Below are 54,601 nucleotides of genomic sequence, written 5' to 3'. Positions count from 1 at the left end.
TCGCGGCGAGCACCGCGCGGGCGTGCCCCCTCCCCCGGGCCTCCGGGACCACGAACATCCGCTTGATCTCGGCGTCGCCGTCCCGGACCTCGGGATCGCCCGCCTCGGCGTCGCGCACCCGCCAGCCGCCCGACGCGACCGGCACGCCCTCGGCGTAGCCCACGAGGAAGAGCCCGTGCGGGGCGGCGAACTCCGCGGGGTCGGTGCGCGTCCCGTCCTGGCCGCCGTAGCGCTCGACGTAGACCTGCTGGACCGCGGCGATCAGCCGCTGCGCGTCGGGATGGTCGAAGGCGGTGGCGCGGAGGTCGAGCGTCATGCCGCGACCGTGGCCCGCGTGCGGCGGCCGGCCGCGACCAGCATCGCGAGACACACGGCGGCGACCGCGGCCACCACCACGAGCAGCACCGCGTACGGCACGTGGACGGCGAGCGGCGCCAGGACCACCGGCAACAGGAACCCGCCGTAGGTCAGCGTGTAGAAGACGGCGGTCAGCCCGGCCAGGTGCGCCGGCTCGGCGATCCGCTGCACCTCCAGCAGCCCGGAGACCAGCGAGATGCCGTAGGCCCCGCCGAGGACCGCCGACGCGACGAACGCCACGACCAGCGAACCGGTCAGCGCCGTGCCCGCGGAGACCAGGGTCCCGACGACGATCAGCGCGAGGCCGAGCCGGGCGCCGGCGAGCGGGGCGCGGGCGTCGAGCCGGCGGGCGGCGGACTGGATGGCGATGCCCGCCGACAGCGTCACGGCCGTGAGCCCGGTGGCGAAGATCAGCCCGAAGCCGGCCGTGCGCTCCGCCCCGAGGGCGGCCGGCTGCACCGCGAAGGACAGCGCGGGACCGGCGAAGACCCACGGCGCCAGCGGCAGCACCAGGCCGCGGAAGCGCGGGTGCGCCACCGCCGGCACCTTCAGGTCCGCGAGGAGCGACCGCCGGGGCGCCGTCTCCGGCAGCCGCGTCTCGGGTGCGCGGACGACCAGCGCGATCACCGGGAGGGTGAGCACGATGTGCACCAGGTAGGGCAGCTCCATCGGCAGCGGCGCCCACTGGGCCAGGACGCCGCCGACCACCGGACCGACGCCGAACCCCGCGGAGAGCGCGAGCGCGGCGCGGCGGGCGCCGGAGCCCGGGTCCGCCTCGGGGTCGAACGGGGCCTGCGAGAGCTCCTTGACCCACGTCGTCCCGACGGCCATGGCCACGCCGGTGACCACGCCGAACAGGAACCGCCCCGTGAACAGCAGCGCCTCGGAGAAGGCCCCGGCGGCGAGGACCGCGCTCGCCGGCACCGACGCGACCAGCGCCGGCAGCAGGACCCGCCGTCGGCCGAGCCGGTCCGACAGCGGGCCCCCGAGGAGCAGGCCCGGGGCGAGCCCGGCCACGTAGACGCCGAAGAACGCCGCGACCACCGTGGCCGAGTAGTGCCCCTGCTCGCGGTACACGACCATGAGCGGGCTGAACTGGTTCGCGCCGTAGCCGATGGCGAACAGCACCGCCGCGACGCGCGCCCAGGACCTCGTCCGTCCTCCCACGTCGGGGACCAACCCGTCGCCGCCGGGCCGCGTTCCCTGGGGAGACGCAGACCTCATCCGCGCTGCTTGGCCTTCTGCCGCCAGGTGGTGAGCACGCGCTCGGTGTAGCCGTTGGGCTCGGTGCGGCCGGTGAAGACGAGCTCCAGGGCGGCCTGGAAGCTCTCGCTGCCCTCGAGGTCCTTGGCCATCGGCGGGTAGCCGGGCTCGTTGGCGTTCTGCTCGTCGACCAGGGCGGCCATGCGGGCGAAGGTGTCCCGGACGGTCTTCTCCTCGACCACGCCGTGGTGCAGCCAGTTCGCGATGAGCTGGCTGGAGATCCGCAGCGTCGCCCGGTCCTCCATCAGCCCGACGCCCTCGAGGTCCGGCACCGTGGAGCAGCCGATGCCCAGGCCCACCCAGCGGACGACGTAGCCGAGGATCGACTGCGCGTTCGTCTCCAGCTCGTGGGTCTTCTGCTCGTCGGTGAGCTCCCCGGTGAGGATCGGCAGCACGAGCAGCTTCTCGCGGTCGGTCACGGCCCGCTTCGCGATGTCCTCCTGGACGGCGTGCACGTCCGTGCGCAGGTAGTGCAGCGCGTGCAGGGTGGCGGCGGTCGGCGAGGGCACCCACGCGCAGTTGGCGCCCTGCTGCGGCTGGGCGCCCTTCTGCTCCAGCATGTCGGCCATCGCAGCGGGCTTGGCCCACATGCCCTTGCCGATCTGGGCCGTGTGCGCGAACCCGGAGGCGAGCGCGACGTCGACGTTGCGGTCCTCGTAGGCGTTGAGCCAGGTCGACGACTTCATGTCGCCCTTGGGGATCACCGGGCCGGCCGCGAAGCAGGTGTGGATCTCGTCGCCGGTGCGGTCGAGGAAGCCGGTGTTGACGAAGATGACCCGGTCGGCGGCGGCCGCGATCGCGCTCGCGAGGTTCACGCTGGTGCGCTTCTCCTCGTCCATGATGCCGATCTTGAGCGTGCGCGCGGGCAGGCCGAGGGCCTCCTCCACGGCGGCGAACAGCTCGACGGTCAGCGCCACCTCGTCCGGCCCGTGCTGCTTGGGCTTGACGATGTACATCGACCCGCTGCGGGAGTTGGAGAACCGTCCCTTGCCCTGCAGGTCGTACTGCGCCGCGGTGGCCGTGACCAGCGCGTCGAGCACGCCCTCGGCGATCTCCTCGCCCTCGGCGGTGCGCACGGCGTCGGTGGTCATGTGGTGGCCGACGTTGCGGACCAGCAGCAGCGAGCGGCCCGGCAGCGTGAGCGGCGATCCGTCGGGGCCGGTGTACTCGCGGTCGCCGTGCACCCGCCGGGTGACGGTCTCGCCGCCCTTCTGGAACTCCGCCACCAGCTCGCCGGTCATCAGGCCGAGCCAGGTGCGGTAGGCCAGGGCCTTGTCCTCGCCGTCGACCGTGGCGACCGAGTCCTCGAGGTCGACGATGGTGGTGACCGCGGACTCCAGCACGACGTCGGCCACGTCCGCGTGGTGCTGCCGGCCGACGCGGTGCGTCGGGTCGATCGTCAGCTCGACGTGCAGGCCGTTGCGCTGCAGCAGGATCGCGGCGCGGCCCTCGCCGTCGGGCGCGCGGAAGCCGGCGAACTGCCCGGCGTCGGCCAGCCCGCTCTCGCCGCCCCCGGTGAACGCGACGAGACCCTGCTCGGACCCCGAGTAGGCGGTGACGTCCGCGTGCGAGCCCTGGGCCAGCGGGAACAGCTCGTCGAGCAGCTCGTCCGCGGCGGCGATGACCTGGGCGCCGCGCTTCTCGTCGTAACCCTTGGCGAGCTCGTGGTCCAGCGGCAGCGCGTCGGTGCCGTAGAAGGCGTCGTAGAGCGAGCCCCAGCGGGCGTTGGCCGCGTTCAGCGCGTACCGGGGCACGGTGGCCGGGACGACCAGCTGCGGGCCGGGGACCTCGGCGATCTCGGCGTCGACGTCGCCGACCGAGATCGAGGCCGGCTCGTCGGCGGGCAGGAGGTAGCCCAGCTCGGTGAGCAGCTTCTCGTAGGCCTCGGCCTCGCCCGGGCCGTGGGCCTCGTGCCAGGCGTCGATCCGCGCCTGGATCTCGTCCCGGCGGGCGAGCAGCTCGGCGATCCGCGGGGCGAAGCGCCCCTGCAGGTCGGCGAGCGCGCCCCAGAAGGCCTCGGGAGTCAGGTCCAGGCCCGCCAGCAGCTCGCCCTCCACGAACCGCCGGAGCTCGGGATCGACCTGAAGTCCTGCGGTGCCGGCCATCGCGGCGTCCTCTCTCCTCGACTCTGCTGCGGCGTCTTTTCTACCAGACGGACTGGAGTTTCCGCATCATGGAATGTAGGGTCGGCACTTGTGACCGACGGCACCACGTCCCGGCCCGATGTACCCCGTGCGGGCGGCGTCCAGTCGCTGGCCCGGGCGTTCGGGCTGCTCGAGACGCTGACGGAGGCGGGCGGCGAGGCCGGGCTGTCCGAGCTCGCCGACCGCACCGGGCTCGCCCCGGCGACGATCCACCGGCTGGTGCGCACCCTCGTCGACCTGGGCTACCTGCGGCAGCTGCCCTCGCGGCGCTACACGCTCGGCCCGAAGCTCGTCGGACTGGGCGAGACGGCCGCGCGCCAGTTCGGCCGGTGGGCCACCCCCGTGCTCGCGGACCTCGTCGCCGAGATCGGCGAGACGGCGAACCTCGCGGTGCTCGACGGCGACCGGGCGGTCTACGTCGCCCAGGTCCCCTCGCCGCACCAGATGCGGATGTTCACCGAGATCGGGCGACGGGTGCCGGTGCACTGCACGGGCGTCGGCAAGGCGCTGCTGTCCGCGCTGCCGCCCGCCGACGCCGCCGCGGTCGTCGCGCGCACCGGCCTCCCCGCCGTCACGCCGACCACGATCACCGACGCGGACGTGCTCGCCCGCGAGCTGGCCGTCGCCCGCGAGCGCGGCTACGTGCTCGACGAGGGCGAACAGGAGACCGGCGTGCGGTGCGTGGCCGCGCCCGTGACCGGACCGCACGGATCGGCCGCCGTCTCGGTGTCCGGTCCCCTCTCCCGCATGGACGACACCGCCGTCGCCCGGATCGCGCCGCTCGTCGTCGCGGCCGGCCGACGGCTCGGCACCCTGCTCGCGACCGCCTGACCCTGACCGCGGCCGATTCGAGACGGCCGCGGCGCCCGTGCCGCCCTACGCTTTCCCCGTTCCCACCACGAGCCGTGACAAGGAGGTCAGATGGCCCTCGATCCCGTGGCCCGCGCCGCGATCGTCGCGGCCCTGGGCCCCGACGACGTCGTCGACGACCCCGTGCAGACCCGCGCCTACGAGTGCGACGGACTGACCGGGTACCGGGTCCGTCCCGAGATCGTGCTCATCCCCCGCGACGCGGAGGCGGTCGCCCGGGCGGTGAAGGCCTGTCACCGCAACGGGGTCCCGTTCGTCGCCCGCGGCGCCGGCACCGGGCTCTCCGGTGGCGCGCTCCCGGTGGCCGACGGCGTGGTGATCTCCCTGGCCCGCCTGAAGCGCGTGCTGGAGGTCGACCCGGAGAACCGGCGCGCCGTCGTCGAGCCCGGGGTCACCAACCTGGAGATCACCGCGGCCGTCGCGGCGCACGGGCTCTACTACGCGCCCGATCCCTCCTCGCAGCAGGTGTGCACGATCGGCGGCAACGTCGCGGAGAACTCCGGCGGCGCGCACTGCCTCAAGTACGGGTTCACCACGAACCACGTGCTGTCGATGGAGGTCGTGCTGCCCGACGGCGAGCTGGTCACCCTCGGCGGCGACTCCCCCGAGCAGCAGGGCCCGGACCTGCGCGGGGTGTTCCTCGGCTCCGAGGGCACGCTGGGGATCACCACGAAGATCACCGTGCGGCTGCTGCGCACCCCGGAGACGGTGCGGACGCTGCTGGCGGACTTCCCGTCGGTCGCCGAGGCGGGCGAGGTGGTCTCGGACATCGTCGCGGCCGGGATCGTGCCCGCGGCCGTCGAGATGATGGACACGCTCGCGATCGAGGCGGCGGAGGAGGCGGTGCACGCCGGCTACACGGTGGGCGTCCCGGCCGCGCTCGTCGTGGAGCTCGACGGCCCGATCGAGCAGTGCGACGCAGAATTCACGCAGGTCAAGGAGATCTGCGACGCCCACGGCTGCACCCGGCTGCACATCGCGGGCTCGCCGGAGGAGCGGGCGGCGATCTGGCGCGGGCGCAAGGCGGCCTTCGCCGCGGTCGGCCGGATCTCGCCGGACTACTTCGTGCAGGACGGCGTGGTCCCCCGGACCCGGCTCGCCGAGGTGCTCGGCCGCATCGCCGACATGGGCGACGAGGCCGGCCTGCGGGTGGCCAACGTCTTCCACGCCGGCGACGGCAACCTCCACCCGCTGGTCCTCTACAGCGCCGCCGCGGGCGAGACCGAGCGGGCCGAGGAGCTGTCCGGGGCGATCGCGGAGCTCTGCGTGGAGCTGGGCGGGTCGCTGTCCGGCGAGCACGGCATCGGCACGGACAAGGCGTGCTCGATGCCGAAGATGTACGGCGAGGAGGACCTCGCGGTGATGCAGCGGGTGCGCGACGCGTTCGATCCCGAGGGCATCTGCAACCCGGGCAAGGTCCTGCCCACGCCGCGGCTGTGCGGCGAACGGCCCGGGAAGTACCGGCCGCACCCGCTGGAGGAGTCGGGAGTGATCGAGCGGCTATGAGTGATCGGGAGGGGACCCTGACGGCCTTGAAGCCGGCGTCGTTGAAGGAGGCCCGCGAGGCCGTCCTCGACACCGCCGGCCGGATCTCCGTCGCCGGGGCCGGGACGGCCGCGGACTGGGCGGGCCGGCTGGGGCCCGTCGACGCCGTGTTCGACACCACCGGGCTGAGCGGCGTCATCACCCACAACCCGGGCGACATGACGGTCTCGGTGCACGCCGGGACGCCGCTGCGGGCGCTGCAGGAGGAGCTGGCGAAGCACGGCCAGCACCTGTCGTTCGACGCCGCGCGGGTGGCCGACGGGGCGACGGTCGGCGGGCTGGTGGCCACGGCCGACGCCGGGCCGTCCGCGCTGGTCCACGGCACGCTGCGCGACCTCGTCATCGGGGCCACCACGCTGCTCGCCGACGGCGCGGTGGTCCGCTCGGGCGGGCACGTCATCAAGAACGTGGCCGGGTTCGACCTGGCCAAGCTGCTGCACGGCTCCTACGGCACCCTCGGGGCGCTGGTCGAGGTCGTGCTGCGGCTGCACCCGGTGCCGAAGGCCGTCGGCACCGTGGTGGTGGAGTGCGACCTCGCCGAGGCGGCCCGGCTCGGGCGCGAGGTGCTGGCCTCGCAGCTGGAGCCGACGGCCGTCGAGTGGCTGAGCTCGGGCCGGCTGCTGGTCCGCATCGACTCCACCGACGAGGCCCTGCCGGCCCGGCTGGAGCGGCTCACCCGGCTGCTCGGCGACGGGGCGGCCGTGGCCGAGGCGGACGTGTGGGGCGAGCACGCGGCCCTCACCCGCGGAACGGAGGGGGCCGCCGTGCTGCGGATCGGGGTGAAGCCCTCGGTCCTGCCGGGTGTGCTGGAGGGGCTGCCGGCCGCGGCCGCCACCGCGGGCCTCGGGACCGGGGTGGCCACCGTCTCCGTACCCGGGACGGCGGTCGCCGAGGCGCACGCCGCCGTCCACGCGGCCGGCGGGACGAGCGTCCTGCGGTCGCGCCCCGCCGACCTCGACGCCCCGGCGTGGGGGCCGCCGCCCTCCGCCCTCGCCGTGCTCAAGGCCGTCAAGCAGCGGTTCGACCCGGACGGCCGGTTCGGCCCGGGCCGCTACGACCCGTGGGAGATCTCGTGACCACACCCGCCGGCTCCGCCGACACCAACCTGCCGCAGACCGGCCCGAGCGCCTTCGACGAGCACCACCCGCCCTCGCGGGAGCTGCTCGACGACTGCGTGCACTGCGGTTTCTGCCTGCCGACCTGCCCCACCTACCAGCTGTGGGGCGAGGAGATGGACTCGCCGCGCGGGCGCATCTACCTCATGGACCTCGCCGAGAAGGGCGAGATCGGCCTGGAGGGGCCGCTGCGCCAGCACATCGACGCCTGCCTGGGCTGCATGGCGTGCGTGACGGCGTGCCCGTCGGGCGTGCAGTACGACAAGCTGCTCGAGTCGGTGCGCCCGCAGCTCGAGCGCAACGTGCCGCGGACCCCCTCCGACCGGCTGTTCCGCGAGGCGATCTTCGCGCTGTTCCCGTACAAGCGGCGGCTGCGCGCGGCCGCCCTGCCGGGGGCGCTGTACCAGAAGCTCGCCGCCGTGCCGGCCGTCCGGAAGCTCGCCGCGAAGCTCCCCGGCCGGCTGGCCGCGCTGGAGTCGCTGCTCCCGCCCGTCACGGTGCGGGAGGCCTTCGCGACCCTGCCGGTGCACACCTCCGCCGTCGGGGACCGGCGCGGCCGGGTCGCGCTGCTGTCCGGCTGCGTCCAGGACGTGTTCTTCCACCGGGTCAACGAGGCCACCGTGCGGGTGCTCTCGGCCGAGGGGCTCGACGTGCTCGTCCCCCGCGACCAGCAGTGCTGCGGGGCGCTCGAGCTGCACGCCGGCCGTGAGGACCCGGCGCTGGCCCGGGCCAAGCGGACGATCGAGCGGTTCGAGCGGCTCGACGTCGACCACGTGGTGACCAACGTGGCCGGCTGCGGGTCCTCGATGAAGGACTACGCCCACCTGCTCGCCGACGACCCGGAGTGGGCGGTGCGGGCGAAGGAGTTCAGCGCGCGGGTCCGCGACGTGCACGAGGTGCTCGCCGAGCTGGGCCCGCGCGCGCCGCGCTCGCCCGTCGCGGCGCGGGTCGCCTACCACGACGCCTGCCACCTCGGGCACGCCCAGGGCGTGCGCACGCAGCCGCGGGAGGTGCTGCGCAGCATCCCCGAGCTGGAGCTGCTCGACATCCCGGAGGCGGCGCTGTGCTGCGGCTCCGCGGGCATCTACAACATGATCATGCCCGATGCGGCCGACGAGCTGGGCAAGCGGAAGGCCGACAACGTCCGGTCGGTCGAGCCCGCGGTCGTCGTCACCGCCAACCCGGGCTGCCTGCTGCAGATCGGCAAGCACCTCAAGGACGGCACCGACGGGGCCCTGCCGCTGCTGCACCCGGTCCAGCTGCTCGACGCGAGCATCCGCAACGTCCCGGTCCCCCGCAGCTGAGCCACCCGTGCGCGGTGGGTGGTGCTCCGGCACCACTCACCGTGCCGGGAACTGTCGGGGGCCGGGGCTAGCGTGCGCGAGCATGACGGACACCACGACGCGCACCGCCACCACGCAGCTGGCCGAGCAGCTCTCCTGGCACTGGCAGGCGCTGCTGCGGCCGAAGCTCGAGGGGCTGACGGACGAGGAGTACCTCTGGGAGCCCGCGCCGGGGTGGAGCGTCCGCCCCGCCGGGCGGCCCGCACCGGGTGCGGTCCAGGCGGGCACCGGCGACTTCCGGGTCGACTTCGCCTTTCCCGAACCCGATCCCCCGCCACTGACCACGATCGCGTGGCGGATGGCGCACCTGATCGTCGGGGTGTTCGGCGTGCGGGCGGCGGCGCACTTCGGCGGGCCGCCGACCTCCTACGAGGAGCACGCCTACGCCGGCACCGCCGCCGAGGCCCTGCGCCAGCTCGACCGGGCCTACGCGGCCTGGACGGGCGGCGTCGAGGCGCTCGACGACGCGGGCCTGGCCCGGCCGTGCGGGCCGGCGGAGGGCCCGTTCGCCGAGTTCCCGATGGCGGACCTGGTGCTCCACATCCAGCGCGAGGCCATCCACCACGGCGCCGAGATCCTGCTGCTGCGGGACCTGTACCGGAACCTGCACGGATGAGCGTCGGCGCCCGGGATGTCCGACTCGCTCAGCACCCTCTCAGCGCAGTGCGTGCCCGGCCGCGGACGCGGTGTGAGAGTGGCCGGAGGGGCGAGCCGATGGGGGAGGCCGGATGACGGAGACCGCACGGACCACCACGCAGAGCACCGCGCAGAGCACCGGGCGGACCGCCAGGGGGCCGGGTGCACGAGGGGTCGAGGAGCTGCCGCTGCACATGCAGCGGGTGGGCTTCGACCCGGCGCCCGAGCTGGGGGCGATCCGCGACGGGGCCGGGGTGCGGAAGGTCCGCACGCCCTTCGGGCTGGAGGCGTGGCTGGTCACGCGCTGGTCGGACGTCCGGGAGGTGCTCGGCGACGCGGGGCGGTTCAGCAACGAGTGGCAGGGCGCGTTCCGCCCGCCGGGCATGCCGGAGCGGAGCCCGGAGGAGATCGCGCGGCTGCGGGCCGGGAACCTGCTGGCGTTCGACCCGCCCGCGCACACCCGGCTGCGGCGGATGCTCACCCCGGAGTTCACCGGGCGGCGGATGGCCCGGCTGGAGCCCCGGGTGCGCGAGATCGTCGACCAGCACCTGGACGCCATGGAGCAGGCCGGGCCGCCCGCGGACCTGGTCGCCGACTTCGCGCTGCCGGTCCCGTCGCTGGTGATCTGCGAGCTGCTCGGCGTGCCGTACGGGGACCGGGCGGAGTTCCAGCGGCGCAGCGCGCGGCTGCTCGACCTGTCGTCGCCGATGGACGAGCGGATGCGGGCCCAGGAGGAGCAGCGCGACTACATGGCCGGTCTCGTCGCGCGCGAGCGGGCGGAGCCGGGCGAGGAGCTGCTCGGCATGCTGGTGCGCGAGCACGGCGAGGAGCTCAGCACGGACGAGCTGATCGGCATCGCGAACCTCCTGCTGATCGCCGGGCACGAGACCACGTCGAACATGCTCGGGCTGGGCACGCTGGCGCTGATGGACCACCCCGACCAGCTCGCCCTGGTACGGGACGACCCGGACGCGATCGGGCCCGCCGTCGAGGAGCTGCTGCGCTGGTTGTCGATCGTGCACTCCGGCACGATCAAGTCCGCGACCGGACCGGCCGAGATCGCCGGGCAGCCGATCGCGGAGGGCGAGCTGGTGATGCTCTCGATCCCGGCCGCGAACCGCGACACCGCCCTGCTCGAGGATCCCGAGCGGCTCGACGTCCGGCGCGGCGCGCTCGGGCACGTCGCCTTCGGGCACGGGGTGCACCACTGCCTCGGCGCACCGCTGGCCCGCATGGAGATGCGGATCGCCTTCCCCGCGGTGCTGCAGCGGTTCCCGGACCTGCGGCCGGCCGGCGAAGATCGTAGGTTCCGGTCGTTCAACGTCGTCTACGGGATGGAGAGCCTGCCCGTGACGTGGGGAGGAGCGTGATGGGCGCGCTCAGGGCGGACCGCGGTGTGTGCATCGGCGCGGGCATGTGCGTGATGACCGACTCCGCGGTGTTCGACCAGGACGACGACGGCATCGTGGTCCTCCTGGAGGAGGACCCGGACACGGACGGGAAGGTGCGCGCGGCGGTCGACGCCTGCCCGTCCGGCGCATTGTCGATCACCGAGGACTGAGACCCGGCCACCCCGCCACCCGTTCGGCCCAGTCCACCCTGCCGAGTGGGGTGACGCGGCGCACACTTCGCGACCATGACGTCTGCGACGGTGTTGTCCGGACAGTTGGCGGGGCCGGTCCTGGCGGTCTACCAGCAGGACCCGAAGGCCGTGGGCGGATCGCTCGGGTGGTCCGCCCTGGTCTCCGTGATCCCGCTCGCGGTGGTGCTCCTCTCGTTGGGGGTGCTGCGCGTGCGGGCCCAGTGGGCGGCGCTGGCCGGTCTGGTCGCGGCGCTCGCCGTCGCGATCGTGGGCTTCGCGATGCCGTTCGGCATGTCGTTGCTGGCCGCCGCGCACGGTGCGTTCTTCGGACTGTTCCCGATCATGTGGATCGTCGTGAACGCCCTCTGGGTGTTCAACATGACCGTCGCGACCGGGCACTTCGACGTGCTGCGCCGCAGCTTCGGCGCGCTGTCCTCGGACCGGCGCACCCAGGCGATCCTCGTCGCGTTCTGCTTCGGCGCCCTGCTGGAGGCCCTGGCCGGCTTCGGCGCGCCGGTGGCGATCTCGTCGGTGATGCTGATGGCGCTCGGCTTCCGGCCGCTGCGCGCGGCCGTGCTGGCGCTCGTCGCGAACACCGCGCCGGTGGCGTTCGGCGCGATGGGTGTCCCGGTGATCACGCTCGCGCAGGTGACCGGACTGCCGCTCCACGACGTCGCCTCGATGGTCGGGCGGCAGACCCCGTTCCTGGCCCTGTTCGTCCCGCTGGTGCTGGTGTTCCTGGTCGACGGGCGCCGGGGTGTGCGGGAGGCGTGGGTGCCCGCGGTCGTGTCCGGCGTCGTCTTCGCGATCGTCCAGTTCGTCACGTCGAACTACATCTCCGTGCCCCTGACGGACATCCTGGCCGCGCTGCTCTCCGCGATCGCCGTCGTGGTGGTCGCCCGGGCGATGCCGCACGCGGCGTGGGCCGCGCGCCGGACGGGCGCGGAGGCCGAGCCCGACGTCGAGCCCGGGGCCGGCGGCGGGAGCCTCGTCGGGGCGGGCGGTCCCGACTCCTCCGGTGAGGGCACCGGCGGGTCCGGCCGCGGTGGGCCCCGGCCGACCGGTGGGCCCGTCCCCGCCGAGAGCTCGCCCGAGGGCGGCGAGGCGGTCGCGACCGTGCGGTCGGGCGCCAGGGTCGACGATCCCCGTGAGATCCGTCGCGCCTACGCCCCCTACGTGATCATCGTGCTGGTCTTCGCGCTCGTACAGCTGCCGGGGATCAAGCCGGCCGTCGACAAGCTGAAGCTGGCGTTCCACTGGCCGGGCCTCGACGTCGTGGCCGCCAACGGCAAGCCCAGCAGCACCACGCAGTACTCGCTGACCTGGCTGTCGACCGCCGGGACCCTGATGCTCATCGCCGGGGTGATCGTCGCGGCGGTGCTCGGCATCGGTGCCGCCGAGGCCGTCCGGATCTGGGGGCGCACGGTCGCGGACCTGAAGTGGGCGATCCTCACGGTCGCCGCGGTCCTGGCCCTGGCCTACGTCATGAACGCCTCGGCCCAGACCACCGCCATCGGCCTGCTGATCGCCGGCGCGGGCGGCGCCCTCGCCTTCCTGTCCCCGATCCTCGGCTGGTTCGGCGTCGCCGTGACGGGCTCGGACACGTCGGCCAACGCGTTGTTCGGTTCCCTGCAGGTGACCGCGGCCAACTCGGCCGGGCTGCCGCCGGAGCTGCTGGCCGGCGCGAACTCGTCGGGCGGCGTGCTCGGGAAGATGCTGTCGCCGCAGAACCTGACGATCGCCGTCGCCGCGGTGAAGCTCGACGGGCAGGAGGGCGTGCTGCTGCGGAAGGTCGTCGGGTGGAGCCTCGGCATGCTGCTGTTGCTCGCGATCCTGATCTACCTGCAGTCCACGCCGGTGCTGGGCTGGATGCTGCCGTAAGGAGGCCGCGCGCCGAATCCGGCTGCCCCGCCGTGCAGCGCCTGCGAGGGTGGCCGGGGTGAAGCGCGCGCGCTTCGGGTTCGCGCCGCCGGACGAGGCGCTGCTGGAGCGGCCGGCGGACCCCGAGGTGATCCTCCGCGGGGAACTCGGGGCCGGCGGCGATGAGTTCCCGGCGGAAGTGCGGTCTCCCCTCTGACAGCGCGGCAGATGCCGCACCGACCGAGAGGACCGAGACCATGATCGCCGCCGGTACCGCCGCCCCCGCCCGCAGCAAGGGCCGGATCGCCCTGTACGTCCTGCAGGTCGTGCTGGGCCTGTTCATGGCCGTCGCCTCCGGCGCGCCGAAGCTGTTCGGCGAGGCCACGGCCGTGCAGACCTTCGACGCCATCGGCGCGGGCGACTGGTTCCGCTACGTCATCGGGGCGCTGGAGGTCGCGGGCGGCATCGGCCTGATGATCCCGGTGCTCGCGGGCCTCGCCGCCGCCTGCCTCGTGGCGCTCATGATCGGCGCGGCGCTCTTCCAGGTCTTCGTGATCGGCATGGCCGAGTACGTCTACACGCCGATCATCCTGGGCGTGCTGTTCGCCCTGATCGCGTGGGTGCGCCGGCACGAGATCGCGGCGCTGTTCCGCCGCTGAGCGGAACCGCGGGTTCGCGGGCGCGCCGGGGTCGAGGGGTCCCCGGCGCGCCCGTCTTCCTGCGTGCTCCGCGGACCCGGTCCGGCACGCGGCGGTCGGTCCCGTACGGCCCTGACCATGATCACTGGCCGTGGAACGAGACCCGCGCTCAGCGCGGCTTCCGCTCCGATAGCGACGATCATGAAGGGCTCGGTGGCCCACGCAGCAGGCCCGCCACACACCCGGCTGGTTCGCAGCTCCGCACGTGTCCATGGAGCGCACCAGCGTCGACGGCGGCGTCCGGACCCTGCTCAGGCGGTCTCCATCCGGCGGTCGGGGGTGTCGGTGGAGCGGATGCGCCCGACCACCGAGACCGAGACCGCTCCGACGGCCGCGACGACCGCGAAGGCGTAGAAGCCCCAGGGGTAGGCGAGGCCCGCCGAGAGCAGGGTGCCGCCGACCACCGGGCCGCAGATCGCACCGAGCCGACCGACGCCGGAGGCGCTGCCGATGGCCGTGGCGCGCGCCTCGGCCGGGTAGTACTGGCTGACGTAGGCGTACACGAGCACCTGCGAGCTGAACACGAACACGCCCGCGAGCAGCACGCTCACGTACACGCCGACGCCGGGCAGCTTGATCGACAGCAGCGCGAGGAACAGCGCGGCGGCGGTGAACCAGGCGATCGTCGAGGTGCGCACGCCGATCTTGTCCGCGACGCGGCCGGCGAGGAGCAGCCCGAGGATCGCGCCGACGTTGAGCACCAGCAGCAGGGCCAGCGCCGCGCCGAGCGCGTAGCCGGCGGAGCGCATGATCTCCGGCAGCCAGGTGTTCAGGCCGTAGACCAGCAGCAGGCCCATGAACGAGGTGATCCAGAAGGCGAGCGTCGCGCGCAGGTAGCCGCCCCGGAACAGGGTCGCGATCGGGTTGCGCCGCGCGGCAGGCCCGCGCTCGACCGGGATCGACTCGGGCAGCCGGAGCCAGACCAGCGGCACCAGCACCAGCGCGGGCAGCGCGCCGAGCACGAACATCGCCCGCCAGCCCAGCCCGGGGATGACCAGGATGCCGAGCAGCGAGGTGAGCACGGCGCCGACGTGGTAGCCGGTCATGAGGACGGTCGTCGCGCTGCCGCCCCGGCCGGAGCGGGCGAACTCGTTGACCATCGCGATCGCCACCGGGAGCACGCCGCCGAGGCCGAGCCCGGCGAGGAACCGCAGCACGCCGAACAGCACCGGCCCGGGCGCGAAGGCGCACAGCAGCGTGAGCACCGAGAACGACGTCACGGTGACCAGCAGCATCGAGCGGCGGCCGAAGCGGTCCGTGAGCGGGCCGGCGGCGAGCGCGCCCACCATGACGCCGACCAGGCCCACCACCGAGATCAGCGAGGCCGACGCAGGGTTCAGCCCCCAGGACGGGTCACGCAGCAGCGACGGGAGGACCACCCCCAGCACCACCAGGTCGAACCCCTCGAGCGCCACGGCGGACCAGCACAGCGGCGCGACCCAGCCCGCCCGCGCCCCCGCCCCGCCCGACGTCCCTGCTGACTCCGTTGTCATGGAACCCTCCCTCGGTGTCCGGATCGCCGGAGTATGAGCGGGGTACGCGACGCTTGTCAGGGCAAGCTTCCGTTGAACGGAAGCGGCGCGACGGGCGGTGGCCCGCGCCGGCGTCCTCACCCGACGGGCGGGCCGTCGCCGATTGAGACACCGCCCGCGGCGCGGGGGTGAGAGGCTGCCCCCACCGTCCCGGGTGGGGTGCCCGGGGCCGACCCCATCGACCCTGGAGGTGGCCGTGATCCTGATCGTGCTCAAGGTGAAGATCAAGCCCGCGAAGCGCGAGGACTGGCTGGCCGGCATCAAGGAGTACACCGACAACGTGCGGGCGGAGCCGGGCAACGTCTCGTTCGACTTCTACGAGAGCGGCACCACGCCGAACGAGTTCGCGATCGTCGAGACCTTCCGCGACGGCGACGCCGGCTCCGCGCACGTCCAGACCGAGCACGCCCAGAACTTCTTCCCGTGGATGGGCACGGTCGTCGCCGAGCGCCCGAAGATCAACTACCAGGACCTCGACGGCGAGGCCTGGAACGACATGGCCGAGGTCACCCCCGAGTAGGCCCGGGCTGCTCCGCGGGGCGCCCCGGCGTCCCGCGGAGCAGCAGCGCCACCACCCGGGGCACCGCCCGCACCGCCACGACCATCCCGACGACCTCGACGAGCGTCTGCGCCACCACCGTCGCCGCGACGACGGGCCCGGCGGGCAGCGCGAGGGCCAGCGGCAGCACGACGAGCGAGTTGCGCGTCGCGCCCGTGAACGCCACGGCCCGGGCGTCGGCGGTCCCGAGCCGGAACAGCCGGGCGATCAGCGCCCCCAGCGGCACCATGACCAGCAGGAACGCCACGTAGAAGGGCACGGCGCCGAGGACCGCCCCGGCGCCGCCCAGCGCCGGGACCTGCGAGGCGACCACGAGCAGGAGCGTCGCCACCATCAACGGCACCATCGCCGCCCCGGCCGCGCCCGCGACCACCTCCCCGCTGCGGTGCCGCGCCGCCCACCACTGCGTGAGCCACGCCAGCGCGAGCGGCAGCAGGATGAACCCGAGGAACGCCTCGACGAACGGCCCGGGCTCGATCGCCCCGGCGGCCGCCGGCCCGAGCAGCAGCCCCAGCAGCACCGGCAGCAGCGCCATCTGGGCCAGGAGCAGCAACGGCGTGGCGGCCAGCAGCCGGCCCGCACTCCCGCCGGCCAGCCCGGTGAACACCACGACGTAGTCGACGCACGGGGCGAGCAGGACCAGCAGCACGCCGGTGCGGACCGCGACGTCCGCGGGCAGGAACGGCGTCATCGCCGCGACCACGAGCGGCGCCACCACGAAGTCGACGACCAGCACCGCCGCCAGGAACCGGCCGGCCCGCAGCGACCGGGCGAGCTCCCGGGCCGGGACCTGCAGGAACGTCACGTACAGGAGCGCGCCGAGCACCGGCCCGACGGCCACGGCGAGACCCGGGCCCGCGGCCGGCGCGAGCAACCCGAGCGCCACCCCCGCCACGACCGCGGCGACGTAGAGCGGAACCTGGTGCCGTTCCAGCCGACCGACCACCCGATCCCCTCCTCAGGTGCGAGCCTAGAAGCGCGCCGGAAGTCGACCTAGGGTCGGGGTGACGCGAGGAGGCGATCGATGAGCGACGCGACCGGCACCGCACCCGTCGACGAGGAGGCCCGGGCCCGGAACCTGGTCGAGGCGGAGCGCAAGGCCCTGCACCTGTTCGAGGAGGCCGGGCGGCGGGGGCTGATCGCGCCGGGCGAGTCCGAGCGGACCGTGAGCGACCGGGTGCGCGACCTCGGCGCGGAGCTCTTCGGCACCGACCGGCACTGGCACAAGCGGGTGGTGCGCTCGGGCCCGAACACGCTGCTGCCCTACAAGGAGAACCCGCCGGACCGGCTGATCGAGGCGGACGACATCGTCTTCCTCGACCTCGGGCCGATCTTCGCCGAGTGGGAGGCGGACTTCGGGCGCACCTTCGTGCTGGGCGACGACCCGGTCAAGCACCGGCTGCGCGACGACCTGCCGCGCATCTTCGACGCCGGCCGCGCCCACTTCGAGGCGCACCCGGAGATCAGCGGCACGGAGCTGTACGCGCACGTCGTGGGGCTGGCCGAGGAGGCGGGCTGGGAGTTCGGCGGCGCGCACAGCGGCCACCTGGTGGGCGAGTTCCCGCACGAGTGGATCGACGGCGAGCGGATCGAGAGCTACATCGCGCCGGGCAGCGACCACGCCATGCGCCGCACGGACCCGTCGGGCCGGCAGTGCCACTGGATCCTCGAGGTGCACCTCGTCGACCGCGAGGGCTGCTTCGGCGGGTTCTTCGAGCAGCTCCTCACGCTGCACCGCTGACGCGTCCCGAACCGATCCGACCGGTGGGCGCGAACGTCGGGCGTGAACCACAGGGAGGCCGCCGCGCGCACCGGCCGGACGTCCGGGCCGGACGACTCCGTCGATCTCCTCGCCGGTGTCGCGGAGGGCCGCCGCGACGCGCTGGCCCGGCTCTACGACCGGTACGGCCGCCAGGCCTGGTCGCTCGCCCGCCGGATCTGCGGCGACGACGCGCTGGCCGAGGACGCCGTGCAGGAGGCCTTCACCGCCGTCTGGCGCGAGGCGGGCCGCTTCGACCCGCGCCGCGGCCGGGCCTCGACCTGGCTGATGACGCTGGTCCACCACAAGGCGGTGGACCTGGTGCGGCGCGAGGACACCGCGCGCCGGCGCACGGTGCCGATGGACGACGACACCGACCTCGCCCTCCCCCGGCTGCCCGGCGCCGACGTCGACGCGCTCGGCGCGGTCGCCGCCGGGACGGTGCGTTCCGCGCTCGACGCGCTGCCCGCCGACCAGCGGCACGCCCTCGCCCTCGCCTACTTCGGCGGCTACACCCAGCGCGAGGTCGCCACCCTCACCGGCGTGCCGCTCGGCACGGTGAAGTCCCGGATGTTCGCCGGCCTCGGCCGGCTGCGCACCGCCCTCGGGCCGGTCCTCGGCGAGGACGACGTCCGGTGAGCACGGCCGCCCCGCCCTGCCCGATGAGCCGCCAGGTCGCCGGCTTCGCCCTGCACGCCCTGGAACCCGACGAGGAGCTCGCGGTCCGCGCGCACCTCGGGCGCTGCCCCGAGTGCACCGTCGCCCTGCGCCGGCACGACGCCGTCCTGGCCGGCGTGGCGCGGACGGTGCCGCCGGTGCCGCCGCCCGCCGGGCTGCGCGACCGGATCCTGCACGCCGCGCGCAGGGACTTCCCGCCCGGCCTCCCGGCAGGCGTCGACCCACCGTCCGAGGAGCCCCGGCCCCGGTGGTCGCGCCGTCGATGGTGGGGTGTCGCGGCCGCCGCCGCGTGCGTGATCGCCGTGGGCGGGCTGGCCGGGCAGACCGCCGACCTGCACGAGCAGCGCGACGCCGAGGTGGCCCAGGCCCGCGACCTGGGGCGGCTCGTGACCGGGCTGGACGCGCCCGGCAGCACCCACGCCACCCTGGCCGACGGGCACGGGCGGCCGGTGGCCGCCGTGGTGACCGGCGCCGGCATCCGGCGCGTGGTGGTCGCGGACCTCCCGACCAACGACCGCGCGGGCTCGGTCTACGTCCTGTGGGGTGTCGGAGCCCCCACCGGCGCGGCCCCCGTGCCGCTCGGCACGTTCGACGCCACCTCCGGGCACACGGACGTCACCACCCTGCCGGCGGGCGGCACCTTCACCGCCTACGCCGTGTCGCTCGAACCGGGCCGGGTCGCCCCCGCGACCCCGAGCCGGGTCGTGGCGAGCGGCCAGGTCGTGTGAGCCGGGCGCAACGGCTCCGATGACCGCCGTCGACGGCAGTGGGCCCGGGGCGGGGCGTCCCCCGACCCGGGCCCGTGCGCACTGCCGCGCCCCGTCGGATCAGGTCGGTGCGGCCTCCGGCCGCGCCGCCGGCAGGTTGACCGACCGGGCCGGGTCCGCGACGAAGCAGTCGTTCACGACCGCGTCGCCGAACGCCCCGTCCAGCAGCTGCTGCAGCCCGTCGAGACTCGGTGCCTCCCAGATGCACATCGCCCGCGCGGCGTCGTCCTGCGTGACGCTCGCGAGGAGCACGAAGCCTTCCGGAAGGGTGGGATTACTGCTCATCACGCGGTCCCATCCCGCGGGGTCGCGGATGTCGTGTACCACTCCGTAATGCATGACGACCTCCTCCAGGTGTCGAGAGCGGCGCGAGTATGCGCCTCGGCCGTCATGGTCGTAAGGACCTCCCGCATGGTCATTCGACAGAGTCGCCGATAGCTGCACAGGACACCTAGACCCGGAGGTCGGTGCCCTGCTCCCGGCGGCGACGGGGACCAACCAGCCTTCCGGGGACGAACCGGATCCGCGGCGAGAACGAAGCACGGAAAGCACGAACCGCATTCCCGGGACCCGTCGAAGAAATCGACGACGGGCCCGGAGGAACCGGGCCGGGAACCACGGGAGAACACGATGAAGAAGCCTTTCCGGCTCGCCGCCGCCGGTGCGGTCGCCGCCCTGGGCCTCGGTCTCGCCGCGTGCGGCGGGTCCGGCTCCTCGACCGCCGCCGCGCCGGCGTCGCCGATGGCCTCGGCCCCGATGTCGGCGGCTCCGATGTCGGCCGCCCCGCTGTCGGCCGCCGCGGGCGACGGCGTGACCACCAACGCGGACGTCTTCGGGCCGGCCTGCAACCAGCTGCCGCAGGGGGACGCCCCCGGCTCGCTGAACAACATGGGCCCGCAGCCGGTGGCCAGCGCGGCGAGCACGAACCCGCTGCTCACCACGCTCGTGACCGCGGTCGGGAAAGTCCCGGGCCTCGCCGACACGCTGAACTCGCAGCAGGGCATCACCGTGTTCGCGCCGTACAACGGCGCGTTCGACCAGGTGAAGACGCAGCTGGGCGACCAGGCGTTCAACGGCCTGCTGGCGAACCAGCAGCAGCTGGGCGGGCTGCTGTCGTACCACGTGGTGCCGCAGCGCTACGACGCCGAGGGCCTCGTCGCCGCCGGCACCACCACCGAGCTCGCCGGGGGCACCGTGACGATCGGCGGGACCCCCGAGGCGCCGACCGTGACCGACGGGCGGGGGAACACCGCGAAGGTCCTCTGCGGCAACATCCCGACCGCCAACGCCACCGTCTTCGTCATCGACAAGGTCCTGATGCCGGCGGGCTGACCCGCGCACGCACGAGGGGCGGGGACCGGCCGGTCCCCGCCCCTCGGCGTCTCGGTGCATCACGGGGATCGGGAGTCCAGGTCGATCAAGGCCGGAACAGGGCGAGGCCGGGGCCGCCACCCCGATCACGGCGACCCCGGCCCGAAGGACTGCCCGATCCGCTCCCCAACGACGGACAGTCGCGGTCTCTGTGCCCCTGTGCGTGGCCTCCGAGTGCCTCGGTCCCCGGGATCCCCGCCCCGCGCGCCGTCTACACCTGTCCCGGGGAATCCGTCCGATCCGTGTCGCCCGAGCGTGTCGTGGGCGTCCCGTCCCCGTCCACCCGGAGCCGCCGGGTGCGCACGGTGAGGCCGCCGCGGGGGCGCCCGCCGGCCAGGCGTGCCGCGCGCAGGCACGCGTGCGTCCACATCACGAGCTGCACCTCCTTGGCGATCAGCACCTGGTCGTACAGCAGGTGCGAGAGCCGGTCGCCCGGGCGGGCCCAGGACTCGACGACGAAGCGGACGTCCTCCCCCGCCTCCTCGGTGCGGAACTCGATCTGCCCGGCCTCCAGGTGCCCGTCCAGTGTCGCGAGGCGGAAGTGCCGCGGCCCGGACCCGACGACGCGGACCGGCCCGTCCCACGGCCCGGGCAGCCGGATGAGGAACTCGTCGCCCACCGTCATGGCGCCGTCCGTGCCCCGCGTCCGCCGGAACACCGCCATCCCCGACGGCGACCAGGCGTTGGGATCCGCCGCGAGCAGCATGAGCAGCTGCTCCGGGGTGCGCTCGCCGCCGCCGATGCGCACCGAGTAGGTGCGGTGCAGCAGGTCCCCGTGGCCGTCCTCGACGTGCTGGACGCGGTCGTCGCACACCTCCGCCGGCAGCGGCTTCGGCAGGTCGGAGTCGTCCCCCGGCTCCTCGATGCGGTGGGTGACCGTCGTCCGCCAGAGGTAGCGCCACGCGACGATGCCGACGCCGACGGGCCAGCGGACGACCGCGCCGACCCGGCGGGACCGTCGCGAGCCCGTCGCCGGCCGGTGGGCATGGGAACGGAGCATCGAGTGTGAGTACCCGACGAGCGGGAACCCATGCCGCGTGACCATCGGGACGATCCTCCGGCGCGTGGGCGTACGCGCGATCCACCTGCAGAGCGTGTCGCTGGGCTGCATCGCGCTCTGCATCGGGCTGTGGATGCGGGCGAAGACGGTCGACCAGGAGGAACGGGGCAACGCCGAGCGACGCGCCCTGTTCGTCGGGCTCTGGCCGCCGACCTTCTGGTTGATCAGCGAGTCGGTGCGGCGCGAGGAGTCCCGCTGAACCGCGCGGCGCTGGAGGCGGAGGTCGTCCACCTCGCCGGCCTCGACGTGAACTACGCCGAGGACGAAGCGCCCACCACGACGGACGACCCGCACTGGCACGTCGACTCCGGCTACGCCGAGCTCGGCACCGAGGCCCCGGGTCCGCCCGAGCGCGACGGGCCCTTCGAACGCGCCTGCCGGATCGTGCGCAACTACGAGTTCACCGACGACCGCATCCTCCGGGGCATCTACCGGCGCGACGACCCGCTGCTCGGCCGGGACATGGTGCTGGAGGGCCGGTTCCTGTTCCTGCGCTTCCTCATGCCGGTCCGGGTCACGGACGCCTACGACACGGTCCGCGACGGCAAGCGCGTGTGGGGCTGGACCTACCAGACGCTGTGCGGGCACCTCGAGCAGGGCCGGCTGAGCTACGAGGTGGCCAAGGACCCGGAGACGGGGCGCGTCACCTTCTGGATCCACGCCTACTCCCGCCGCGGTCCCGTGCCCAACCCGATCCTCCGGCTCGGCTGGAGACTGTTCGGGCGCACCCTCCAGCTGGAGTTCTACCGGCGGGTGGGACAGCGTGTGCGGGAGCTGATCGACGCGAACCCGCCGGGGGACGACGAGCCGAAGGTCGGCCTGGTGATCGTGCCCCGTGAGCGGCCGGAGCGGTGGCGGGACCGGTTCGCCGTCGACCTCGTCCGGCCCGGGATGTGTCCCTGAGCCCGGTCCGGGTCACCGACCGGGAGTCGCCCGTCACCCCCACACCCGCCGCGCGCGCCCGCGGATCATGATGGACGCATGCCCGCGCCGTCGGAACCGCTGGAGAAGCTGGGATTCCTCACGATCGGCTCGTTCGACGGCGCCGATCCGGGTGCCGGCCACGAGACGACCCTGCGCATGATCGAGCTGGGCGAGGAGCTCGGGTTCGACAGCGCCTGGGTTCGCCACCGCCACCTGCAGTACGGCATCTCCTCGCCCGTCGCGGTGCTCGCCGCCGCCTCGCAGCGCACCCGCCGCATCGAGCTGGGCACGGCGGTGATCCCGCTCGGCTGGGAGAACCCGCTGCGGCTGGCCGAGGACCTGGCGACGGTCGACGTCCTGTCCGGCGGCCGGCTCAACCCGGGTGTGAGCGTCGGGCCGCCGATGCACTTCGACGACGTCAAGGGCTCGCTGTACCCGGACACCGCGGACCGGGAGGACTTCAGCCCCGAGCGGGTGTCCCGGCTGCTGCGGCTGATCGCGGGCGAGACCGCGAGCTCGTTCTCCGGCACGCAGGGCATCGAGGTCTTCTCCGACCGGGTGGAACCGCACTCCCCCGGGCTGCGCGGCCGTGTGTGGTACGGCGCGGCCGGCCTCGGCTCGGCGCGGCGGGCCGGCGAGCAGGGGATGAACTTCCTGACCAGCAGCGTGGTCCGGGCCGGGGACGGCGGCGGCACCGACTTCTCCGAGATCCAGCGCGGCCACATCGACGCGTTCCGGGCGGCGCACCCCGCCGGCGCGGCCGCCCGCGTGTCGCAGGGGCTCGTGGTCGTGCCCACCGACTCGGCCACGCCGGAGCAGCGCGCGAAGTACGAGGCCTACGCCGAGGCCCGGCTGCCGCGCACGGTCGCCCCGCAGGGCCCGGCCGGGATGCTGTTCGCCCGCGACCTCGTCGGCCCGTCCGAGGAGATCGCCGCGCAGCTGTACGCGCACGCCGGGTTCCGGGCGGTGCGCGAGGTGGTGTTCGCGCTGCCGTTCAGCTTCGCGCAGCAGGACTACGTCCAGATCCTCGGCGACATCGCGACCCGGCTGGCGCCGGCGATCGGCTGGCGGCCCGCGGCGGCCGCCTGATCCCCGGCCACCCGATCCCGGTCACGTCCCGAAGCGGACGGCCGGGCGCGGGGCGGGACGATCCCGGCGGCGGGTTCATCGAAACTGCCGATTCCCGTGCGGGGCGGCCCGGTGCACCCCGGCGCGGCCCGTATCCTCGCGGAGGTGCTGATCCCCCTCGCGATCCTGCTCGCGGTCGCCTCGGCGGTGTTCTACGCGATCTCCGCGGTGCTGCAGGAGCGCGAGGCGTCCCGGGAGTCCGCGGCGGGGCTCGGCCTGATGGCCCGGCTGCTGCGCCGCCGGCTGTGGTGGGCGGCCGTGGGTGCCACGCTGACCGGGGCGGCACTCCACGTCGCCGCCCTGGCCGCGGGACCGCTCGTCGTCGTGCAACCGATCGGGGTCTCCTGCCTGGCGATCGCCCTCGTGCTCGGAGCGCGGGTGAACCGCACGGCGATCACCCCGCGTTCGTGGGCCGGGGTGCTGTGCGTGGCGCTGGGCCTGCCCGCGGTGCTCGCCGCCGTGCCGCACCACGGCCCGCACGGCGCACCGCCCCCGCCGGGCGCCGGCCTGGGCTTCTGGACGGTCGTCGGCGTGCTGGCGGCGCTGGTCGCGGCCGCGGCGGCCGGCGGGCTGCTGTGCGGTCGCCGGCTGCCCCGCGGCGCCGCGGTCTGCTACGCCGTGGGCGCCGCGCTGTGCTTCGGCGTCGCGTCCGCGACCACCAAGACCCTGCTGGTCGGCCACCTCGGCTTCGGGCGGATCGCCGTGACCGCCGCGGCCGCGCTGATCGGCACCGCGCTCGCGCAGCACGCCTACCGCGGCGGCGGGCTGGGCGCCCCGCTCGCCGTCCTCACCCTCCTCGACCCGCTGACGGCCGGTGCGATGGGCGTGCTGGTGCTCGGCGAGCCCTTCGGCACCACCCCGCTGACCCTCGCCCTCGGCCTCGCCGGACTGGTCGTGACGGCCGTCGGCGTCGGCCTGCTCTCCGCCCGCCGGCCGGCGGTGGCCGTGCCGCCGCCCCTCGACCCGCTGCCGGTGCCCGCAGGCTCGCGCGGCTGAGGCGCGGCCGGGTCCGGGGACCGGTGTGCCCGCCGTGGGGAGGTCGTATGGTGCGCCCCATGGCACCGGCGCCGATCGCGTCCCGCACGCCGGGGCGGGCGCGATGACCCGTCCCGCCCCGGCCCGCACGCTGCCGCGGGTGCCCGCCCGCGCCCTGGCCGGGGCGACCGCGGTCGGGCTGGTCGTGTGGTCCTCGCGCGTCGTCGGGATCCTCGCCCTCGCGGGCGGGCTGCTCGCCGGACCGCGCCGGATGCTCGGCGAGCCGTTCCGGGCCTCGGTGGGCCTGCCGGAGATCGTCGGGGTCGGGCAGGTCGTCGTCACGGTGGTGGCGGGCGTCGGGATGCTGCTTCTGGCCGCCGGGCTGCGCCGCCGCAAGCGGCGGGCCTGGGCGCTCGCCGTGGTGATCACCGCGGCGCTCACCGCCGTCAACCTCGCGCGGGTGATCGGCCCGGCGCACGGGCACGCCGCGGTGGCCGCCGCCGTCACGGCGCTGCTGCTGGGCCTGCTCGTCGTCACGCGGCGGTCGTTCCCGGCCCGCTCCGATCCCGGCGGGGTCACCCGCGCGGCGCGGGTGCTGGTGCAGTTCGCCGTGGCGGGCGTGGGCGTGGTGTGGCTGTTCCTCGCGCTGAACCCGCACCGGCTGGCCCCCGGCACCTCGGCCTCGGCGCAGCTCGACCAGGCGCTGCTCGCGCTGGTCGGGGTGTCCGGCCCGGTCGCCTTCACCGCCCACGGGATGTGGCTCGACGACCTCACCGCCACCGTCGGGCTGACCTTCGGTGTGCTCGCGGTGCTGGGCGCCGGGTACTTCCTGCTCCGCTCCCCCGAGCCCGAGTCCCGCCTCGAGCCTGCCGACGAGGCGCGGCTGCGGGCCATGCTCGCCCGCCGCCCCGACCCGGACTCGCTCGACTACTTCGCGCTGCGCCGCGACCGCACCGTCGTCTACGCGCCGAGCGGCGGGGCCGCGGTGTCCTACCGGGTGCTGGCCGGGGTCGCGCTGGCCTCCGGGGACCCGCTCGGCGAGCAGGGCGAGTGGAACGCGGCGATCGCCGCGTTCCTCGACCGGGCGGTCGCCCACGCCTGGGTGCCGGCCGTGCTGGCGTGCTCCGAGGACGGGGCGACGGCGTGGGCCCGGGCCGGGTTCTCCGTGCTGGAGTTCGGCGACGAGGCGGTGCTGGACACGGCGGGGTTCACGCTCGAGGGCCGCACCATGCGCGGCGTGCGGCAGACCGTCGCGCGCGCCGAGCGGGCGGGCTTCACGGTCCGCGTCCGGCGGCTCCGGGAGATCGACCCGGAGGAGCGGGCCGAGCTCGCCCGGCTGGCTCGCAGCTGGCGCGGCGACGCCGAGGAGCGCGGCTTCTCCATGGCCCTCTCCCGCACCGCCGACGGCACGGACGGCGAGGCGGTCCTGGCCGTCGCGCACCGCGACGGCGTCCCGGCCGCCCTGCTGCAGTTCGTGCCGTGGGGCCGCGACGGGCTCTCCCTCGACCTCATGCGCCGCGACCCGGCGGCGGACGGCGGGCTCACCGAGCAGCTCGTCGTCGAGGTCGTGCGGTGGGCGGGCGGAAACGGGATCGCCCGGGTCTCGCTCAACTTCGCGGTGTTCCGCGGCGCCCTCGAGCGCGGGCAGCGGCTGGGCGCCGGGCCGGTCGCGCGGCTGTGGGCGCGCATCCTGCACGTCGCGTCGCGGTGGTGGCAGATCGAGAGCCTCTACCGGTTCAACGCCAAGTTCCGGCCCTGCTGGGTGCCCCGCTTCCTGCTCTTCCCGGCCGTCCGGGACCTGCCCAGGGTGCTGCTCGCCATGCTCGAGGCGGAGGGGTTCGGCGGCCGCCCGCCCGCGCTGCTGCGGATGCTGCGCCGCTGACGGAGGACGTGCGCCGATCGCCGGGAGGCGGTAGGCATCGGCCATGGCCACCACCGATCCGCTCGACCTGCTCGACCCGGACGAGCGGGCCGGGCTGCGGCCCGCCGAGGCCCGGTTCGTCGGCCCCATGCTCGCGACGCTGACCGCCGACCACTTCTCCGACCCGGAGTGGATCTACGAGCGGAAGCTCGACGGCGTGCGGGCGGTGGTCGTCCGGGACGGCGACGGCACCACGATCTGGTCCCGCTCCGAGAAGTCGATGACCGACACCTACCCGGAGATCGCGGAGGCGCTGGGCCGCGGGCCGGCGCTCGTCGCCGACGGCGAGATCGTGGCCTTCGACGGCCCGCAGACCAGCTTCTCGAAGCTCCAGGCGCGGCTCGGGCTGCACGACCCCGACCGGGCCCGGGCCACCGGCGTGGCGGTGTTCGTCTACCTGTTCGACGTCATGGTCGTCTCGGGCTGCGACGTCACCGCCCTGCCCCTGCGCACCCGCAAGCGGCTGCTGCGCGCGGCGGTCGACTTCGCCGACCCGGTCCGCTTCTCCACCCACCGCAACACCGACGGCGAGGCGTACCTCGCCGAGACCTGCGCCCGCGGGTGGGAGGGGCTGATCGCCAAGCGCGCGGACTCCGCGTACCGGCCCGGGAAGCGGTCCGACGACTGGCTGAAGTTCAAGTGCGTCCGCGAGCAGGAGTTCGTCGTCGGCGGGTGGACCGACCCGACGGGCTCGCGGCAGGGCTTCGGCGCGCTGCTCGTCGGCGTGTACGACGGCGACGGGCTGCACTACGCGGGCAAGGTCGGCACCGGCTTCGACGGGCGCGTTCTGCACCGGCTCCGGGAGCGCTTCGACGGGCTCGCGGCCGACCGCTCGCCCTTCGCCGGCACCGTCCGGGAGAAGGGCACGCACTGGCTGCGGCCCGAGCTCGTCGCGCAGATCGGGTTCACCGAGTGGACCCGCGACGGCCGGTTGCGGCATCCCCGCTACCTCGGCCTGCGCGACGACAAGGAACCCCGCGAGGTCGTGCGCGAGGAACCCCCGGCGTGAGCGCGAGTCACGGGGCGCCGCGCGGGTACCCGGCCCCCATGGCTCCCGAGACCACCGTGGACACCGCCGTGGACACCGCCGTGCTCGACGTCGACGGCACCCTCGTCGACACGAACTACCACCACGCCCTGGCCTGGTTCCGCGCGTTCCGGCGGTTCGACGTCACGCTGCCGGTCTGGCGGCTGCACCGGGCGATCGGGATGGGCGGCGACCAGCTGGTCCCCGCCGTCGCCGGGGAGGAGTTCGAGTCCGAGCACGGCGACGCCGCCCGCAAGGCGTGGGCGGAGGAGTTCCAGCCCCTGCTCGAGGAGATCCGGCCCTTCGAGGGGGTGCGCGAGCTGCTCACCGCGCTGCGCGACGCCGGGCTGAAGGTCGTGCTGGCCAGCTCGGGCAAACCCGAGCACGTCGACGCCTACCTCGACCTCTTCGGCGGCCGCGAGCTCGCCCACGCCTGGACCAGCAGCGAGGACGTCGAGCAGACCAAGCCCCAGCCCGACCTGATCGGAGTGGCGGTGGAGAAGGTCGAGGGCCGCGACGCCCTCGTCGTCGGCGACTCGGTGTGGGACTTCGAGGCTGCCCACCGGGCCGGGTACGCGGGCTACGCGATCCGGACCGGCGGCTTCTCCGTCGACGAGCTGCGGGAGGCGGGCGCCCGGGAGGTGTTCGAGTCCGTCCCGGAGCTCCGCGAGCACCTGGTCAGCGCGCTCGCACGCCGATAGCGGGGTCCTTCGCCTCGCCGTACTCCTCACGCAGCGCCGGCAGCAGCTCGGTGCGCGCGAACTCGAGGAAGTCCGGCTGCATCTCACCGCCGACCTCGACCAGCGCGACGTGCGTGAACCCGGCCTCCACGAACGGGCGGACCGCCTCGACGTGCGCCGCGACGTCCGGCCCGCAGGCGATCGCCGAGGCCACGTCCTCCTTGCGCACGAACTGGGTGGCCGCGGCGAACCCGGCGGTCCCGGGCAGCTCGGCGTTGACCTTCCACCCGCCGGCGAACCAGCGGAACAGGGAGTGCGCCCGCTCGACGGCGGCGTCCGGGTCCGGGCCCCAGCTGATCGGCTGCTGGCCGATCTTCGGCAGGTCGGCACCGGAGGCCCGGTCCCACCCCTGCACCAGGTCCGGCTCGGGCTCGACGGCCACCATCGCGTCGGACACGGGCGCGTACCGGTTCACCGACTGGGCGCCGGACACCGCGAGCGCGAGCGGGACGCCGTCCTCCGGGAGGTCCCACAGCTTCGCCGAGTCGACGCGGAAGTGCTTCCCCTCGAAGGTCACGTAACCGCCGGCGAACAGCTCGCGGATGATCGTGACGGCCTCGTCGAGCATCTCCTGGCGGACGTCGGCCGTCGGCCAGCCCCGCCCCACGACGTGCTCGTTGAGGTTCTCGCCGGACCCCAGCCCCAGCGTGAACCGGCCCTCGGACAGCAGGGCGACCGTCGCCGCCTTCTGCGCGACGACGGCGGGGTGGTACCGCATGATCGGGCAGGTCACGTAGGTCATGAGGCCGACCCGCTCGGTCGCGGTCGCGACGGCGCCGAGGACGCTCCACGCGTACGGGGCGTGGCCCATCTCGTCGAGCCACGGGAAGTAGTGGTCGCTCATCACCTCGAAGTCGAACCCGGCCCGTTCGGCGGCGACGGCGTCGGCGACGAGCTCACGGGGCCCGCGCTGCTCGGTCATCAGGGTGTAGCCGAAGGAGGTCATGGCCGGCGGGTACCCGCCGGGGGCCGGGCGACTCGGTCACGACCGGTGGCACCCGGAGCGGTTCGGACCGCCGGTCCGGGGTAGTCGAGCCGCGCGATCCGGACGAGAGGAGCACACGGTGCTCAGCAGCAAGGAACGGGCGGCCCTCGCGGCGATCGGCAGGTACCTCGAGCACGAGGACCCCCGGCTCGCCCGGCAGCTCACGGCGGACCCGAGGGAGGTGCCCGGGGCCGTCGAGCCGAGCCCCGGCCGGCCCGCGGCCGCGGCCCCGGTTCCCGACCCGCTGCTCGGGGCGGCTGCGCCCGCCCCGGCGGCGGCCGACGGCGGCCCCGACGGCGCCGGCGAGACCGGGGAGGAGGACGACGAGGAGGAGCCGCCCTCTGCCGCCCCCGAGATCGCGGCGATCGCCGTGCTCGCCGTGATGTCCGCGATCGGGCTGATCGTCGGCCTGCTCGCCGGGCGGCCGGGCTACGCGCTGATCGGTGCGGCACTCGGGGCCGCGGGCGGGTTCTGGTGCCGCTCCCTGCGCCGGACCGGGCGCGGCGGCTGATCGTCGCACCGCCCGGGCCCGGCTCCGCCGGGCCCGCGATACTGACCCCGTGGCAGTGCGGACGCTCGGCGTCGAGGAGGAGTTCCTGCTGGTCGATCCCGACTCGGGGGAACCGCGCGCGGTCGGCTCGACCGTGCTGCGCCGGGCCGGGGAGGGTGAGCTCACCGCGGAGCTGCAGGCGGAGCAGGTCGAGACGGCGACCGACCCGGTGCGCGACCTCGGCGACCTGCTCGGCGAGATCCACGTCCGGCGCGCGGAGGCGGCCCGGGCCGCCCGGGCCGCGGGCGTGGAGGCGGTGCCGCTCGCGACGCCGCCCGTCGCCGCCGACGCGCACGTCTCCCCGAGCCCCCGCTACCGCGCGATGGTGGAGCGCTTCGGCCGCACCGGCCGCCAGCAGCTGACCTGCGCCTGCCACGTGCACGTCGCCGTCGACTCCGCCGAGGAGGCCGTCGGCGCGCTCGACCGGATCCGGCCCTGGCTCGCGGTGCTGATCGCGCTGTCGGTCAACTCGCCCTTCTGGTCGGGTGCCGACACCGGCTACGCGGGCTTCCGCAGCCAGGTGTGGGGACGCTGGCCCTCGGCGGGCCCGACCGGTCCTTACGGCTCCGCCGCCGCGTACCGCGAGCTCACCGAGGCCCTGCTCGGCACCGACACCCTGCTCGACGAGGGCATGCTCTACTTCGACGCCCGCCTCTCCCACCAGCACCCGACCCTCGAGGTCCGGGTGGCGGACGTCTGCCGCGAGCCGGCCGACGCCGTCCTCGTCGCCGCGCTGACCCGCGCCCTGGTCGAGACGGCGGCCCGGGAGTGGGCGGTCGGCGTCCCCGCCGATCCGGTGCGCACGGAGGTCCTGCGGCTGGCGGCGTGGCGCGCGAGCCGATCGGGGCTGGACGACGACCTGCTGGACCCCCGCACCTGGCGCCCCGCCCCGGCGGCGGACGTCGTGCGCGCCCTGGTCGACCACGTCCGCCCCGCCCTGGACGACGCCGGCGACCTCGACACGGTCGGCGAGCTCTGGCACGCCCTGGCGGCGCGCCGTCCCGGCGCCACCCACCAGCGCCGCGCGTTCGAGAAGGGCGGCGACCTCCGCGCCGTGGTGCTCGACGCGCTCGCCGCCCGGGACTGACGGGGCCGGTCAGGAGGCCTTGCGTCGGGAGCCGGACGACTTCCCGCCCGACTTGCCCCCGCCCGACCTGCTTCCGCCGGACTTGCCCGACTTCTTCCCGCGCGCCTCCTCGACGCTGCGCTGCAGGGCCTCCAGCAGCGCCGACATCTCGGTGGGCTCGGGCGGCTCGGACTCGGTGACGATCTCCCTGCCCTGCTTCTTGTCCTCGATCAGCTTCCCGACCCGGTCGCGGTAGGTGTCGCGGTACTGGTCGGGCTTCCACGGCCCGCTCATCGCCTCGATGAGCTGCGTGGCCATCTTCAGCTCCTTGTCCCCCGGCTTGGTCCGGCGCGTCGGCACGTTGTCCAGCTCCGAGGGGTCCCGGACCTCGTCGGCGAAGTGCAGGGTGTGCAGGGCCATGACCGCGCCGTCGGCCCGCACCGCGGCCAGGTACTCCTTGCCGCGCATCACGAACGTGCCGATCGCGGCCTTGTCGCCCTGCATCATCGCCTCGCGCAGCAGCGCGTAGGGCTTGCGGTACTCGTCGCCGGTCGGGGCCAGCCAGTAGGTGCGCTGGTAGTACACGGGGTCGATGTCGGCGAGGTCGACGAAATCGGTGATGTCGAGGGTGCGGGAGCGGCCGGGCGCGATCTGGTCCAGCTCCTCCTGCTCGACCACGACGTACTCGCCGTCGCCGACCTCCGCCCCCTTGACGACGTCGCCGTAGTCGACCTCCTCGCCGGTGCGCTCGTTGACCCGCTGGTTGCGGATGCGGTCCGAGGTGCCCCGCTGGAACTGGTGGAAGTGCACGGTGTGGTCGTCCGTCGCGGTGAACAGCCCCACCGGGATCGACACCAGCCCGAAGGTGATCGAGCCCGTCCAGATCGCGCGTGCCACGCCGCCTCCCTCGTCCCGCCCGGCCGGCCCGGGCGACGGTCGTGTACCCGCCGGCGCGCCCCGTCACCCGTCGGCGCCGGTCAGCGCGAACCGGCCTCCGGGCCGAGCAGGTTACCGAGCGGGCCGAGGTCGATGTTCAGGTCGCCGGGCTCGAGTCCGAAGTGCTCGCGCAGCTCGACCATCGCCTCCTCGAGCCGCATCAGGCCCAGCCCGAGCTGTTCGATCTTCTCGTCGGGGAGGTCGCCGGCGTCGACCCGGCGCAGCGCCTGCCGCTCCATGAGCTGACGCAGCAGCTCGACGATCGTCAGCACCAGCCGGCCGAGGTCGCGGCCGACCGTGTCCGGCTGGGCCTCCACGCGGCGGGGCAGCTCAGGCACGCCGGACCTCCGTGAGCTCGGCCTCCGTGAGCGCGGCCTCCGGCACGGCGGTCTCCTGGCCCTCCATCAGGGTCGACACCGAGCTGATCAACGCCCGGAGCGAGACGTGCACGAGGTCGACGTCCGCCAGCGAGATCGTGATGTCGCCGGTGAGCATCACGCCGCCGGCGAGCAGCCGGTCGAGCAGATCGACCAGCGACAGCTCGTCGTCCGGGTGGGCGAGCGTCACGACTCCCCCAGCGTGGCGAAGGAGAAGGGCGGCCAGGGCCCGGTGAGCTCGACCGTCGCCCCCTCCGCCTCGACCGCGGCGAGCGCCGCCCGGAACTCGTCCTCCCCGTCCGTGTCGACCAGGTACGTCGCGTTGAGCACCATCTCCTGCTCGCGGCCGCTGAGCCGGGCGTCCTGCGGCTTCATCCGGTGTGACCCGGCCGCGACCTGCGCGAGCCCCTCGTCGAGCCGGTCGGCGACGGCCCGGGCGCGCTCGCGGGCCTGCGCGCCGCGGTCCCGGTCGGCCCGCCGGCGCAGCAGGTAGGACGTCCCGGGACGATCCGACGACGCCGGCGCCTCGACCGGGGCCTCGGGCTTGGCGTCGACGTAGACCTTGACGCCCCACTCCCGCCGGTCCCGGACGCGCTCGAGGACGGCCCCGAACTCCACCGCCCGCTCGCGCAGCATCCGGGCGACCGCCTCGTCGTCCCGGTAGACGGTGGCCAGCCGCAGGGGCGCCGTCGGTTCCGCGGCCGCCGCCTCCACGATCACCGCGTGGTGCGCCCGGGCGAGCCGCTCGATACGGGCCAGGTCCTCCATCGCGCGGGCGAGCGCCGCCTCGTCGAACTCCTCCTCGCGCACCGTGCCGACCACGGCGACGAGCGGGCCCTCGACGACGAGCCGGGGGCTCTCGCCGTCGACGCCCGGCCCGGCGGGCGGCCGGTCCGCCCCGCCGAGGCGCACCGCGTACAGCCAGACCAGGCTCATCCACGCTCCTCCCGGGACCGGGCGCTCCGCCTGCGCACCGGCTCCGGCTCGGGCTCCGGCCCGGATTCCTCCTCGGACTCCGGCTCGGACCCCACCTCGGCCTCCGAAGCCGAGCCGTCCCCCAGCTCGCCGCGGGTGCGGGCGGCCTCGAGGTCGCCGATGCGCTGCCGCAGCCGACGGTTCTCCTCGTTCAGGTCCCGCTGCCCGGAGCTGAGGCTCGGGTCGTGCTCCCACCAGTCGATGCCCATCTCGCGGGCCTTGTCGACCGAGGCGACGAGCAGCCTGATCTTGATCGTCAGCAGCTCGATGTCGAGCAGGTTCACGCGGATGTCGCCGGCGATCACGATGCCCTTGTCGAGCACGCGCTCCAGGATGTCGGCGAGGTTCGTCGACTCCTGGCGGTGCTCGGGCGGACGCGCCGTGCGTCCCGGTACCGGAAGGCCTCCGGTCGTCATCGTCCTCCTCTGTGCATCTGGCCCCGGCTGTAGCGGCCGGTGCGGCGGTAGCCGTGGAGGTCGCCGCGGGAGTCGACGTCCACCTGGAAGACGGCCAGGATGTCGGCCGAGTCCGGGATGCGGCGCGTCTCCACGACCTCGACACCGATCGACCAGCCCTCGTCGCGCCGCTCGATCGACACCACCGACTCCAGCTCGCGGCCGGTCAGCGCGACGATCTGCTCCGCCGCGCGGCGGGCCGCCTCGGCGGGCAGCGCGTGGCCGTTGCGCCCCGCCTCCCCAGAGCCGCCCGACCCGCCCTCGGAGCCGCCGTCCGCCCCGCCGTCCGACGCCCCCTTCGACGCCGTCCTCCGCGTGGCCGTCCTCTTCGTCCGGGTCGCGGGGGCGCCGTCCCGCTCGCCGTGCCGGGGGTCGGCGCGGCGAGCGGGGCGGTCCCGCCCGGTGTGCTCCTGGTCGTCCGTCATCGGTCTCCGCCGGTCAGGCGCGGCGCACCATGAGCCGCTGCAACAGCTCGTTCTCCCGCTCCGCGGCCTCCTCGTCGGAGAGCTCGCCGGTGCGGCGCGCCTCGTCGACCCACTCCAGCTCCGCGCGGATCCGCGCCGGGTCGTAGTACTGCTGTTCGGCCTGGTCCTGGATCTGCTCGGCCAGCCACAGGACACCGCGGACCGGGGCCAGCGGCAGTCCCAGCAGACCCGACACGAGACCCATCGACGATCACTCCTCCGGCACGAAGTCGTAGGGGGCGAGCGGCCCGAGCAGCCGCAGCTTCAGCCACTCGTGGGTGTCCGCACCCAGTTCCTCGACGGCGGCCTCGAACTCCTCCGCCCCGTCCCTGCGTACCAGGAACGCCGCGTTGACGACGTCCTCGGGCTGGGTCGGCGTGGTGGTCGAGACCGCCTCGGCGAACGGGCCGATCCGGTCAACGATGTCCTTCGCGTCGACCTCGCGGCGCTCCTCGAGCGCCTTGACGATCAGCTCGCCGAGCTTGACGCGGTCGTAGTAGGCCGCGTCCTCGGGCACCCCGCGGATGCGCTCCTGCAGCTCGCGCACCCCCGAGTCCTCCTCCACGACCTCGCGGAGCAGGACGTCCTGGTCGTAGCGGCCCTTGAGGGTGTATTGGACGGTGCCCTCGAGCTGGTCCAGCGCCCGGACGAACCGGTCGTGGTGCGGCGCCAGGAGCTCCTCGAGCACGCCCTCCTCCTCGATCACGGCCGGGAACCGCATCGGGAGCACCGTCGTGCGCGCGGCCACCGAGTCCACCACGGCCTCGTGGGCCACCAGGTCGTCCCGGGTGCCGAGCGGGCGGTCGAGCGGGACGTCGCCGACGATCGCGGCGACCTTCTCGTGCACCACGGTGGTCACCGTGCCCGACGGGCCCAGCCCCACCAGGTCGTCGGGCAGCTCGGCGTCCGCCCGGACGAGCCCGTAGACGTACGTCGCGCTCACGCCTCACGCTCCCGGGTCCGCTGCGGCCGGCGGCGGCGCGGCGCCTCCTCCCGCTCCTCGTCGCGGTCGTTTCCGCCCAGGAGCTCCCCGACCTTGTCGACGGCCGCGTCGAGGGCGCCGGCGGTCTTACCCTTGGCGCCGCCCTCCATCATCCCCTGGGTCAGCTCGGTGAGGTCCTTGCCGCCCTTGCCCTTGCCGTAGAGGTCGAGCCGGTTGGTGGCCTCGGCGAAGCGCAGGAACGTGTCCACGCTCGCCACCACCACGCGCGCGTCGATCGTGAGGATCTCGATCCCCACCAGCGACACCCGCACGAACACGTCGATGACCAGGCCCTTGTCCAGGATCAGCTCGACGACGTCGGCGAGGCCGCTCGACCCGCCCCCGCCGCCGCGGTCGACGTGCCCTCCGCCGCCCGTCTGGGTCGCCACCGTCATCGCTCATCGACTCCTTCCGCCGGCGCCCGCGGTCTGCCGGCGTGCCGTGCGGCGGCGGGCCGGGGGCGGCTCCTCGTCGGGTTCCTCGTCGGGCTCGGTGTCCTCGTCGGCGGCCGTGTCCGCCTCGTCGACCTCCTCGTACTCCTCGTCCGGCTCCTCCTCCGGCTCCTCGTCGGCGTACTCGTCGGCCTCCTCGTAGTCCTCCTCCGGCTCCTCGTCGGCGTACTCCTCGGACTCGTCGACGGCGCCCTCGTCGGCCTCCTCCGCGGGCTCCTCCTCGTAGTCCTCGTCGTACTCGGCGGCCGGCTCGGCCTCCTCGTCGTACTCCTCGTCCCCGCCGGCCTCGGCGTACTCGTCGCGCTCCTCGGGCTCGCCCTCCTCCTCGCGGGCGCGCTGCTCCTCGTCGAGCGCCTCCTCGTGGGTCGTCACGACCTCGGCGTCCCGGATCTCGCCGCGCCAGCCCTCGATCTCGTCCTGGTGCAGCATGGCCGTGGTCATGGCGTGCCGGCGGAAGTGCTTGAACTCCAGCCGGGCGCGGCGGCCCTGCGCGCGCCAGATGTTGCCGGTGCGCTCGAACAGGCCCTGCGGGTGGTACTCGAGCACCAGCAGCACCCGGGTGAGGTTCGGGCCCAGACCGGTGAAGCTCACCGCCCCGTCCACGTGCCCCTTGGGTCCCTTGGAGCGCCACATGATGTGCGAGTCGGCGACCTGCTCCATGGTCGTCGCCTCCCACTCGCGGTGGGACCAGAAGACCTTCGCCTTCCAGTGGGTCTTCTCGTCGGTGATCTGGTCGACGCTCTCGACCTTCTTCATGAAGCCCGGGAAGTCGGCGTACTGGGTCCACAGGTTGTAGGTGGTGCGCACCGGGAGGCCGACGTCGATCTCCTCGACGATGTTGGTCAGCTTGACCTTCTTGCCGCCGCCGCTGCCGCCGCCGCCGCCCTCGGAGTCCTCGCCGCCGCCGCCGCCGAACAGGCCGCTGACCTTCTCCTTGATCCCGGAGAAGAACCCGCCGCCCTTGCCACCGCCGTCGCCGTCGCCGTCCTCGTCGTCCGGGTCGTCCCCGTCGTCGTCGCGACGGCGGCCGAGCGCCTCGCGGACCCCGGACCCGCCGTTCTCGGTGACGGTGTCGAAGCGGTCGGTCAGGTTCGTGACCCGGTCGGTCGCGGCCTCGGCGGCCCGCTGCACCAGCATCGACAGCAGCCGCGAGCCGGCGTCCTTCAACGCGTCGGACGGCAGCGCCTCCGCCAGTTTGGACGTGTCAGGCATCGCTGCTCCTCCGCTTGGCAGCGGCCTTGCCACGACCCGAGGCGGCCTTCGCCCCGCCGGCGGCGGCCCGCGCCCCGGTCCGGGCCGTGGCGGTGCCCGCGGCCGCGGTGCGACGCCCGGAGCCGGTGGCCCGGGAGCCCGTCCCGCGCGACGCGCCCTGGGCCTTGGCGGTGCGGCGCCGCGGCTTCGGCTCCTCCTCGGGCTCCTGCTGCTCGTCCTCGGCCGGCTCGCCGCCCCGGTCGGTCTCCTCGTCGGAGTCGGCGCCGGCGGCCTCGCGGGCGCTCTCGACGGCGCTCTGCGCGGCGTCCGTGCCCGCCCCGGCGGCGTCCTCCCCGGTGTCCGAGGCGTCCGACGCCGCGTCGGAGGCGGTGTCCCCGGCCTTGCCCGCCTTCTCCTTCGCGCCGTCCTTCGCGCCCGCAGCCCCGCTCGCGAGGGTCTCGACCCGCTGACCGACCTTGTCGGTCAGTGCGGCGACCTGGCGCGCCGCCACGGCCATGGCGGCGCCCTTGCCCGCCTCCAGCAGCCGCCCACGGACCTGGTCGCTCAGCGCCGAGAGCTCGGGCGAGCTGTTGAGCAGCTTGGTGGCCTGGCCCAGGAGCTCACCCGGCCCGCCCGCACGACGCCCTGCGGCCATCCCGCCGAGCATCAGGGCGAGCTTCATCTTCTTGGTGCGTCCCAGGAAGTAGCCGCCGGCTACCCCGAGCGCCACCCGTGCGCCGCATTTCATCGTGCCTCCATGTTGTGGTGGCCGGCCCGCGCCCGCGCGAAGGGACCGATGTCACCGAACCGCTCGCGCACGAGCCCCGAACCGGGGTCAGCAGCTTCTACCCGAACGGATCTGGCCGCACACGCTGATCGCCCACATCAGCCATTTTTGCGCCGTTCGGCCCACCCACCCGGACCATTTCCCGGAAATGCTCCTGAAACAGACGGGTGAGCACCGCTGCGACGGTTCCGTGAGTGTGCTGGGCCGAACGAGCGCCTACCGCCCGGTCGGCCCAACGGCTGGTCACGGTGCGGAAGCGGGCGTGCCGACAGCGTGTGGGAACGGAACGGCGGCAGCCACCGGAGTCCGGCGTGGACGGGCCCCGCCGGCCGAAAGAACGGATCATCAGGATCCGGCTTTGGCGGCCGCCACGATGATCAGCACGATCAGCGCCACGAGCAGCAGCACCACGGTGATCGGCAACAACACGATCGCGAGCACGAGGGCGAGAATGATCGCCACCCGCATTCCGGTGCTCATGGCCCCGACCGCGCCTTTCAACGCACCCCAGATCGGGTTCTTCCCGGCCAGCCCGGCCCGGACGCCGCCCAGCAGCCCGCCCATGGCGAGCCCGCCCGAGGAGGCCATCTTCTGGACCAGGCCGCCCAGGTTCTCCACGTTCTCCAGGACGAGTCCGACCGAGCTGCGCAGGAGCGTGCGGAGCAGGTTGCGCAGGCTCTCCTTGAGGTCGGCGACCGCGGCGTTCCGGCGCTCGGCGGGGTCGGGGCCCGACCCGTTGCTCGACCGCGGGGCGTCGCCGCCCATCTCCAGCGCCGTCATGGGCCGCATGTGTTCCTCCCCGCCTGCGCCGCCGGGGCGTGCGGCGCTCGTGGCCGTCTACCCCGATCCGGGTCGGCGCCACTCACCGCACGGGCGGTCCCGCGCGGATTCCGCCCGACCGTCGCAGCGCGCGGTCGTGGAGGACGGTTCGCATTGCCCCGTCCGGAGCAGTGCCGGCTGCCGGGGTGCCGCGGTTCGCGCGGGGGCGTGGGGGTAGCGCTCCCCGATGGCGAGCATCGGCTACTTCCTGTCCTGCGAGCAGTACGGCCCGAAGGAGCTCGTCGCCCAGGCGCGGGCGGCGGAACGGGCCGGCTTCGAGCGGCTCTGGATCTCCGACCACTTCCACCCGTGGAACGACGAGCAGGGCCAGAGCCCGTTCGTCTGGTCCGTGATCGGAGCGCTGTCCGAGGCGGTGTCGCTGCCGGTCACGACCGCGGTGACCTGCCCGACGGTGCGCATCCACCCGGCCGTGATCGCCCAGGCCGCCGCGACCGCCGCGGTGCAGCTCGACGGCCGGTTCGTCCTCGGGGTCGGCAGCGGCGAGCTGCTCAACGAGCACGTCCTCGGCGACGCCTGGCCGTCCGTCGGCGAGCGGCTTGCCATGCTCGAGGAGGCGGTCGACGTGATCCGCCTGCTGCACAAGGGCGAGCAGATCAGCCACCACGGCACCTACTACGAGGTGCAGGAGGCGCGGATCTACACGCTCCCCGAGCAGCCGGTGCCGATCTACGTCTCCGGCTTCGGCCCGCAGGCCACCGAGCTGGCGGGCCGGATCGGCGACGGCTACTGCACGGCGATGCCCGACGGCGACCTGGTCCGGACCTTCCGCGGGTCCGGCGGCGGGGACAAGCCCGTCCAGGGCGGCATGAAGGTGTGCTGGGAGCCCGACCGCGAGGCCGCGATCGACCGGGCGCACCGCCTGTGGGCCAACGACGCGTTGCCGGGCCAGCTCGGCCAGACCCTGCCCCGCCCGCAGGACTTCGCCGACGCCATGACGCTGGTGCCGCGCGAGCAGGTCGCCGAGGCGATCGTGTGCGGCGACGACCCCGAGGACCACCTCGCGCGGGTCCGGCAGTACCTCGACGCGGGCATCGACGAGGTCTACGTCCAGCAGGTCGGCGCCGACCACGACGGCTTCTTCCGCGGGTGGGCCGACACGGTGCTGCCGCAGCTGCGGTGAATCGGCGCCGAGCCTCCGATCCCGCCCGCTGACAAGGGCCCGTCGGCCTGTCCTGCACGCGGTGCCGCGTGCTTGGCTTGCGCCCCTGTCCGGCCGCGAGGTGGGGGTGCGTCATGGCGGGAGCACGGGGACGGCACGGGCGCCGGGTGGTGGGCGCCCTCGTGGCGGCGGCGGGCGCTGTCCTGCTGCTGCTCGCCCCGCCGGGCGACCGGGGCGCCGCCACGGAAGCGGCGCCCGCACCGGTCGCGCACGCCGGCTACCAGCCGGTCACCGGGTCCAACTGGTCCGGCTGGGCGGCGGTCGGATCCGGCTTCACCACGGTCTCCGCCGCCTGGTCGGCCCCCACGGTCCGCTGCGGTGCGCCCACCCAGGTCGTCGGGCCGTGGGTCGGGCTGGGCGGCGTCGTGACGAACACCGTGCAGCAGACGGGCCTCGAGATCACCTGCGCGTCCGGGAAGCCGGTGTACCGCGCCTGGTACGAGACGGCGCCGCAGCCGCCCGTGTACCACCCCGACCCGGTCGGCCCGGGCGACCGGATGACCGCGAGCGTGCACCGGACCGCGACGGGCTACACCCTCACCATCGCCGACACCACGCGCGGCTGGACGCGGACCGCGCACACGGCCCACCTCCAGGACGACCACGCGTCGGCGGAGGTCGTCGTCGAGTCACCCACGGGCGCGTTCCCGGCGTTCGGCAGCCTCACGCTCTCCGGCGCCACCGTCGACGGCAGGCCCCTCGCCAGCACCGACCCGGTCGGCTTCGAGTCCGGCACGACGAACGTGCGGCAGACGAGGACCGGACCGGTGCGCGGCGGCACGTTCACCGTGAGCTACCTGCACGAGTAGGTGCCCTAGCGCCGCCGGCGGAGCTGTGTCTCGTCCAGGTCCAGCTCCTGGCTGATCGCCACCATCGTGGGCCGGCTGATCTCCCCGTTCGCCTGCATCCGGCGCAGCGTCTCGCGCTCGACCTCGACCAGGCGCAGCCGCAGCGCGCTGACGTCCGTCGCGCCCTCGCCGTGGGCCTCCGGTTCCGGGCCGCCCTCGTCGTCGCCGTGCCGGTGGGCGTGCCGGGTGGCCTCCAGCTGGTCGCGCAGGTGGTCCCGGCGCAGCTCCAGGACCTGGCGCAGCTCCTCCACCCCGGCCGGCTCCGGCTCGTCCCGCTCGGCGACCTCGTCGAGCTCGCGCAGGGCGGCGTCGACGGCCGCCCGGCGCGCCCGCACCCCTTCGGTGCGCTCGCGCTCGTCGGGCCGCAGGTTCAGCACCTTCAGCAGCCGGGGCAGCGGGACGGTCTGCCCGACGAGGGTCACGAGCACCACCACCACGGTGAGGAACAGCAGCAGGTCCCTGCGCGGGAAGGGCGCGCCGTCCGCCGCGGTCAGCGGGATGGACAGCGCGACGGCGAGGGACACCGCCCCGCGCGGCCCGCACCAGCCGAGCACCACCCGTTCCCGCCACGGCATCTGCGCGGCCAGCTCCTCCCGGACCGGCAGCAGCGCGCCCAGCGGCGCCACCAGCATCACCCACGCCAGCCGGACCAGGATCGCGACCACGACCACCGCCGCCGCCGCGACGGCCAGCGCCGTCCACGAGTACGCCCCGACCTCGCGGACCACCGCGGGCACCTGGATCCCCAGCAGCACGAACAGCAGCGCGACGAGCAGGGAGTTCAGCACCGTCCAGAAGGTCTCGGAGTGCAGCCGGACCGTCGGCTCGACCAGCCCGCGGCCGCGGACCCCGAGCCACACGGCGGCCGTGACCGTCGCGAGCACACCGGACGAGTGCAGCTCCTGCGCCGGCACGAAGGCGAGGTACGGCGTGACCAGGGAGAGGATCACGTGGCTCGCGGTGTCCCGGACGAACCGCCGCAGCGCCGCGCTGACGATCCCGACGACGAGCCCGAACGCGATGCCGCCGCCGACCTCGATCAGCAGCTGCAGGCCCACCTCGCCCACCGACGTCGTGGCGCCGACCGCACTGATCGCCACGGCGAACAGGGTGAGCGCCACGCCGTCGTTGACCAGCCCCTCGGACTCCAGCACCGTCACGAGCCGGCGGGGCGCCCCGAGCCGCTGCAGCACCGACCCCGCGGCCACCGGGTCGGGCGGCGCGACGGCGGCGCCGAACGCGATCGCCGCGGCCCAGCCCACGTCGGGGAAGACCAGGAGGAGCGACCCGCCGACGGCGAGCGCGGTCGCCACGACGAGCCCGACGGACTGCCCGATGATCGGGACCAGGTTGTTCGCCGTCTCGCGCGGGTCGCTGAAGAACGCGGCGTAGTAGATCAGCGGCGGCAGGAAGACCAGCAGCACCAGGTCCGGCGAGAGCCGGACCTCGCCCACACCGGGGATGAACGCCGCCCCGACACCGAGCAGCACGTACACGGCGGCCTCGGGCAGCCCCGTCCACCGGCTCACGAGGCGGCCGAGAACGACCCCCGCCGCCAGTACGAGCACCACGAGCAGGACCTGGGTCGGCACGGAGCAGTCGGTACCCGGCCGGGCGGCGGACCATGCCGGGAGCCCGGGCGGTGCCGGACGGGCCGGGTCGTAGGCTGGCCCGGTGCCGATGACCGCGAAGTACGCCACCACCTGCGGCGTCTGCTCCAGCCCCGTCCGGCCCGGTGAGGAGATCGCGAAGGCGGGCAGCTCCTGGGCACACTCGGCGTGTGCCGAGACCGCGAAGAGCAGCGGGAAGGCCGAGCCCGGTGCGCTGACCGCCCGGCCGTCCCGGTCGGCCCCGCGCCCGGACATGCCCGCCGCCGAGGGCGCCCTCGAGGTCTGGACGGACGGCGCCTGCTCCGGCAACCCCGGCCCCGGCGGCTGGGCCTGGGCCACCCGGGACGGCCGGCAGGACAGCGGCGGCGAGGCCGGCACCACCAACCAGCGCATGGAGATCCGCGCGGCGCTCGAGGCGGTCCGGGCGCTCGACGGCCCGCTGGTGGTGGTCAGCGACTCGACCTACGTCGTCAACTGCTTCCGGGACGGCTGGTGGAAGGGCTGGCTCGCGCGCGGCTGGACCACGAGCGCGCGCAAGCCGGTGGTGAGCCGGGACCTGTGGGAGCCGCTGATCACCCTGGTCAACGAGCGCGGCGACGTGTCCTTCCGCTGGGTGAAGGGCCACTCCGGGGACGAGATGAACGACCTCGTCGACGCCCTGGCCGTGGAGCAGTCCCGCGCGGTCGCCTGACCGGCGGGCACCTCAGCCCGCGGGCCGGTGGGTGCCGCCCCGCCGGAGCCACAGGGTGACGCCCATCCCCGTGACCAGCACGGCGAACAGCACCATCACCCCGGACAGCAGTGCCATCCCCGCGAGCAGGCCCAGCAGGCCGACCACGACGAGGAGCAGCGCCACCGCCCGCCGGGCACGCGTGGGGAAGCTCCCCTGCGCGAGGCGTTCGGCGAACCGCGGATCCTCCATCCGGATCGCCGCCTCGATGTCCTGCAACCGGCGCCGGTCCTCGTCGCTGAGCATGGCTCCCCCTCGCTCCTGCTGTGAGAGCGAACTCCTCCGGACCTGCCCGGTCAACAGTCCTTCGTGTCAATCCTCGAGGGGGTCGTGACCCCAGTTCATCAGCGAGTACCGCCACTTCGTCTCGGTGACGTCGCCCTTCGGCTTCTGCGCCAGGTGCCGGTGCACGTAGCCGACGACCTTGCGCATGTGCTTCTCGTCGTCGTCGGAGAGGTCGGCCTTCTTGCTTCGCAGGATGTCCACGATCCGCCGGCCGGACTCGTGCCCGACGGACTCGCCGCCGTCGTGCTGGCCCGCGTCCTTCGACGCGTCCGACTTCAGCCACTTCTCGAGCTCGCCGGCGGTCATGTTGACCACCTCGCCGAACTCCTTGCGGACGTCCTCGTCGCCCTTGCCGCTCACGAGGTCGCGGTCCCGGGCTTGAACAGGACCTTCACCGCCCCGTCGCGCTTCTCCTGGAACATCTTGTAGGCGTCCGGCGCCGCCTCCAGCGGCACGTGGTGGGTCGCGAAGTCCTCGGTGCCCAGCGGGTCGTCGTCCGTGAGCAGCGGCAGCAGGTCCGGCACCCAGCGGTGCACGTTCGCCTGGCCCATCCGCAGCTGGATCTGCTTGTCGAACATCTGCAGCATCGGCAGCGGGTCGGCCATGCCGCCGTACACGCCGGACAGCGAGATCGTGCCGCCGCGGCGGACGAGCTGGATCGCCATCTGCAGGGCGGCCATCCGGTCCACGCCGGCGGCCTTCATGAAGGGCGCGGCCAGGGCGTCGGGCAGGTACCCGGTGAGCTGGTGGGCGATCTTGCCGAAGGGCGAGCCGTGCGCCTCCATCCCGACCGCGTCGATCACCGCGTCGGCGCCGCGGCCACCGGTGAGCGCGCGGACCGCGTCGGGGACGTCCTTGCCCGCGTCGCGCAGGTCGATGGTGGTCACACCGCGGTTCTGCGCCCGCTGGAGCCGCTCGGGCACCAGGTCGATGCCGATGACCGTCTCGACGCCGCGGTGCCGGGCGATCCGGGCGGCCATGTCGCCGATCGGCCCCAGCCCGAGGACGACGAGGCTGCCGTCGCGCGGCGGGTCGGCGTAGGCGACGGCCTGCCAGGCCGTGGGCAGCACGTCGGACAGGTAGACGAAGCGGTCGTCCGGCGGGCCCTCGGGCACCTTGATCGGCAGCCGGTCGCCGAACGGCACGCGCAGGAACTCCGCCTGCCCGCCCGGCACCTGGCCGTAGAGCTTCGTGTAGCCGAACAGGGACGCCCCCATGCCCTGCTCGCGGTTCTGCGTGGTCTCACACTGCGAGTGCAGCCCGCGCTCGCACATCCAGCAGGTCCCGCAGGAGACGTTGAAGGGCACCACGACGCGGTCGCCGACCTCGAGCGAGGTCACGCCCGGGCCCTTCTCCGCGACGATGCCCATCGGCTCGTGGCCGAGGATGTCGCCCTCGCCGAGGAACGGGCCCAGAACCTCGTACAGGTGCAGGTCCGAACCGCACAGCCCGGTCGAGGTGATCTGCACGATGACGTCGTCGGGATCCTTGATGGACGGGTCCGGGTGGGTGTCCACCCGGACGTCGCGCTTGCCGTGCCAGGTGAGTGCGCGCACGACGGCTCCTCTCTCGCCCTTGCGCAGGGCCTTCCTCAGGCGGGGTACTGGTGCTCGTTCAGCAGCCGGGCCAGGTGCGCCGCGTTGGCGGCGAGGGTGGCGGTCGTGGCCGCCACCGGCTCGGGGGTGTCGTCGAGGTCCTTGTAGTCCGTGCCGGACATCGCCTCGCCGTTCCAGTAGACGGACCCCTGCGCCGGGACCGTGAAACCGGTGTCGTTGAGCGCCTGGAAGAGGTCGGCGGCGATCTTGTGGGCGCCGTCCTCGTTGCCGACGACGGCGGCCACGGCGACCTTTCCGAACATCAGCGGCCGGCCCTCGTCGTCCGTCTCGGAGATCTCGGCGTCGAGGCGCTCCAGCACGCGCTGCGCGATGCTGCTCGGGTGCCCGACCCAGGTCGGGGTGGCGAACACCAGGATGTCGGACTCGAGGATCCGCGAGCGCAGGCCCGGCCACTCGTCGCCGCCACCCATGTCCGGCTGCACGCCGGGACGCACGTCGTGGTCGATCACCCGCACCGTGTCGCCCACGACGTCGTGCTGCTTCAGCGCGGCGAGCACCTCGTCGATCATCTTCTGCGTGCTCGACCCCGTCGGCGACGGGTTCAGCGTGCAGTTCAGGGCCAGGGCGGTCAGCATGGCGGACCTTCCGTTCGCCGGATCCTCGGTCGCGGGGGGCGATACCCGGCCGCGACCGCGACAAACGGACGCCCGGCCGGGCTGCGCACCGCATCCGGGGGGTTACGCCGAGCGGTACGGGCGTGCCAGCATGGGAGTTTCTCGGAGTCGCAGCGTTCAACCACGCAGCGCGCGATCTCCTCCTCCGGGGAGGCGCACCGACGATGCAGGACAGGGCCATGATCGAAATCGAGGTCGAGGACCGCCCGGGACCGGGCTACCTCGTCGCCCACCTCCGCGGGGAGGTCGATCTCGCGAGTCTGGAGTGCTTCCGGTCGGTCCTGCAGGAGCTGGCCGACGCGGACCGCACCGTGGTCGTCGTGGACCTCGACGAACTGCAGCACCTCTGCGCCTCCGGGGTGCGCGAGCTGCTGCGGCTGCGGGACGAGCTCGAGCTCCGCGGCGGCGGGCTGCACCTCGTCTGCGACGAGCACCGGCCGGCCCAGATGATCCTGCGGGCCCTGGGCATCCCCGCCACCGGCACCCTGCCGGGCGTACCCGCGCCCCTGGTCGTCGAGTCGCGGGCGCGCCGGCTGAACTGAGCCCGGCGGCTCCCGGGGCGGGCGTGCTCCGGTTGGGTCGCGCGGCCCCCGGGAAGACCGGGACATGGTCCTGCTCCCCGTGCCGATCTCCGTGTCGTCCCCCGCGGCCGCGCCGCGGTGGGCCCGATGAGCCTGCCGTCGCCGCGCCTCGCCGGTCGGTGGTCCACCGGGATCACCATGGCCCTCCTCGGCCTGACGCCGTTCGTGCTGCTCTCGACCGCCCCCTTCCTGCTCACCGGGGTGCAGGCGGGCGAGCTCGGCACCGACCGCGCGGGGCTGCAGCTCGGCCAGGGGCTGGCCAACGCGTCGTACGCCTTCGCCGTGGTGCTCGCCGCCGACCTCATGCACCGCATCGACCGGCGCCGGATCTACCTCTGCTGCACGCTGCTCATCGCGGCCGGGGCCGGGCTGGCCGCGGTCTCCGGGTCCAACGGCGTGCTGATCGCGGGCCGGGTACTGCTCGGCCTGGGCAGCGGGATGCTGCTGGTCGTGGCGCTGCCGCCGGCCGTGACGGGGCACGGCCCGCGGCGGATCCCGCTGACCGTCGCCCTGATCAACCTGGGGCTCTTCGGCGGGTCCGTGCTCGGCACGTCGATCGGCGGGTTCGCCGCCACCCCCGGCGCGTGGCGCTGGGTGCACGCCGCGGCGGCGGTCGTCGCGCTCGCGGGGTTCGTGGTGGGGCTCCTCGGCTTCGAGCGGACCGAACCCGGGTCGCCTCGGATGCAGGTCGACCCGTCCGGCGTCCCGCTGGCCGCGGCCGCGACGTTCCTGCCGTTCGTGGGCGTGAGCGTGCTGGTCGGGCACGCGCCCACCTCGCCCGGGTTCCTGGTGCCGACGGCCCTCGGACTGGCCGCGCTCGTCCTCCTCGTGGTGCGGGAGTACCGCAAGGAGAACCCGCTGATGCCGGTGCGGCTGATCGCGCACACGCTGCCCATCACCGGGATCGGCGCCGCGATGGTCACCGGCGCCGGGTTCACCGCCTTCACCGAGCTGGCGGTGCTGCGGCTGCAGCAGGTCGAGGGGCACCCGCCCGCGGTCGTCGGCGCGGCGCTCGCCACCCAGGTGGCGGGGATGCTGGTGGCGATCCTGCTGATCGTGCGCGTGCTGCCCACCCGCTGGCTGCCGGTGCTGGTCCTCGGCGGGCTGCTCACGGTGTGCGCGGCCGGCGCCGTGCTGCTGAGCGGCGGCGGGCTGGTGCGCGCCGCGGTGGCCGGGTTCCTGTTGGGGGTCGGCGCCGGCACGGGGGTCGGGCCGGGGCTGTTCCTGGGCGCGCTCAGCGTGCCCGCACCGCGGCTCGGACCGGCCTTCGCCCTGGTCCAGCTGCTGCGCTCGGAGGCGGCGTTCCTGGCGGCGCCGGTGGTGATGAAGCTGGCCATGTCCGAGGGCGCCGCCACCCCGTCCTCGATCGACCGGACGATCCTGCTCGGCGTCGTGCTCACCGGCGTCGGCGCCGTCGTGCTGACGGGGACGCTGCTGCTCGGCGGCTCCGGCCCGCAGAAGCCCGACCTGCGGCGCTGGACGGACGGCGAGGGCCCGGCCTTCCGCTCCCCGCCGGTCGCGGCGGTGCTGCGGGAGTGAGCTCACCCGGCGGGGGCGGGGTGTGAGCCGGGTGTGATCGGGTACGCGAAGGCCGGACCGCACACGGACACGACGTCACGAGGGAGGTCCCAGTCGTGCAGGACCCCGGCCACGAGGACCACGAGGACCGCGAGGACCGCGACACCCGCACCGACACCGCTCCCGAGACCGGCTCCGGCTCCGACGGTGAGGACCGGGCCCGGGAGGAGCGGGCGCGCGAGGAGCGGGTCGACGAGCTGGCCGCGCAGATGAACGTGGCGAACAACTGCTCGCCGCCCCGCCCCGGCGACCCGGAGTACTGATCGCCGGCGTGCCCCCGAAGGGGGTGCCCGAGGTCGTCGTGGTCGCCCAGCCGGCCCGGGACCTGGTCCTGGGGCGGGTGATCAGCGCCAGAGTGACAGGAGCGCTGATCACCCGACCCTCAGGTGCCACCCGAAATGATCATGAAGGGAAGCCCATGATCAGCACGAGTGGGACAGAAGCGTCGGCCGAGGAGCACTCCCGTCCCGCCCACAATGATCATGGGCCGGTGATCACCGCGAGTGTCACAGGAGCGCTGTTCGAAAGACCCTGAGGTACCACTCGTAACGATCATTGACGGAACCCATTGCCCGGCGACCACAGGCGGGAGAACACTCGCGCACTGTGGAGCCATAACGCGTTCACCAGCCCACTGACCAAGCGTTATGGAACCGTACTGCGCCCAGCAGGCCAATGAGTCGGCGTTGTGGATCCATAGTGCGGTCAGAGGGCGGTGGTCAGGCGTAGATGCGGCGGTGGGCGGCGCGGACGAGGCCGCGGTAGACGGGGCCGAGGCGACCGGAGGCGGCGAGCGCGGCGCGGGCCGCGTTGGCGCCCGCCCCACCGTGCACCGCTCCACCGGGGTGCGCCGAGGAGCCCGAGAGGAACAGCCGGTCGATCGGGGTGTCCGCCCGCCCCAGCCCCGGGACCGGCCGGAACACCAACTGCTGGTGCACCGCCGCCGTGCCGCCGTTGATCGCGCCGTCGACCAGGCCGGGGTTGCGGCGCTGCAGGTCCGCGGGCCCGGCCACGCTCCGCGCGCGGATCAGGTCGCGGAAGCCCGGGGCATTGCGCTCCACCGTGCGCTCGACGAGCTCGGCGTGCCGCAGCAGGTCGGTCTCGTCCCAGCCCAGCCCGCGGGGTACGTGCGTGTAGGTCCAGGCGGACTCGGTCCCGGCCGGCGAGCGGGAGGGATCCGCCGTGGTCATCTGCCCGAACAGCAGGAACGGCTCCTGCGGCACCCGCCCGGCGGCGAGGTCGGCCGCGTAGCCGCGGAGCCCGTCCATGTCCGCGCCCAGGTGCACCGTGCCCGCCCGGCGCGCCGCCTCCGCGGTCCAGGGCACCGGGCCGTCGAGCGCCCAGTCGAGCTTCACGGTCGCGGTGTCCCACTGGAACCGGTCGAGGTCGCGGACGAACCTCGGCGGCAGGTTCGCCTCCCCCACCAGGTCCCGGTACAGCACCGGGGCCGGGACGTCGGCGAGCACGGCCCGGCGGGCCGTGACGGGCGTGCCCTCGGCGTCGCGCACCCCGACCGCCCGGCCCCCGCGCAACAGCACCTCGCGAACGGGCCGGTCGCACTCGACCCGGCCACCGCGCTCGTGCAGCCGCGCCACCAGCGCGTCGACGATCCGGCCGGCGCCGCCCTCGGGCACCGGGAAGCCGACGTCCTGCCCCAGCATGCAGAGCAGCCACCCGAAGACCGCGCTGCCCGCGGCGTCAGGTCCCAGGTCGGTGTGCAGGGCGTTGCCGGCGAGCAGCAGCTTCGCGCCCTCGCCGCCGAACCGCTCGTCGGCGAACCGGCGCACGGGCTGCACGATCGTCCGCGCGAACCGCAGCGCGTCGGCGGTGCCGAGCGCGCGCAGCAGCCGCGGCGTGCCCCGCACCGGCGGGAACGGGCGCAGCACCGTCTCCAGCAGCGGGTCCCGGATGCGCGCCCACTCCTCCGCCAGCGCGCGCCAGGCCGCCCCGTCGCCCGCGGCGAACGCGTCGAGCGCGCCGGCGGTGGTGTCGAGGTCCCGGGACAGGACGACGCAGCGGTCGTCCGGGGTGACGTGCGCGAGGACCTCGGGAGCGTGCCGCCAGCGCAGGCCGTGCTCGTCGAGCCGGAGCTCGCGCAGGATCGGGGAGGCGGCCCCGAGCGGGTAGAACGCGCTGAACAGGTCGCTGCGGAAGCCCGGTGCGGTGATCTCGGCGGTGCGCACGGCCCCGCCGGGGGCGTCGGAGGCCTCCAGGACGAGGACCTGCCAGCCGGCGTCGGCGAGCAGGTTCGCGGCCACCAGGCCGTTGTGCCCCGCCCCGACGACGACGGCGTCGGCGGCCTCGGTCACGGCCGGTTCCGGACGATGCTGTCGAGGCGCGCCAGGCTCTCCTTGTTCCGCGGCACGAGCATGGCCTGCTGGGCCAGATCGGGGATGAGCGCCGCGGGCCCGGCCTCGGCGTGCTCGTTCATCGCGACGCGGGTGCCGCCGGGCTCCGGGCTCAGCGTGATCCGCACCCGGGCCGCACCCGACGGCCAGGCGTGCGCCTTCAGCTCGAGCAACCGCTCCGGCTCGCAGGCCAGCACCTCGGTGCGGTCCTGGATCTGGGCCGGCCAGGCGCCGACGCTGTGGTGCAGCCGGGTCCCGACCGCGGGGAAGTCGGCGTCGACCGCCCGCATGTGGGTGGCGCCGACGACCCACAGCGGGTAGGTCCACCCGTCGGACAGCACCTTCCACACCCTCGCCGGCTCCACCGGGACGAACCGATCGACCTGCATCGCACTCCTCTCTCGACAACTCCCGCCGGCGTCCGCCCGCCGGCGTCCGCCCGTCACCGCCGCGCCAGCCCCACGGCCGCGCCGATCGCGGCCGCGAGCCCCAGGCCGGCCGCGAGCGCGCGGGCCCGCTCGCGCCCCGGCCCGTTCCAGCCGTCGTGCACCCGCCGCGGGTGGTCCGGCGGGGCGTACAGGGTGCCCGGGTCGTCCGCCGGGCCGCCACCGCGGGCGAGGATGTAGCGGGCCACCTCCGCGGCGAACACCCGCTCGGCGCTCTCCGGCCAGACCTTGTGCTGCAGCAGGAGCAGCCGGCCGAGGACGCCGCCGGCCACGACCTCGCGGCGCGGCCGCCGGATCTGGTCCACGACGATCCGCGCCACGCGCTCCGGCGCGTAGGTCGGCGCCGCCAGCCGCGGCCGGGCGCCGGACCGGTTGGCGGCGTCGCGCCAGATCGGGGTGTCGATCGCCGCCGGCAGGACCGTGCCCACCCGCACCCCGTGCACGCCGGAGGTGCGCAGCTCCTGGCGCAGGCTCACGCCCAGCGCGCGGATCGCGAACTTCGCCATCGAGTAGGCGGCGCCGTAGGGCAGCGCGACGACGCCGAGGATCGACGAGACGTTGACGATCACGCCGCGGTCGCGCTCCACCATCCCGGGCAGCACCGCGCGGCAGCCGTGCACGTAACCCATGAGGTCGACGTCGAGCACCCGCCGGACGTCGTCGAGGGGCACGTCGAGGAACGCCCCGAACTCGACGACGCCGGCGCAGTTCACCCACGCGTCGATCCGCCCGAACCGGTCGACGGCCTCGCGGACCACGCCCTCGACGGCGGCGAAGTCGCTGACGTCGGCCGGGGCCGGAACGAGGCCGCGGCCCTCCAGCTCGGCGAGCGCGCCGGCGTCCCGAGCGACGCCGACGACGGTGGCGCCGCGCCGCAGCAGCTCCTGTGCGGCGGCCCGCCCGATGCCGCTCGAGGCGCCGGTCACCACCACGACGCTGCCCGGGATCTCCACAGTGGGCACCTACCCGCGGGGCGCCCTGCCACACCTCCGCCGCCCCGCCACACCTCGGAGAGCCACATGTCCACACGGGCCACACCTCCGCATGGCGCAGCGCCGGGCGGGTAGTCGCACTCATGACCACCGACCGCATCGCGCACCCGTGGGGCGCGCGGACGCCCTACGGCAAGGGCGCGCCGTGGCCCGTCCGCGTCGACCTGCAGCTCGCCGAGGGCGTCGCGGAGGCGGACGTCGAGCGGTGGGTGCCCGCGGCGTCGCTGCTGCACTCCAACGGCGACGCGATGGACGTGGCGGTGCGGGAGGGCCGGATCGTCGGTGTGCGCGGGCGCGCCGGGGACCGGGTGAACCGCGGGCGGCTGGGCCCCAAGGACCTCTACGGCTGGCAGGCCAACGCCTCGCCCGACCGGCTCACCCGCCCGCTCGTCCGCGAGGGCGGCGAGCTGGTCGAGACCGACTGGGACACCGCGATGGACCGGATCGTCGCCCGCACCCGCGCGGTGCTCGCGGACGACGGGCCGGAGGGCCTGGGCTTCTACACGACCGGCCAGCTGTTCGCCGAGGAGTACTGGACGCTCGCGGCCGTCGTGCAGGGCGGGCTCGGCTCGGCGAACCTCGACGGCAACACGCGGCTGTGCACGGCGACCGCGGCCGAGGCGCTCAAGGAGTCCTTCGGCAGCGACGGCCAGCCCGGCTGCTACGCCGACGTCGACCACGCGGACGTGATCGCCCTCTTCGGGCACAACGTGGCCGCCACCCAGCCGGTGCTGTGGTGCCGGGTGCTCGACCGGCTCGGCGGCGACGACCCGCCGCGGCTGCTGTGCGTGGACCCGCGCACCACCGAGGTGGCCCGGGCCGCCCGGGACTCCGGCGGCGTGCACCTCGCGCCGCGGCCCGGCACCAACCTGCCGCTGATGAACGGCCTGCTGCACCTGCTCCTCGAGAACGGGCACGCCGACGAGGCCTACGTCGGCGCCCACACCGTGGGTTTCGCCGATCTCGCGGCCGTGGTCGCCGACTACCCGCCCGCGACCGTGGCCGAGCTCTGCGGGATCGACGAGGGCGACCTGCGGGCCGCCGCCGCCCTGCTCGGCGGGGCGGACCGGCTGCTGTCGACCGTGCTGCAGGGCTTCTACCAGTCCCACCAGGCCACGGCCGCGGCGTGCGCGGTGAACACCCTGCACCTGCTGCGCGGCATGCTCGGCCGGCCCGGGTGCGGGGTGCTGCAGATGAACGGCCAGCCCACCGCGGAGAACACCCGCGAGTGCGGCGCGAACGGCGACCTCGCGGGCTTCCGCAACTGGGCCAACCCCGCGCACGTCGAGGAGCTCGCCGGGATCTGGAACGTCGACCCGGACAAGATCCCGCACGAGGGCCCGCCCACGCACGCGATGGAGCTGTTCGCGCAGGCCGAGCAGGGCGCGATCCGGATGCTGTGGATCTCCGGGACCAACCCCGCCGTCTCCCTGCCCGAGCTCGCGCGGGTGCGCCGGGTGCTCGCGCAGGACGACCTGTTCGTGGTCGTGCAGGACCTGTTCCGCACCGAGACCACGGAGTTCGCCGACGTCGTGCTGCCCGCGGCGACCTGGGGCGAGAAGACCGGCGTCCTCACCAACGCCGACCGGACCGTGCACCTGGCCGAGAAGGCGGTGGACCCACCCGGGGAGGCCCGTCCGGACCTGGACATCTTCCTCGACTTCGCGCGGCGCATGGACCTGCGCGACCGGGACGGGCAGGCCTTCCCGCCCTGGCACGACGCCGAGTCGGCCTTCGCCGCGTGGGCGGCGTCGACCGCGGGCCGCCCGCTCGACCAGACCGGGCTCAGCCACGAAAAGCTGCGCGGGGCGGACGGGATCCAGTGGCCCTGCACCGCCGACGCCCCGGACGGCACCCCGCGGCTCTACGGCGACGGGCGCTTCCCCGCCCATCCGGACCACTGCGAGAACTTCCCCAAGGACCTGGTCACCGGCGAGCCCTCCGACGCCGACGCGTACCGCGCGCGCAACCCGGAGGGCCGGGCCCTGCTGCGGGCCGTCCGGCACGTCCCGCTGCCCGAGCCGCCGGACGACGACTACCCGCTCGCCCTGATCACCGGCCGCACGCTGGTGCACTTCCACACCCGCACCAAGACCGGCCGGGCCCCGGAGCTGCAGGAGGCCGCGCCCGAGGTCTGGATCGAGTGTTCCGCGGCCGACGCCGCGCGGGCCGGGCTCGCCGAGGGCGACCTGGCCGAGCTGCGCACCCGGCGCGGGCGCGTGCGGGCCCGGCTGCGCATCGTGGACCTGCGCGAGGGCGTGGTGTTCCTGCCCTTCCACTACGGCTACTGGGACGCCCCGGGCCGGGACCACGACCGGGCGGCCAACGAGCTCACCCTCACCACCTGGGACCCGGCGTCGAAGCAGCCGGCGTTCAAGACCGGGGCCGCGGCGCTCGGTCCCGCCGCTCCGGCGTGACGGGACCGGGCGCGGCCGGTCATCCCGGCACCGTCTCGCCGCCGACCGCATCGCCGGCGTAGAACGGCTGTCGGGCCGGCCGCTCCGGCGCCGTCAGCGGTCCTTGTCCTCGTGGGCGCCCGCGCTGTCGGCCTCGTCCGCACCGCCGCGCGGGAACGCGGCGCCCTGCGGCTCCTCCGGGGCGGTGTCGGGCTCGTCCCCGGGGGCGCCGGTGGTGGTCGCCTCCTTGAGGACCTGCTCGGTCATGGTCTCGTCGTGGTCGTCGCGTCCGGTCATGCCCGGGGCGTGCCCACCGTCGGCCGGTTCAATCCTCGGTGCGGGCCCGGGCACCGATCTAGGACCGGACGATCTCCAGGTCCGACCGCGCGACCTCGACGTGGGCCCGTTGGCGGGACAGCAGCGCGGACGCGGCCGCGTCGCCCGGGAGCACCTGCGCGGCGAAGGCGTCCGTGTGCGCCGCCATCACGCCGGTGAAGGACACGCGGTCGCCGCCGGCGGCCACGAAGGGCGCCTCACCCGGCTGCGTCAGCACCTGGACCCAGACCCGCTCGTCGGCCGCGGTCCCCAGCCAGAAGCCCGCGGCGGCCGGCGCGGACTGCACGGGCACGCCCTCGGCGGTGACGGTGTCCCCGGCGAACCCGGAAAGGTCCCCGCCCGGCCCCGAGGCGCGCTCCAGCGGCAGCAGGGTCGCCCCGCCGGCCGTGAGCCCGCTCGCCGCGCTCGTGTCCGTGTCCGCGACGGTGCCGGCCCCGCCCAGCGGATCCCACTGCACGAAGGCGGCCACCGCGACCAGCGAGCAGACGGCGGAGATGATCGCCCAGAGCCACAGCGGGGCTCCGAGGCGGGGGCGGGCACGGACCCGGGTGTGGGCCACGGCGAGACCCTCCGGGTGCACGTCGGTCACGGCAGCTCCTCAGCGGGACGCGATGGGGGAATGCGCCCGGTATTCCTCCGGTCACCGCCGGTCAAACGCGTGTCACCAATTCCATGTGACTCGGGTCACTGCTGGCGTGCGCGGGCGGTCTCCCGGTCGTTCGCCTTCTGGATCTCCGCGACGAGCTCGTCCTTGTTCTTGCCGTCGGGATCGTCGATGCCGAGCTTCTGGGCGACCTCCACGAGGTGGCTCTTCTTCGCCCTTGCGTCGACGCCCCCGGCGGTGTCGTCGCCCTCCGACCGGGACTGCGGCGCGCTCTTCTCCGCCTGCTCGTCCGAGGGGCCCGGCTCGTCCTTGGGCTCCCAGTGGTCGCCGACCTTCTCGTGGGTGTGCTTCAGCGCGGCATAGGCGGTGCGGTGGGCCCGCTCGCCGTCGCCGTAGCTGTCCTCGGCCGACTCCAGCGCCTTCTTGTACGTGCGCACGGCCTTGTCGTCTGAGATGTCATGGCCCTACCCCGGGCCGCCTTGAAGGATGAGAATCTGGGCGGGGTCGGCTGTGCTCGTTCGCGCTTGGTGCACGTGAACCCGAG

The 54,601-nt window shown here is 74.6% G+C and carries 62 protein-coding genes (1 of these 62 cut by a window edge); 31 read left to right on the top strand and 31 right to left on the bottom strand.

Going from position 1 to position 54,601, the window contains the following annotated elements; all coding sequences use genetic code 11:
* The 3 genes in view from PKE99_RS27605 to PKE99_RS27595 are tightly spaced (at most 53 nt apart) and all read right to left on the bottom strand, a layout consistent with a single transcriptional unit that may run on beyond the window.
* Positions 1–316, bottom strand: the 5' portion of a protein-coding gene (locus tag PKE99_RS27605; RefSeq protein WP_037046860.1) for a GNAT family N-acetyltransferase. 170 nt of this gene lie to the left of the window's left edge; 316 of the gene's 486 nt are visible here — the first part of the coding sequence; its start codon is at positions 314–316; its stop codon lies off the left edge, out of view.
* The gene (locus PKE99_RS27600; RefSeq protein ID WP_231498238.1) at positions 313–1,524 is read right to left on the bottom strand and encodes an MFS transporter; all 1,212 of its coding nucleotides are present in this window, start codon (positions 1,522–1,524) and stop codon (positions 313–315) included. The genes PKE99_RS27605 and PKE99_RS27600 overlap by 4 nt, the downstream gene beginning before the upstream one ends.
* A 53-nt stretch (positions 1,525–1,577) precedes the next feature.
* Positions 1,578–3,725, bottom strand: coding sequence for a malate synthase G (locus PKE99_RS27595; protein ID WP_037046853.1), 2,148 nt, complete (start codon positions 3,723–3,725; stop codon positions 1,578–1,580).
* 90 nt (positions 3,726–3,815) lie between these two features.
* Here PKE99_RS27595 and PKE99_RS27590 point away from each other — a divergent pair, with 90 nt between their 5' ends.
* The 10 genes from PKE99_RS27590 (at position 3,816) to PKE99_RS27545 (ending at position 13,374) form a co-directional block, all read left to right on the top strand.
* Entirely contained in the window at positions 3,816–4,595 is a 780-nt protein-coding gene (locus PKE99_RS27590; RefSeq protein ID WP_051737553.1) for an IclR family transcriptional regulator, read from the top strand.
* 90 nt (positions 4,596–4,685) lie between these two features.
* The gene (locus PKE99_RS27585) at positions 4,686–6,140 is read left to right on the top strand and encodes an FAD-linked oxidase C-terminal domain-containing protein (protein WP_037046850.1); all 1,455 of its coding nucleotides are present in this window, start codon (positions 4,686–4,688) and stop codon (positions 6,138–6,140) included.
* Positions 6,137–7,255, top strand: coding sequence for an FAD-binding oxidoreductase (locus PKE99_RS27580; protein WP_037046847.1), 1,119 nt, complete (start codon positions 6,137–6,139; stop codon positions 7,253–7,255). The genes PKE99_RS27585 and PKE99_RS27580 overlap by 4 nt, the downstream gene beginning before the upstream one ends.
* Positions 7,252–8,598 (top strand): (Fe-S)-binding protein, encoded by a 1,347-nt coding sequence (locus PKE99_RS27575; RefSeq protein ID WP_231498237.1) that lies wholly within the window; start codon positions 7,252–7,254, stop codon positions 8,596–8,598. The genes PKE99_RS27580 and PKE99_RS27575 overlap by 4 nt, the downstream gene beginning before the upstream one ends.
* Positions 8,599–8,680: 82 nt before the next feature.
* Positions 8,681–9,253 carry a DinB family protein gene (locus PKE99_RS27570; protein ID WP_037046844.1) on the top strand — a complete coding sequence of 191 codons (573 nt, stop codon included), beginning with the start codon at positions 8,681–8,683 and terminating at the stop codon, positions 9,251–9,253.
* Between the two features lie 214 nt (positions 9,254–9,467).
* Positions 9,468–10,643 (top strand): cytochrome P450, encoded by a 1,176-nt coding sequence (locus PKE99_RS27565; protein ID WP_037047116.1) that lies wholly within the window; start codon positions 9,468–9,470, stop codon positions 10,641–10,643.
* A complete protein-coding gene (locus tag PKE99_RS27560; RefSeq protein WP_037046841.1) occupies positions 10,643–10,834 on the top strand; it encodes a ferredoxin in 192 nt (63 codons plus the stop codon). Before PKE99_RS27565 ends, PKE99_RS27560 begins: the two co-directional genes overlap by 1 nt.
* Before the next feature lie 75 nt (positions 10,835–10,909).
* Positions 10,910–12,736, top strand: coding sequence for an L-lactate permease (locus PKE99_RS27555; protein WP_051737552.1), 1,827 nt, complete (start codon positions 10,910–10,912; stop codon positions 12,734–12,736).
* A 58-nt stretch (positions 12,737–12,794) separates the two neighbouring features.
* Positions 12,795–12,932: a hypothetical protein gene (locus tag PKE99_RS27550; protein ID WP_197040663.1), complete on the top strand. Its 138-nt coding sequence runs from the start codon at positions 12,795–12,797 to the stop codon at positions 12,930–12,932.
* A gap of 40 nt (positions 12,933–12,972) precedes the next feature.
* Positions 12,973–13,374, top strand: a complete 402-nt coding sequence (locus PKE99_RS27545; protein WP_037046838.1) for a DoxX family protein — start codon at positions 12,973–12,975, stop codon at positions 13,372–13,374.
* A 290-nt stretch (positions 13,375–13,664) separates the two neighbouring features.
* On the opposite strand, the gene PKE99_RS27540 is transcribed toward PKE99_RS27545, so the two are convergent.
* Positions 13,665–14,906: an MFS transporter gene (locus PKE99_RS27540; protein ID WP_037046836.1), complete on the bottom strand. Its 1,242-nt coding sequence runs from the start codon at positions 14,904–14,906 to the stop codon at positions 13,665–13,667.
* 235 nt (positions 14,907–15,141) lie between these two features.
* Between PKE99_RS27540 and PKE99_RS27535 the strand changes: the two genes are divergently transcribed.
* Positions 15,142–15,465 carry a putative quinol monooxygenase gene (locus PKE99_RS27535; protein WP_037047113.1) on the top strand — a complete coding sequence of 108 codons (324 nt, stop codon included), beginning with the start codon at positions 15,142–15,144 and terminating at the stop codon, positions 15,463–15,465.
* On the opposite strand, the gene PKE99_RS27530 is transcribed toward PKE99_RS27535, so the two are convergent.
* A complete protein-coding gene (locus PKE99_RS27530; RefSeq protein WP_051737551.1) occupies positions 15,452–16,450 on the bottom strand; it encodes a bile acid:sodium symporter in 999 nt (332 codons plus the stop codon). The genes PKE99_RS27535 and PKE99_RS27530 overlap by 14 nt on opposite strands.
* 78 nt (positions 16,451–16,528) lie before the next feature.
* Here PKE99_RS27530 and PKE99_RS27525 point away from each other — a divergent pair, with 78 nt between their 5' ends.
* The 3 genes from PKE99_RS27525 to PKE99_RS27515 are packed head-to-tail and all read left to right on the top strand — an operon-like array spanning position 16,529 to position 18,669.
* On the top strand, positions 16,529–17,245 hold the full coding sequence (locus PKE99_RS27525; RefSeq protein WP_037046834.1) for a M24 family metallopeptidase: 717 nt from the start codon (positions 16,529–16,531) through the stop codon (positions 17,243–17,245).
* Between the two features lie 42 nt (positions 17,246–17,287).
* A complete protein-coding gene (locus PKE99_RS27520) occupies positions 17,288–17,902 on the top strand; it encodes a sigma-70 family RNA polymerase sigma factor (protein WP_037046831.1) in 615 nt (204 codons plus the stop codon).
* Positions 17,899–18,669 carry an anti-sigma factor gene (locus tag PKE99_RS27515; RefSeq protein WP_037046829.1) on the top strand — a complete coding sequence of 257 codons (771 nt, stop codon included), beginning with the start codon at positions 17,899–17,901 and terminating at the stop codon, positions 18,667–18,669. Before PKE99_RS27520 ends, PKE99_RS27515 begins: the two co-directional genes overlap by 4 nt.
* A 99-nt stretch (positions 18,670–18,768) precedes the next feature.
* Here PKE99_RS27515 and PKE99_RS27510 read toward each other — a convergent pair whose 3' ends face one another.
* Positions 18,769–19,047, bottom strand: a complete 279-nt coding sequence (locus tag PKE99_RS27510; RefSeq protein WP_156067660.1) for a hypothetical protein — start codon at positions 19,045–19,047, stop codon at positions 18,769–18,771.
* 291 nt (positions 19,048–19,338) lie between these two features.
* Between PKE99_RS27510 and PKE99_RS27505 the strand changes: the two genes are divergently transcribed.
* The gene (locus PKE99_RS27505) at positions 19,339–20,040 is read left to right on the top strand and encodes a fasciclin domain-containing protein (RefSeq protein WP_037046826.1); all 702 of its coding nucleotides are present in this window, start codon (positions 19,339–19,341) and stop codon (positions 20,038–20,040) included.
* Positions 20,041–20,290: 250 nt separating this feature from the next.
* Here the strand turns inward: PKE99_RS27505 and PKE99_RS27500 are convergent, their stop codons facing one another.
* Positions 20,291–21,079 carry a DUF1990 family protein gene (locus PKE99_RS27500; protein WP_081924206.1) on the bottom strand — a complete coding sequence of 263 codons (789 nt, stop codon included), beginning with the start codon at positions 21,077–21,079 and terminating at the stop codon, positions 20,291–20,293.
* Positions 21,080–21,143: 64 nt separating this feature from the next.
* Between PKE99_RS27500 and PKE99_RS27495 the strand changes: the two genes are divergently transcribed.
* The 7 genes from PKE99_RS27495 to PKE99_RS27465 all read left to right on the top strand — a co-directional run bounded on the left by PKE99_RS27495 (position 21,144) and on the right by PKE99_RS27465 (position 27,815).
* Entirely contained in the window at positions 21,144–21,338 is a 195-nt protein-coding gene (locus tag PKE99_RS27495) for a hypothetical protein (RefSeq protein WP_231498236.1), read from the top strand.
* Positions 21,339–21,385: 47 nt separating this feature from the next.
* Positions 21,386–22,042: a DUF1990 family protein gene (locus PKE99_RS27490; RefSeq protein ID WP_051737550.1), complete on the top strand. Its 657-nt coding sequence runs from the start codon at positions 21,386–21,388 to the stop codon at positions 22,040–22,042.
* Between the two features lie 78 nt (positions 22,043–22,120).
* Positions 22,121–23,152, top strand: coding sequence for an LLM class flavin-dependent oxidoreductase (locus tag PKE99_RS27485; protein ID WP_037046823.1), 1,032 nt, complete (start codon positions 22,121–22,123; stop codon positions 23,150–23,152).
* Positions 23,153–23,296: 144 nt separating this feature from the next.
* On the top strand, positions 23,297–24,187 hold the full coding sequence (locus tag PKE99_RS27480) for a DMT family transporter (protein ID WP_156067659.1): 891 nt from the start codon (positions 23,297–23,299) through the stop codon (positions 24,185–24,187).
* Positions 24,188–24,290: 103 nt separating this feature from the next.
* Positions 24,291–26,048 (top strand): phosphatidylglycerol lysyltransferase domain-containing protein, encoded by a 1,758-nt coding sequence (locus PKE99_RS27475; RefSeq protein ID WP_051737548.1) that lies wholly within the window; start codon positions 24,291–24,293, stop codon positions 26,046–26,048.
* A 43-nt stretch (positions 26,049–26,091) separates the two neighbouring features.
* Positions 26,092–27,096 carry a non-homologous end-joining DNA ligase gene (gene ligD / locus PKE99_RS27470; protein WP_037046819.1) on the top strand — a complete coding sequence of 335 codons (1,005 nt, stop codon included), beginning with the start codon at positions 26,092–26,094 and terminating at the stop codon, positions 27,094–27,096.
* A gap of 38 nt (positions 27,097–27,134) precedes the next feature.
* Complete coding sequence (locus tag PKE99_RS27465; protein ID WP_037046802.1) at positions 27,135–27,815, top strand: HAD family hydrolase; 681 nt, start codon at positions 27,135–27,137, stop codon at positions 27,813–27,815.
* Here the strand turns inward: PKE99_RS27465 and PKE99_RS27460 are convergent.
* Positions 27,793–28,800 (bottom strand): TIGR03557 family F420-dependent LLM class oxidoreductase, encoded by a 1,008-nt coding sequence (locus tag PKE99_RS27460; RefSeq protein WP_037046799.1) that lies wholly within the window; start codon positions 28,798–28,800, stop codon positions 27,793–27,795. The genes PKE99_RS27465 and PKE99_RS27460 overlap by 23 nt on opposite strands.
* 118 nt (positions 28,801–28,918) lie before the next feature.
* On the opposite strand from PKE99_RS27460, the gene PKE99_RS27455 reads away from it, so the two are divergent.
* Both PKE99_RS27455 and PKE99_RS27450 read left to right on the top strand, forming a co-directional pair.
* Entirely contained in the window at positions 28,919–29,350 is a 432-nt protein-coding gene (locus PKE99_RS27455; protein ID WP_037046798.1) for a DUF3040 domain-containing protein, read from the top strand.
* A 49-nt stretch (positions 29,351–29,399) separates the two neighbouring features.
* Positions 29,400–30,476: a carboxylate-amine ligase gene (locus tag PKE99_RS27450; RefSeq protein ID WP_156067658.1), complete on the top strand. Its 1,077-nt coding sequence runs from the start codon at positions 29,400–29,402 to the stop codon at positions 30,474–30,476.
* A 9-nt stretch (positions 30,477–30,485) separates the two neighbouring features.
* Here PKE99_RS27450 and ku read toward each other — a convergent pair whose 3' ends face one another.
* The 12 genes from ku to PKE99_RS27390 form a co-directional block, all read right to left on the bottom strand.
* On the bottom strand, positions 30,486–31,352 hold the full coding sequence (gene ku / locus PKE99_RS27445) for a non-homologous end joining protein Ku (RefSeq protein ID WP_037046796.1): 867 nt from the start codon (positions 31,350–31,352) through the stop codon (positions 30,486–30,488).
* 80 nt (positions 31,353–31,432) lie between these two features.
* On the bottom strand, positions 31,433–31,729 hold the full coding sequence (locus PKE99_RS27440) for a gas vesicle protein K (protein ID WP_037046795.1): 297 nt from the start codon (positions 31,727–31,729) through the stop codon (positions 31,433–31,435).
* Positions 31,722–31,958: a gas vesicle protein gene (locus PKE99_RS27435; RefSeq protein WP_051737547.1), complete on the bottom strand. Its 237-nt coding sequence runs from the start codon at positions 31,956–31,958 to the stop codon at positions 31,722–31,724. The genes PKE99_RS27440 and PKE99_RS27435 overlap by 8 nt, the downstream gene beginning before the upstream one ends.
* Positions 31,955–32,704 carry a GvpL/GvpF family gas vesicle protein gene (locus PKE99_RS27430; protein WP_037046793.1) on the bottom strand — a complete coding sequence of 250 codons (750 nt, stop codon included), beginning with the start codon at positions 32,702–32,704 and terminating at the stop codon, positions 31,955–31,957. The genes PKE99_RS27435 and PKE99_RS27430 overlap by 4 nt, the downstream gene beginning before the upstream one ends.
* Positions 32,701–33,159, bottom strand: a complete 459-nt coding sequence (locus PKE99_RS27425) for a gas vesicle protein (RefSeq protein ID WP_081924188.1) — start codon at positions 33,157–33,159, stop codon at positions 32,701–32,703. The genes PKE99_RS27430 and PKE99_RS27425 overlap by 4 nt, the downstream gene beginning before the upstream one ends.
* The gene (gene gvpO, locus PKE99_RS27420; protein WP_081924187.1) at positions 33,156–33,623 is read right to left on the bottom strand and encodes a gas vesicle protein GvpO; all 468 of its coding nucleotides are present in this window, start codon (positions 33,621–33,623) and stop codon (positions 33,156–33,158) included. Before gvpO ends, PKE99_RS27425 begins: the two co-directional genes overlap by 4 nt.
* Positions 33,624–33,636: 13 nt before the next feature.
* A complete protein-coding gene (locus PKE99_RS27415; RefSeq protein WP_037046791.1) occupies positions 33,637–33,867 on the bottom strand; it encodes a gas vesicle protein GvpG in 231 nt (76 codons plus the stop codon).
* A 6-nt stretch (positions 33,868–33,873) separates the two neighbouring features.
* Positions 33,874–34,605, bottom strand: coding sequence for a GvpL/GvpF family gas vesicle protein (locus PKE99_RS27410; protein ID WP_037046788.1), 732 nt, complete (start codon positions 34,603–34,605; stop codon positions 33,874–33,876).
* Positions 34,602–35,039, bottom strand: coding sequence for a gas vesicle protein GvpJ (gvpJ, locus tag PKE99_RS27405; protein WP_037046786.1), 438 nt, complete (start codon positions 35,037–35,039; stop codon positions 34,602–34,604). The genes PKE99_RS27410 and gvpJ overlap by 4 nt, the downstream gene beginning before the upstream one ends.
* Positions 35,040–35,042: 3 nt before the next feature.
* On the bottom strand, positions 35,043–36,308 hold the full coding sequence (locus PKE99_RS27400) for an SRPBCC family protein (protein ID WP_037046784.1): 1,266 nt from the start codon (positions 36,306–36,308) through the stop codon (positions 35,043–35,045).
* Positions 36,301–37,035, bottom strand: a complete 735-nt coding sequence (locus PKE99_RS27395) for a hypothetical protein (RefSeq protein ID WP_156067657.1) — start codon at positions 37,033–37,035, stop codon at positions 36,301–36,303. Before PKE99_RS27395 ends, PKE99_RS27400 begins: the two co-directional genes overlap by 8 nt.
* Before the next feature lie 384 nt (positions 37,036–37,419).
* Positions 37,420–37,863: a hypothetical protein gene (locus tag PKE99_RS27390; RefSeq protein ID WP_156067656.1), complete on the bottom strand. Its 444-nt coding sequence runs from the start codon at positions 37,861–37,863 to the stop codon at positions 37,420–37,422.
* 217 nt (positions 37,864–38,080) lie between these two features.
* Between PKE99_RS27390 and PKE99_RS27385 the strand changes: the two genes are divergently transcribed.
* Positions 38,081–39,034 (top strand): TIGR03557 family F420-dependent LLM class oxidoreductase, encoded by a 954-nt coding sequence (locus PKE99_RS27385; RefSeq protein ID WP_037046782.1) that lies wholly within the window; start codon positions 38,081–38,083, stop codon positions 39,032–39,034.
* Positions 39,035–39,147: 113 nt separating this feature from the next.
* Positions 39,148–39,882, top strand: a complete 735-nt coding sequence (locus PKE99_RS27380; RefSeq protein WP_156067655.1) for a G1 family glutamic endopeptidase — start codon at positions 39,148–39,150, stop codon at positions 39,880–39,882.
* Positions 39,883–39,887: 5 nt separating this feature from the next.
* On the opposite strand, the gene PKE99_RS27375 is transcribed toward PKE99_RS27380, so the two are convergent.
* Positions 39,888–41,513, bottom strand: coding sequence for a Na+/H+ antiporter (locus tag PKE99_RS27375; protein WP_037046780.1), 1,626 nt, complete (start codon positions 41,511–41,513; stop codon positions 39,888–39,890).
* 88 nt (positions 41,514–41,601) lie between these two features.
* Here PKE99_RS27375 and PKE99_RS27370 point away from each other — a divergent pair, with 88 nt between their 5' ends.
* Entirely contained in the window at positions 41,602–42,222 is a 621-nt protein-coding gene (locus tag PKE99_RS27370) for a ribonuclease H family protein (RefSeq protein WP_081924205.1), read from the top strand.
* A 12-nt stretch (positions 42,223–42,234) separates the two neighbouring features.
* Here PKE99_RS27370 and PKE99_RS27365 read toward each other — a convergent pair whose 3' ends face one another.
* The 4 genes from PKE99_RS27365 to PKE99_RS27350 all read right to left on the bottom strand — a co-directional run bounded on the left by PKE99_RS27365 (position 42,235) and on the right by PKE99_RS27350 (position 44,737).
* The gene (locus PKE99_RS27365; RefSeq protein ID WP_037046779.1) at positions 42,235–42,507 is read right to left on the bottom strand and encodes a DUF3040 domain-containing protein; all 273 of its coding nucleotides are present in this window, start codon (positions 42,505–42,507) and stop codon (positions 42,235–42,237) included.
* 66 nt (positions 42,508–42,573) lie between these two features.
* Positions 42,574–42,906 carry a DUF3140 domain-containing protein gene (locus tag PKE99_RS27360; RefSeq protein ID WP_037046778.1) on the bottom strand — a complete coding sequence of 111 codons (333 nt, stop codon included), beginning with the start codon at positions 42,904–42,906 and terminating at the stop codon, positions 42,574–42,576.
* Positions 42,903–44,102 (bottom strand): alcohol dehydrogenase catalytic domain-containing protein, encoded by a 1,200-nt coding sequence (locus PKE99_RS27355; RefSeq protein ID WP_037046776.1) that lies wholly within the window; start codon positions 44,100–44,102, stop codon positions 42,903–42,905. Before PKE99_RS27355 ends, PKE99_RS27360 begins: the two co-directional genes overlap by 4 nt.
* 35 nt (positions 44,103–44,137) lie before the next feature.
* Complete coding sequence (locus PKE99_RS27350; protein WP_037046773.1) at positions 44,138–44,737, bottom strand: flavodoxin family protein; 600 nt, start codon at positions 44,735–44,737, stop codon at positions 44,138–44,140.
* 218 nt (positions 44,738–44,955) lie between these two features.
* Here PKE99_RS27350 and PKE99_RS27345 point away from each other — a divergent pair, with 218 nt between their 5' ends.
* The 3 genes from PKE99_RS27345 to PKE99_RS27335 all read left to right on the top strand — a co-directional run bounded on the left by PKE99_RS27345 (position 44,956) and on the right by PKE99_RS27335 (position 47,198).
* Entirely contained in the window at positions 44,956–45,318 is a 363-nt protein-coding gene (locus PKE99_RS27345; protein ID WP_051737542.1) for an STAS domain-containing protein, read from the top strand.
* Positions 45,319–45,444: 126 nt separating this feature from the next.
* Complete coding sequence (locus PKE99_RS27340) at positions 45,445–46,896, top strand: MFS transporter (RefSeq protein ID WP_037046772.1); 1,452 nt, start codon at positions 45,445–45,447, stop codon at positions 46,894–46,896.
* A 95-nt stretch (positions 46,897–46,991) separates the two neighbouring features.
* On the top strand, positions 46,992–47,198 hold the full coding sequence (locus PKE99_RS27335; protein ID WP_037046771.1) for a hypothetical protein: 207 nt from the start codon (positions 46,992–46,994) through the stop codon (positions 47,196–47,198).
* Between the two features lie 456 nt (positions 47,199–47,654).
* Here PKE99_RS27335 and PKE99_RS27330 read toward each other — a convergent pair whose 3' ends face one another.
* The 3 genes from PKE99_RS27330 to PKE99_RS27320 are packed head-to-tail and all read right to left on the bottom strand — an operon-like array spanning position 47,655 to position 50,682.
* Positions 47,655–49,244: a phytoene desaturase family protein gene (locus tag PKE99_RS27330; protein WP_037046770.1), complete on the bottom strand. Its 1,590-nt coding sequence runs from the start codon at positions 49,242–49,244 to the stop codon at positions 47,655–47,657.
* Positions 49,241–49,672 (bottom strand): SRPBCC family protein, encoded by a 432-nt coding sequence (locus PKE99_RS27325; RefSeq protein ID WP_037046769.1) that lies wholly within the window; start codon positions 49,670–49,672, stop codon positions 49,241–49,243. The genes PKE99_RS27330 and PKE99_RS27325 overlap by 4 nt, the downstream gene beginning before the upstream one ends.
* A gap of 53 nt (positions 49,673–49,725) precedes the next feature.
* Positions 49,726–50,682: an SDR family NAD(P)-dependent oxidoreductase gene (locus tag PKE99_RS27320; RefSeq protein WP_037046768.1), complete on the bottom strand. Its 957-nt coding sequence runs from the start codon at positions 50,680–50,682 to the stop codon at positions 49,726–49,728.
* A 122-nt stretch (positions 50,683–50,804) separates the two neighbouring features.
* Between PKE99_RS27320 and PKE99_RS27315 the strand changes: the two genes are divergently transcribed.
* The gene (locus PKE99_RS27315; protein ID WP_051737540.1) at positions 50,805–53,138 is read left to right on the top strand and encodes a molybdopterin oxidoreductase family protein; all 2,334 of its coding nucleotides are present in this window, start codon (positions 50,805–50,807) and stop codon (positions 53,136–53,138) included.
* Between the two features lie 93 nt (positions 53,139–53,231).
* On the opposite strand, the gene PKE99_RS39645 is transcribed toward PKE99_RS27315, so the two are convergent.
* The 3 genes from PKE99_RS39645 to PKE99_RS27300 form a co-directional block, all read right to left on the bottom strand.
* Positions 53,232–53,414, bottom strand: a complete 183-nt coding sequence (locus tag PKE99_RS39645) for a hypothetical protein (RefSeq protein WP_037046767.1) — start codon at positions 53,412–53,414, stop codon at positions 53,232–53,234.
* Positions 53,415–53,472: 58 nt separating this feature from the next.
* Positions 53,473–54,042 (bottom strand): hypothetical protein, encoded by a 570-nt coding sequence (locus tag PKE99_RS27305; protein WP_037046766.1) that lies wholly within the window; start codon positions 54,040–54,042, stop codon positions 53,473–53,475.
* Between the two features lie 95 nt (positions 54,043–54,137).
* On the bottom strand, positions 54,138–54,494 hold the full coding sequence (locus tag PKE99_RS27300) for a ChaB family protein (protein WP_231498235.1): 357 nt from the start codon (positions 54,492–54,494) through the stop codon (positions 54,138–54,140).
* Between the last annotated feature and the right edge of the window lie 107 nt (positions 54,495–54,601).

This window comes from Pseudonocardia halophobica, from assembly GCF_027922425.1.
Classification (GTDB): domain Bacteria; phylum Actinomycetota; class Actinomycetes; order Mycobacteriales; family Pseudonocardiaceae; genus Pseudonocardia; species Pseudonocardia halophobica.
Note: the sequence above shows the minus strand (reverse complement) of the source record. Positions and strands in the feature narration are given on the sequence as shown.

Bases quoted from the DNA above. Each gene is read 5' to 3' on its own strand.
- PKE99_RS27595 (WP_037046853.1), bottom strand. From the start codon at position 3,725: ATGGCCGGCACCGCAGGACTTCAGGTCGATCCCGAGCTCCGGCGGTTC.
- PKE99_RS27585 (WP_037046850.1), top strand. From the start codon at position 4,686: ATGGCCCTCGATCCCGTGGCCCGCGCCGCGATCGTCGCGGCCCTGGGC.
- PKE99_RS27580 (WP_037046847.1), top strand. From the start codon at position 6,137: ATGAGTGATCGGGAGGGGACCCTGACGGCCTTGAAGCCGGCGTCGTTG.
- PKE99_RS27570 (WP_037046844.1), top strand. From the start codon at position 8,681: ATGACGGACACCACGACGCGCACCGCCACCACGCAGCTGGCCGAGCAG.
- PKE99_RS27565 (WP_037047116.1), top strand. From the start codon at position 9,468: ATGCAGCGGGTGGGCTTCGACCCGGCGCCCGAGCTGGGGGCGATCCGC.
- PKE99_RS27560 (WP_037046841.1), top strand. From the start codon at position 10,643: ATGGGCGCGCTCAGGGCGGACCGCGGTGTGTGCATCGGCGCGGGCATG.
- PKE99_RS27555 (WP_051737552.1), top strand. From the start codon at position 10,910: ATGACGTCTGCGACGGTGTTGTCCGGACAGTTGGCGGGGCCGGTCCTG.
- PKE99_RS27545 (WP_037046838.1), top strand. From the start codon at position 12,973: ATGATCGCCGCCGGTACCGCCGCCCCCGCCCGCAGCAAGGGCCGGATC.
- PKE99_RS27540 (WP_037046836.1), bottom strand. From the start codon at position 14,906: ATGACAACGGAGTCAGCAGGGACGTCGGGCGGGGCGGGGGCGCGGGCG.
- PKE99_RS27525 (WP_037046834.1), top strand. From the start codon at position 16,529: ATGAGCGACGCGACCGGCACCGCACCCGTCGACGAGGAGGCCCGGGCC.
- PKE99_RS27510 (WP_156067660.1), bottom strand. From the start codon at position 19,047: ATGCATTACGGAGTGGTACACGACATCCGCGACCCCGCGGGATGGGAC.
- PKE99_RS27505 (WP_037046826.1), top strand. From the start codon at position 19,339: ATGAAGAAGCCTTTCCGGCTCGCCGCCGCCGGTGCGGTCGCCGCCCTG.
- PKE99_RS27500 (WP_081924206.1), bottom strand. From the start codon at position 21,079: ATGCTCCGTTCCCATGCCCACCGGCCGGCGACGGGCTCGCGACGGTCC.
- PKE99_RS27485 (WP_037046823.1), top strand. From the start codon at position 22,121: ATGCCCGCGCCGTCGGAACCGCTGGAGAAGCTGGGATTCCTCACGATC.
- PKE99_RS27475 (WP_051737548.1), top strand. From the start codon at position 24,291: ATGACCCGTCCCGCCCCGGCCCGCACGCTGCCGCGGGTGCCCGCCCGC.
- ligD (WP_037046819.1), top strand. From the start codon at position 26,092: ATGGCCACCACCGATCCGCTCGACCTGCTCGACCCGGACGAGCGGGCC.
- PKE99_RS27465 (WP_037046802.1), top strand. From the start codon at position 27,135: ATGGCTCCCGAGACCACCGTGGACACCGCCGTGGACACCGCCGTGCTC.
- PKE99_RS27460 (WP_037046799.1), bottom strand. From the start codon at position 28,800: ATGACCTCCTTCGGCTACACCCTGATGACCGAGCAGCGCGGGCCCCGT.
- PKE99_RS27430 (WP_037046793.1), bottom strand. From the start codon at position 32,704: ATGAGCCTGGTCTGGCTGTACGCGGTGCGCCTCGGCGGGGCGGACCGG.
- PKE99_RS27425 (WP_081924188.1), bottom strand. From the start codon at position 33,159: ATGACGACCGGAGGCCTTCCGGTACCGGGACGCACGGCGCGTCCGCCC.
- gvpO (WP_081924187.1), bottom strand. From the start codon at position 33,623: ATGACGGACGACCAGGAGCACACCGGGCGGGACCGCCCCGCTCGCCGC.
- PKE99_RS27415 (WP_037046791.1), bottom strand. From the start codon at position 33,867: ATGGGTCTCGTGTCGGGTCTGCTGGGACTGCCGCTGGCCCCGGTCCGC.
- gvpJ (WP_037046786.1), bottom strand. From the start codon at position 35,039: ATGACGGTGGCGACCCAGACGGGCGGCGGAGGGCACGTCGACCGCGGC.
- PKE99_RS27400 (WP_037046784.1), bottom strand. From the start codon at position 36,308: ATGCCTGACACGTCCAAACTGGCGGAGGCGCTGCCGTCCGACGCGTTG.
- PKE99_RS27395 (WP_156067657.1), bottom strand. From the start codon at position 37,035: ATGAAATGCGGCGCACGGGTGGCGCTCGGGGTAGCCGGCGGCTACTTC.
- PKE99_RS27390 (WP_156067656.1), bottom strand. From the start codon at position 37,863: ATGCGGCCCATGACGGCGCTGGAGATGGGCGGCGACGCCCCGCGGTCG.
- PKE99_RS27385 (WP_037046782.1), top strand. From the start codon at position 38,081: ATGGCGAGCATCGGCTACTTCCTGTCCTGCGAGCAGTACGGCCCGAAG.
- PKE99_RS27380 (WP_156067655.1), top strand. From the start codon at position 39,148: ATGGCGGGAGCACGGGGACGGCACGGGCGCCGGGTGGTGGGCGCCCTC.
- PKE99_RS27370 (WP_081924205.1), top strand. From the start codon at position 41,602: ATGACCGCGAAGTACGCCACCACCTGCGGCGTCTGCTCCAGCCCCGTC.
- PKE99_RS27365 (WP_037046779.1), bottom strand. From the start codon at position 42,507: ATGCTCAGCGACGAGGACCGGCGCCGGTTGCAGGACATCGAGGCGGCG.
- PKE99_RS27350 (WP_037046773.1), bottom strand. From the start codon at position 44,737: ATGCTGACCGCCCTGGCCCTGAACTGCACGCTGAACCCGTCGCCGACG.
- PKE99_RS27345 (WP_051737542.1), top strand. From the start codon at position 44,956: ATGATCGAAATCGAGGTCGAGGACCGCCCGGGACCGGGCTACCTCGTC.
- PKE99_RS27340 (WP_037046772.1), top strand. From the start codon at position 45,445: ATGAGCCTGCCGTCGCCGCGCCTCGCCGGTCGGTGGTCCACCGGGATC.
- PKE99_RS27325 (WP_037046769.1), bottom strand. From the start codon at position 49,672: ATGCAGGTCGATCGGTTCGTCCCGGTGGAGCCGGCGAGGGTGTGGAAG.
- PKE99_RS27315 (WP_051737540.1), top strand. From the start codon at position 50,805: ATGACCACCGACCGCATCGCGCACCCGTGGGGCGCGCGGACGCCCTAC.
- PKE99_RS39645 (WP_037046767.1), bottom strand. From the start codon at position 53,414: ATGACCGGACGCGACGACCACGACGAGACCATGACCGAGCAGGTCCTC.